This is a genomic window from Chelativorans multitrophicus, from assembly GCF_011317445.1.
GTDB lineage: Bacteria > Pseudomonadota > Alphaproteobacteria > Rhizobiales > Rhizobiaceae > Chelativorans > Chelativorans multitrophicus.
Genome location: NZ_JAAAPL010000001.1, coordinates 1,755,001 through 1,812,671, shown reverse-complemented (window position 1 = coordinate 1,812,671; position 57,671 = coordinate 1,755,001). Strand labels below are relative to the sequence as shown.

Below are 57,671 nucleotides of genomic sequence, written 5' to 3'. Positions count from 1 at the left end.
GCGCGATAACGGCCCTGTCGACCGATATGCCCGCAGCTTCGAACATCCTCAAAAGAAGCGCCGGTTGGAAATCGGCCCCGCCGACCAGGGCATGAGACTGATTGACCGCGGCAACGGGAACCTGGTGTTCCCGAGCCGCCTTGATGTCAAGATCATCCGGCAGCACCATCCATGCTTCACGCATGGTGGCAATGACAGCATGCCGCGGCAGCCGCTCGATGATGGAGCGCGTGATCGGACGTATCGGCTCGCTGTTGAAAAGGAGATTGGTGTTGGTGCAGGTCTGATGGTCGATGCGCTCTCGCATGCTGAGCCGGCCATCAACCCGCGCAAGCGCAGCGAGCGAATGGGTGATATCGGCAGCTTCCTGAGCCGAGTAGTACCGATTGGAAGGACGGGTGACGGCGGTTACGCTCTGCGCTCCCCCAAGCAGTGCAATCGTCGCCGCCGCTGCCATATAGCCACTTGCCGCAGGCACGACCAGGTTGAGGCCGGCTAGATTGAGATCGAAGCTCTCAATCATTCGATGAATGAGCGAAAGCATCAAGGGCATATCCGTTTGTGAGATCGATCGTTGGGAGCTGCTTGCGTGCCACATCACCCGCTCGCGCCCGTCTCGCCGATACTCATCTGCCTTTGCTCCTGCTGTGCCGGCCTTGGCCGCATAAATTCCCCCTCGGTGAAGCGGCTCACCGGAGTTTTGCAAAAACCTCAGGACTCGTAAGGCTTTATCGCTCATGCATTTTCGCTTTGTCCCCCCATCGGTGCATTAGCGAAGCAAATCATAGAGCCGCATTTTTTTGATGTAGACCGGATATTTGGGCAAAATTACCAACGCATAGGTGTTAGCGGTCTCATCTAGTGAGCGTAACTGATATCCTGATCTAATCATTTTAGGATTGGCAGCAGGCCGCGCCGGCCTTCGAAACAGGCTGGAATGGAAAAAGCAGGGCGCTTCCGCTGCCCTGCCCATCCTCTTTTCGTACGAGATTCTTTCGTGCCCGAGACGTGGCGGACGGAAGCCGCTTCGATCGGCCTATGCCGCTGCCTGGCTGGGGAAGATCGATTCTTCCGGCGGGTGTCGGTTCGACTGGGCGTCGATGATCTGTTGCATCCGGGCCTTGAAGTTGGCCTCGCTGAATTGTGCCGCGTGGTCCCGGATGACGTCGGGGCGGAATGTTCTCTCCATCGATTGGAAGCGCCGCACCGCCTCGATCAGGCTTGGCACGGTCTGCTCGTGGAAAAGAATCCCTGTGCGCCCAGGACTGACGCTGTCCAGCGCGCCACCCCGCCCATAGGCAATCACCGGCCGGCCGCTGGCCATGGCTTCCACGGGAACGATACCGAAGTCTTCTTCCCCGGGAAAAACAAGCGCTCGGCACCTCGCTAGCATCTCCTTGAGAAGGGGGAAGGGCGCGCGGCCGAGGAAGCTTACGGTCGGACCGGCAATTCGTCTCAGCTTGTCCATTTCGCTGCCTTCACCGATGACGACCAGGTTTTCCCCCATTTTCGTGAATGCCTCGACTGCCAGGTCGGCGCGCTTATAGCCAACGAGTTGCCCCGCCAGCAGGAAGAAGTCCTTGGTAGCCGCGGTGGGGGCGAATTCATGCACCGAAACCGGCGGACTCAGAACGGTGGCGCTGCGCCGATAGTATTTTTCGATACGATCGGCGACATGACGCGAATTGGCGACGAAATGGTCGACCCGAGCACTGGTGCTCACGTCCCAGGCCCGCAGCGGCGGAGCCATCATTGTCAGGAGGGCGCGAGCGAGCATCCCCGAATTCGCCCGATAGAAATGGTAGTGATCCCAGAGGTAGCGCATGGGTGAATGACAATAACAGATATGCACCGCCTGCGGGCCGGGCACGATGCCTTTGGCCGGACCGGATTCGCTGGAAAGTATGAGATCATAGCCCGATAGATCGAAGCTTTCGAGGGCGAAGGGCATCAGAGGCAATAGCGACTGATAGTGCTTCACCGCCCCTGGAATCTTTTGAAGGAAAGAGGTGGTGACCTTGTGCCGGCGGATCTTTTCCGAAACCTTTCGCTCATCATAGACCAGAGTAAAGATATCCGCGTCGGGATACATGTCGCAGAAGGCTTCCACCACCTTCTCCCCGCCACGCATCGACACCAGCCAGTAATGGACGATTGCAACCCGCACGTTCTTTTCCCCCAAAGCGCCCGAATGGCAATCATGGGCAAAAAGCGCCGCGCGAGGCATGTTGTCCATCCTGACGGCTCTCTCCGCCGAAAGATCACTTGGCCCGCGCAAAGGTTCGCGCGCCTCCTCCGATCGGTTTTCGGCACCCGTTTTGCTCGGCCTTTTCTGTCCCAAAGTGGAATCCCGCACGCCCATTCTCGCCGAAAGTGAGTAGGCCCCGCGGGCTTTACCGCGCCGGGAAACGAAGGAAGATCGGTAACGGCCAGGGCTCGTCGCATGCCCGGTCAATGCTGATGCCTCAGGGGGGCTCTCATGTGCGGGATCGATACGGATAGGAAGCCTGTATTCTCCTTGGCGCGACTGGCTCCTGCCGCCATCGCTCTTATGGCCTGTGTTGGCTCCGTAGCTGCAAGCGCTGAGGAACTGTTCCTGCTCCGGCCGCAGACACGGGTGAAAGTGACCGTCCTCGAATGGATGCCCACCGCCGGCGAATATCGTGAATGGACCGCGCTCAACGGCGAATATGTGGTTTCGACAGCAGGTTCCATATCGGTGCCTCTGGTGGGCGAGGTGTCCGCCGACGGACGCACAGTGCTGGAGGTGGCGGGCCGCATTGCCGAGGCGCTGCGGCAGCAGACCGGTCTGGTCAATCCGCCAGCGACCTCGGTCGAGGTGGTGCGGTATCCCTCCATATATGTGAATGGCAGCGTCGACCGGCCTGGCGAGTTCGAATACCGGCCGGGGCTAACCGTGCTTCAGGCGCTTGCCATGGCTGGCGGGCGGGTAAGAAGGACCGATCCACTCGGCGGCTATTCCGAGCTGGAGCAGATCCGATATGTGGGCAAACTCGGTCGCGCGGAGCTCGAAATGAATCGCAGCGCCGTCAAGCAAGCGCGCCTGGAAGCCGAGCTGCAGGAGAAATCCACGATCGAACTGCCGGCGGAGCTCCAGCAAGGGAGCGCCAAGCAGTCCGTTGAGGCGATCCTTCGGGAGGAGGAGGCTATTTTCAGTGCCCGCACGGATTCTTTCGCGCGGCAGCTCCGCTCACTTGAGGAGCTTTCGGCGCTGTTCGCGGAAGAAATCAAGGTTCTCGAAGAGAAGATGGCGGCGCAGGACCGGCAGGTGAGCATCGCCGAAGCCGAGCTGAAGGACATTTCGAAGCTGGTGAACAGCGGCACGGTGACCAAATCGCGGGAAACGAGCCTGGAGCGCATTCTGGCTGACCTGCAGAGCGACCGGCTGGATCTCGCTATCGCTTCGATGCGGGCCAAACAGAGACTGAGCGAGACGGAACGCGATATCGTAAACCTGAAGAGCCAGCGCAAGACGGAGATCGTCCGCGATCTTCAGGTCGTGAATTCCGAGCTTGAAGAGCTTCGGCTCAGGCGCGAGATCTCGCGGCAGCTCCTCCAGGCCACAGGAGCCTCGATCTCGAGGCGCGGCATGGAGCTGATGATGGACAATCAGACGCTCAGCTTTTTCATCGTGCGCGGCGGTGACAATGGCGAGACTTTTCAGGCGTCGCCTGCAACGCGCCTGGAACCGGGCGATGTGCTTGAGGTGCGCCTGGATTTTCCGGAGATGGCCGCGGGAACCGCGCCGTCCGCGCCTGCGGCATCCGTCAACCTTCTTTCGCGGTGAAGTAGGACCAGGAAGGCGCTAGAGGCGGGGGAACCAATGGTTATTCAGGAAATTCGCAAGTTCGGCGGAGAGCGTGGCGCTTCGGCCCAGGGGAAAGAATATCTCTCTTTCCGTGACATCTGGCTGTTCCTTCGCCGGCATTTGATCATCCTCATTCTGGCGGCCATGGCGGGCATTGCCCTCGGAGCGCTCTACACCATTAAGACCGTGCCCACTTACTCAGCCGTGGCGCGTCTCGTCATCGATCGCGAGCAGGCGCGGATCGCCTCGCAGGATGCATCGACCGGAACAATCATCATCGAAGCCGCGGAGATCGCGAGCGAGGTGGAGATCGTCAAATCCGAGGCAATCGCAAGAGCGGTCATCCAAGAGCTAAATATGGTCGGCGATCCGGAGATCCTGGAGAGCCGGTCCTGGAGATCCGCGGTTCGATCCGCAATCGCTTCAGTTCTCTCCCTGTTTCGCAAGCCGGAAGAGGAAGCCAGCGCTCTGCCCGACCAGGAAGCACTGATGCGCCGTACCATGGTTGGCTTCCTGGGGCGGATGACCGTGCGCCGGGTTGGACAGTCCTATGTCATCGAGATCGGATACACTTCGACAGACCCCGACAAGGCGGCGCGCGTGGCGAATGCGATATCCGAAGCGTATATGCGTTCCAATCTGGAGTCTCGGGCGGAAGCTCTGACCCGTGGCGGGGCGTGGCTTGAAAGCCGACTTGTGGATCTGGGGCAGCAGGCCCATGCGGCGGCGCTCCAGGTGGAGGAGTACCGTAACAAAAACGACATTACCCAGATCGGCCAGGCGACTTCTCTCGATCACCAGCAACTCGCCGATATCAGCTCACAGCTTCTTGTCGCGCAGGCCAATACGGCGACGGAGGCTGCCAAGCTCGCCACGATCGACCGGCTGCTCGCCGGCAATATCGACAATGGCTATGTCGGAGAGGCACTGAACAACTCCGAGATAGTCAAGCTGCGCGACGAGTTGCGTGTGGCCGCGGCCAAGCTCGAAACATTGAGCGGCCGCTACGGCCCGGATGGCGCGCCTGTTATTGCCGCGCAAGAGGAGATGGACCGTCTTCAAGGCGAAATCCGCCGTGAACTCCTGCGCATACAGGGCGTCTATAGATCAAACCTGGAAACGGCGAAGACGCGCGAGAAGCTTCTGAGCGAGCAGCTTGACGCCCTGAAGAAGACGGCGGCCGGCACCAATCTTGCCCGCGTGGAGCTGGCGGAGCTGGAAAGCCGGGCCACCACCTACCGGCGCATGTATGAAAGCCTTTTGCAGCAGCTCATCATCGCCCTTCAGAAGCAGTCGTTTCCGGTGGGCGAGGTGCGCATGGTCACCGCCGCCACGCCGCCGCTCGCCAAGACATGGCCGAAGACCACTTTGGTCATACCCTTTTCCATGCTGCTCGGGCTTGCCGCCGGCGTGAGCCTTGCGGCACTGCGGGAGGTTCTCGATCGCCGTGTCGGATCGGGGCAGCGCCTCGGCCAGGAACTGGGGCTGCCGATCCTCGGCCGCGTACCGGCGACTCGCTTCACATCACGAGCTCCCGGTGGCCAGGTGGCGAATCCCTCGATGCGGCATGTGCTCGACGCACCCTATTCCAATTTTTCGGAGGCGCTGCGCAGCGTGAAAAACTCCATCGATGCGATGTTCCCGCCGAACAGCGCCATGGTTATCGGCGTTACATCCGTCAATGCGGGGGAGGGTAAGAGCACAATCTCCGCGAACCTGGCCCAACTCTATATCAATGAGGGAATACCGGCGGTTTTGGTGGACGCCTGTTTTTCCGATCCTCATCTGAGCAGATTGGCGGAGCTTCACGGCGAGGAACTGGGGCTTGCGGTGGCACAGCCCGCACCGATGCAGGGGCCGAAGGGAGGGCGCAAGCGCGCACCCAACGGCATGACGGCTCAAGTCCCGGGCGAACTGGCGCTAAAGGAAGTGCAAAGCGGTACTGTCGCGGCGGCCGAAGAGGCGCCGATGGTGCCGGTACTTACAGCGGACCAGATCAGGGACGCGGCGAACCCCGCGCGGCGTTTTGCCTATCTCCCGGCCCTCAAAGTGCAGCTGGAGCTGCTGCGGCGCCGCTATAACGTGATCATCCTCGACCTTGCGGCTTTCGAGAACTCCGTCGACGCACGAGTGGCCAGCACCTATGTCGACGGGCTCCTGCTTGTCCTGGGCAATTGCGAGAAATTGACGGTTGAACGGCTGGCGGATGCCCTCGCCACGTTCGGCAAGTCGCGGGTGGGCATTCTTGGCGTGGTCTTCAACCGCAATATGGGGCGCGGCGAGCAGATCGCGGCGAGGTTGAGAGGGATCAATGCCTTGTTGGTAAGACTCGTGACGTCGTGGAGGCAGCTCGATGCAAGAGTCAGCAGCAGATTTTGGGGGCGCTAGCCGCTCCTTCCGCGTCGCGATCGGCATCGCGACCAGCGGCCGACGTGAGACGCTGCACGCGGTCCTTCCTCATCTGTCGCGACAGTGCCGGCAACCCGACGAAGTGATCATATGTGCGGCCGACGAAAGTGATATCGATCCCGCAATGCTCGATGGCGGCGGCATGACGATCCGCGCCCTGTTCTCGGAGCGTGGGCTCTGCCGCCAGCGGAACCAAATCTTGCGGGCGGCTTCAAATGCAGACATCGTCCTGTTCCTGGACGATGATTTCCTGATGGCGCCTTCCTATCTGGCCAGGATGGAGCAGGTGTTTCGCGCTGACCCGTCGATCGTGATGTGCACTGGGACGGTCATGGCCGACGGTATCACCGGTCCGGGGCTTGCGATGAAAGATGCGCTGGCGGTTCTCGACCGCCAGACGGAGCCGGCTCAAACGGAAATCACGCCGATCTACAACAGTTATGGCTGCAACATGGCCGTGCGCATGGGGCCGGTCCGCGCACATAACCTCGCCTTTGACGAAAATCTGCCGCTCTACGGCTGGCTGGAAGATGTGGATTTCAGCCGGCAGATGGCGCGTTACGGAAAGATCGTGCGGTCAGCGAATCTTATCGGCGTGCATCTCGGGACGAAGTCGGGGCGCACATCCGGCCTGCGCTTCGGATATTCGCAGATTGCAAATCCCATCTATCTGGTTCGCAAGAAAACAATGAGCCTGAGGCATGCCGCGGTTCAGGTCGCGCGGAACCTTGCCGCCAATACCGCGAAGCTCGCGGCGCCCGAGCCGTGGGTCGACAGGCGCGGCCGCTTTCACGGCAATCTTCGTGCCTTGGGGGACTTGGCTCGCGGACGGCTTGCCCCACAGAACATCCTCTCGCTCAAATAGGCTCGCCATGAAGCCGGATCGCGTCGTCATCATCAATGACCGGTCCGCTGCGGTGGGTGGAGCCTCCAACCTCTCGCTCCTCCTTCGCACATCCCTTCAGGAGAAGGGTGTGCCCGTTACCTTTTTTGCAGGCGATCAAGCCAGTCCGGCTGCCTCTGGTGCCGACACGATCAATTTGAACGGGCTGCATTTGCTCGAGCAAAGCAGGTTAGCAGCTTTTGCCGCGGGCATTTACAACAGCTCCGCATACGCCGCGCTCGAGCAGTTCATCCGTTCGTCCGACACGACCTCCACCATCTATCACGTGCATGGATGGTCGAAGATCCTTTCGCCGGCAATCTTTCGTGCGCTGGGCTCCGTGCGCCAGCGCGTGGTGCTCCACGCACACGACTATTTCCTGGTCTGCCCGAACGGAGGCTTCGTCAATTATCCGGGGTTGTCTGTATGCAATCTCAGGCCGATGTCTATGGCTTGCTTGACGACCCAATGCGACAAGCGCGGTTTCCACCAGAAGCTTTGGCGCTCGGCAAGGCACGCGGTGCGCCAGGCAGTCTTCGATATCCGCGCCAAGTCCGCGCATATCGTGCTGGTGCATGAGGGGATGCGACGTTATTTCGACCTCGCGGGCGTGGCGGGGGAGCATATCGTCACAGTCCGCAACCCCGTTGAACCATTTCTCCCGGAGCCAGCCGAGCCGGCAAGCTCCAGCGATTTCTTCTTCATCGGCCGGCTGGAGCCTGAAAAAGGTTTCGAGGACGCGGCCCGTGCCGCGCGCATGGCTGGCGTTCCGCTTCAAGTTATTGGAGATGGCGCCGGGCGCGGCCTGCTGAACAGGGACTATCCGGAGATCGTCCTGCACGGGTGGAAAAAACGTGAGGAGATTATCCCGCTTATCAAGCGCGCGCGCGCCGTTGTCATCTCCTCGCGCGTGCCGGAGCCGTTCGGCCTTGCCGCGCTGGAGGCGCTCGGGAGCGGAATCCCCGTAATTCTGCCAGCCGAGGCGCTGCTCAGCAATGAGATCGTCGAAGCGGGATGCGGACTGAGCTTCAAGGCGGGAGATGTGCAAGGCCTTTCCAATGCCATGCGCCGCCTGGCTTCAGACGACAGCCACGTGCGCCGTATGGGGCGCATCGGCTTCTGCGCAGCCCCCCATATGGGTAACACCGCAAAGGGATGGGCCGACGCCCTGATGACGCTCTATGCCTCGGTTCTGGAGCGATCGCGCTTGACTCTCCACTAGCGGATGAGATGCGCTTCGACGCGATTAACACTTTCGTGCTGGAAGGCGGAAAGAGGCGGCGGTGGGTCAGCGCCGTGGGGTGGATGAATGATAAGAGGAGTACGGAACCTGTCAAAGCGCATCGAAATATCTGTAGCAATACCCCAATAGAATTATAGGCGCGCAAACAGGCCCGAGATAATATTTTTGCTAGAAGCTGACGTATGGTCGGCGGGGAAAATATTGGGGATCAACTATGCTTTCTGCGCTGGAAGGCGCGGTTCGTGACTCAGTTCGCTCACGTAACCGGCAAAGACGAAGTATTATAGACATTATAAAGAAAGTCTTTGATTTCGTATTCTCAATTTGTGCGCTTCTGTTTCTTTTTCCTGTGATAGCTGTCATATGCATTCTTCTTTTCATTCAGGATGGATCGCCGCTTATCTATAGCCATAAGCGGATTGGCAGATATGGCCGGGAATTCGATTGCCTAAAGTTTCGCACCATGCGCCGAGATGCCGACCGGAGCCTGCAGGAATTTCTCTGCGCTAACGAGGCCGCGCGCCGCGAATGGGAGATGAACCGCAAGCTGCGAGACGATCCGCGGGTGCACTCCATGGGCCGTTTCCTCCGAATGACCAGCCTCGACGAAATTCCGCAGTTCGTGAATGTGCTCAGGGGCGAGATGAGCATTGTCGGCCCTCGCCCGGTCGTGGAGGAAGAGCTCGCGCGCTATGGCGAGCGTGCGCACTGCTATTTGATGCTGACGCCGGGGATCACCGGCCTGTGGCAAGTATCGGGCCGCAACGATACGTCTTATGACGATCGCGTCGAACTGGACGCCCGCTATTATGCGACACGCTCCCTGGCGCTGGATTTCAAAATCATCTGGCGAACCGTCGGCGTGCTTCTGTTCGATCGGAACGGCTGCTGATCGCGTTATCGGAGCCAAGCGATGAGAATGACGATCCAGATGGCGAGGCAGAACAAGATGACGAGCCACCAGGCGATGGCCCTGACGCTGAAGGATTTAATCGGCCACGCGGGGAAGAGTCGTTCCAGAAGGGTTTCCTTGCCAGCGTCTCGCGCCATCCGCTCAGGATCCGTTCGCCAGTGGAGGGGAGGGCGCATCGCTCCCGGAAACCATGCTTGCCCAGGCGGCAAGCCATCGTGCTTCACATCTGGCGTCACGCAGCGTCATGCGGCGGTTTTCCGAAGCTTTCCTGCGGCTGGCAATGTCGAATCACCAGCAATCTGCAAGGGAATCTAGCGGATGAAAGGGCAACCGTGAATATGGAGATGCAAGCCACTGGCGAGGATGTTGATAAGCAGCGGGCGCGGGGGTGAAAATGTCGGGTAAGACGGAGCGGCTGGAAGGCGCGCGAGCGCCGGGAAGACGGTTTTCACTCCGTATTCCCTCGATCGTCGGCAGCGGCCTTTGGGCGCTGTCGGCAAAGCTGGTGACCCAGGTTTGCCAGCTTGCGGCCTTCATCATTGCAGCCCATGTGCTTACTCCCGCGCAATTCGGCCTTTTTGCCTTCTGCTCCGCCATCGCAATCCTCCTCGTTATGCTCGCAGAAGGTGGATGGGCGGAATTCGTCATGAGGTCTTCCGAAGGCGAAGCTCATCTCGACCAGATCGCTGGCATGTCGCTCGCAAGCGGTCTCTTTTTCATGATTGTCGGTCTTCTCACCGCCGGCGTTCTGCATGGCGCGTTCGGCAAAAGCTGGGAGGCGTTCCTGCTGGCGCTCTTTTCGTGCTGGATCCTGCCGGCCGCGCTCACCACCGTCTATGACGGCGTTCTTGTGCAGCAGGGAAAACTGAAACGGCAGGCGATGATCCGGATCACCGCCGAGCTGGCCGGCCTTGCCCTAATCGTGTTCGGCCTCAGGGAAGGCTGGAATGTCTTCGCCCTTGCGGCCGGGCGGCTCGCAATGCAGATGGTTCTCCTCTCAGGTTCCGTTGCGGCGATTGGGTTCGTGGGGCTTGCCAGGCCATCCCGGACAGTTTTGCGCGAGGTCCTGCATTTCTCTCAGCAGATTATCTTCAATCGTCTGATCGTCTTCTTCCGCTCCTATTCGGGAACGCTTGCCGTCGGCGGTTTTCTCGGCCTTACGGAGGCTGGCTATTATCGGGCCGCGGAGCGCATAGTAGCTGCCTTTTCGGAACTTGTCGGCGAACCGGCACGGTTGCTCGGCTGGGTGCTCTTCCGTCGCGCCAAGGAACGGCAAGAAAAGGCGGCGGACCACGAGGACCTCGTTCGAAACGCCGGCGCGAGTTTCTTTCCTGTCCTCATCGCGGTTGCTGCGCCGGTTTATCTTGGGCTGGCGGTGGTATCGGAAAGCTTCGTGGAAGTGGCTCTCGGGGAGGCATGGAAACCGGCTGCGCTGCTGGTTGGTGTGCTCGCGGCAAAACAGCTGCTGCTTGTCACCAGTTATCCGACGGAGCCCTTGCTGGCGGTCCGAGGCAAACTCAAAGCTCTAGCACCGATATCGCTTTTCAATGCGCTGGTCTCAGTGGGACTCATAATCCTGCTCTCGCCTTTTGGCGTGGTTGCGGTGGCTCTCGGGCAGTGCGTGGCCGCAGCCATCGCGCTGGCCACCTCCATTTGGGTGCAGCAGCGCCACGGGGGGCTGAATTGGTGGGAGATCGCAAGGAACAGCGCGCTCCTGCTCTTTGCGCTCGGAGCAATGCTCGTCGCCATCCTCTATCTTGGCCGGGTCACCAGTTTCTTCGAGTTGCGGCCTACATTCGTCTTCCTCCTGCAGGTGGGGGTGGGTGCGATCACCTATCTCGCAGCGGTTTTCGCCCTCTGGAGGTTCGCGGGCTTGGCATGGCTGCATTGGCCGACGAGGAGCATCGATGATCCGATCTAATGTTCTTGCTCGCCCGCGGACGTTTTCTAAAATCGCGGTGGCGACGCTTCGCTCAACGCTTCTCCCATTGCGTCTAGTCCGGGGGCGACTTCGTTATCTCGCGCCCGTTCCCCGCCGCTTCTCAGGCGCTTACGCTTCCTATGCGCAGGCGCTTGCGGCGGCCCAAAGAAGCGGGATTGCCGGATACGATCACGAGGACGTGGCGGACGTAGCCTTCGAGCGGATGTGCGAGGTCGCGCCATGGGACTATCCCGTGCTTTTCTGGATGCAGCGGCTATCCGGCGAAATTTCCTCGCTGGTGGATGCAGGCGGGCACATGGGCACCAAATACCGCGCCTTCCAGAACCTTTTGCCCATAGCTCCGGAACTACGCTGGACGGTCTACGACCTGCCGGCCATCGTGCGGGCAGGCCGCCAGCGTGCGGAAAGGGACGGGCTCGAAAATCTCCGGTTCGTCGACCAGGTGGAGAATTCAGGAGCCGTGGACCTGTTCCTGGGTTCAGGCCTCCTCCAATATCTCGATGTTTCCTTTCCGGATCTCCTGGGCAGGCTTCCCCAGTTGCCGCGTCACGTCATCCTCAACAAGGTGGCGCTGCGCCGGGGGCGCACCGTCGTTACACTGGAAAAGATCGGTAGGGCCCTTGTTCCCTATCAGATCAGGAACGAGGCCTCTTTTCTCGCGGAAATCGAGGCTCTCGGCTATGCGCTTGTCGACCGGTGGAAAATCCCCTCGCTTTCGCATGTGATCGAAACGCATCCCGAACTGGGCGCAAGCAGCAGCGAAGGGTTTTATTTCCGGCTTTAAACCGTTTCCATTCGCGCCGGCGTCCTGGGCGAGCGGGTGAACCGGCCTTTCAGATGATCGGCAAGACGGATGGAGAGCGCTACGATCATCAGCGTGGGATTGGCATGCCCCGGGGTCGGAAAGACCGAGCTGCCAGCCACATACAGCCCTTCGATCCCATGAACGCAGGCATTCTCGTCAACCACGCTCGTTGCCGGGTCGGTTCCCATGCGCGTCGTACCGGCCGGATGCGCCATGTCGCTGAAGGAAGCGGCAGTGGGATCGTTGCGGGCAATCCAGCCGGCGAGCTGGGGCTGCGGCAGGCCAACACGGTTGAATTCCTCCGACATCAATTGGGCAAGCCGCATGATGCTTGTCCCCTCCCGTCCCGATATTTTCCAGTCAACGCGTGGGAGCGGAACGCCCAGCACATCTCGGCGCGCGGAAAGTGTGACGCGGCTTTCAGGATCGGGCTGCTGCTCCACCATGACATCGAAGCGGAGTCCATCGAGCTTGCGCGGCAGAGCCCGCTTCTGGATGAGCCGGCGATAGAGGCCTGTCGCAAGGAGATCCGGCGATGAAAGCACGTTCAAGGCATGCCGAAAACGGCCGCTACGACGAAAGCGCTTGAGCGCAATCCACGGATCGTCCTCCGCCAGTTCCTGAACGGGATAAGCCGCGCAGTTGAGCAGGCCCTCGCGCTCCTGCAGCCGCGGACTGAGCGCCAGCCCTCGCAAATAAAAGCGGGCGGGCCGGCCCTCAGCAAGGCCGAAGAAGCCGAAATGCCGGGCGACTGCCGCGGCCCCTCGCTTGTCGAAACGAGCAATGACCGTCCGGGGGTGGTCGGCCAGGTAGCGCCCGACCACATCCCGTTCGTTGCCGATGCCTGAGGCGAGCAGGAGGCGCGCGTTTTCAATGCCGCCGGCGCAGAGCACCACGACCTGTGCCTGAACCACAGCGTGGTTCCCATGAAGCGTGCGCATCTCGAGCGAAAAGGGCGCGTGGCCCCTTTTGTCGACTTTGACGCGCGTTACCGTTGCGTTGGTCACGGTATCGACATTGACGGCTTCCAATCGCTTGAATTCCTCGCGGAAGCGTAGCGGTTCGCCCCGGCGTTCGCGCGAGTGGCTGAACTGCCAAAAGAACGGCCGGAGAAGGTTCCGGTCGAGGCCGAGCTTCACGGGCGGCGATCGAAGCAGGCGGTCTAGGCCCTCGTCGTAAATGTTGGGCCCCAGATTGAGCAGCGCCGCGGCGCGGTCCAGCGCGTCCGACAGGGATCTGCGATCAATTGGCCAGCCGGAATTGGGCACCCAGGGACGCTCGGCAAAATCGATCTCGTCGAAGGCCGCGCATTTGCCGATCCAGGTATGGGTGCTGCCGCCGATCAGGCGGTTGCGAAGCTCGAAGGCGGGGATCTCATTTAGCCAGGAAAGCTCGTCCGAATAACCGCGTCCGAGCGCTGCTGCGCCGCGGTCCACCGGCTCACCGATATTTTCGACTTCGTTGAGGGCCTGAATGTCCGGTTCAAAATCACGGCCGCCGCTTTCGAGGACGAGCACGCGGATTCTTGTGCCGGCGAGTTCCCGCGCTATTGTCAGCCCTGCTGGCCCGGCTCCGATAATGGCGAGATCGGCCTGGAGGAGCTGTCCCGCAGGCATGGACCGCAGATCAAGGATTTTCATGCTCCGTCCCGCCATTTGCGTTTTGGCGATAGTAACAAAGAACATCTTTCTGCCGAACTTAGCCGAATTCCCTACAGGGAGAGGCTTTATAGTCTTTTCGGCCAACTGAATTAGAGCGGGTGGAAAGTGGATTATATCATAGGCTTATTTGAATAAATCTCGCCCGAGAAATAGTCTTGGAAATCGAAAATTGGTTGGGAATTGGGGGGCTTCGTCGGGAGAACTTTCGCTCGGCGGCCTTTCTCGTTTCAGATTCGGGATGTCCGGGATGGCAAAGGTCGGTTTGCGGGAGTGGTTTGCGGTCGGGCGGGTTATCGCATCCGGGCACCTGGCGCGGTATAGCGGCGTGGGTGAAGGACCGCTAACGCGATTTGAGGCGGATTATTCGGAGAAATTCGGTGTCAAGCACACGCTCGCCGTGAGCAGCGGCACCGCCGCACTCATCTCGGCGCTCGCTGCGGCGGGCGTAGGGCCGGGCGACGAGGTTCTGGTGCCCGCCTATACCTGGATCGCCACCGCGGCCGCGCCGCTGGCGGTCGGCGCCGTTCCGGTGCTTGTCGATATCGACCAGACGCTGACCATTGATCCCGCGGACATCCTGCGCAAGATCACGCCGCGCACGCGCGCTATCCTGCCGGTGCATATGGCGAATATGGTCTGCGACATGGATCGGATCATGGAGATCGCCCGTGAGCGTGGGCTTCTCGTGATCGAGGATGCCTGTCAGGCGGTCGGTGTCACATATAAGGGCCGGCGGGTGGGCACCATCGGAGATATCGGCGCCTACAGCTTCAACCAGTTCAAGAACATGAACGTCGGCGAGGGTGGGGCGGTCGTCACAAATGAGGACCGGTATTACGTCCGCGCCCGTATGTATCACGATGTCGGTTCCATCTTTCGCGGTCACCTCGATAATGAAAACGAGCCGCATTTCTTCGGGGTCAATTTCAAGGCCAGCCAAATTCAGGGTGCCATGCTCAACGTCCAGCTCGCCAAGCTCGATCCAATGCTGGCTCGCATGCGGGCTCGCTATCGGTTGATGACCCGGGTGCTGGCGGCCTCGTCCGCATTCAGGATCGGTCCGCATAACGATGTCGAGAATGCCGTCGGACTGCATGTGATCTTCAATACAGCGGAAGAGGCCGCAGATTTTGCGGCCCGGAACAAGCGCGGCGTCTACCGGCTCTACGATTCAAGCCGGCACGTTTATACGAACTGGCTGCCGGTGCTTGAGCAGCGCGCGGCCCATCCTGAAATGAACCCGTTCGCATGGGCCTCACGGAAAGTCGAATATGCGCCGGATATGTGCGCGCGCACGCTCGACATCCTGCAGCGCAGCTGCCGCATCAGCCTCGGCGAAAACTATCCTCTGCCGCTTGTGGCTTATGTCGCCCGGCGGCTCGCCAGCGGTGGCGAGGCAGCAAGGCAGGTGTCCTATGCGGTATAGCCCCGTCACGATCGGACCGGACGTCATCGATCTCTGGAGATGGCCTCTCGATGTCATTGCCGGTGAACTGCCGCGATATGTGGAGGCGCTGAGCGATACGGAATTCGCCCGTGCCGGCCGATTTCTGCAGGAACGTGATCGACTGCGTTTTCTGGTAGGGCGCGGACGGCTTCGGGAGATCCTGGCGCGTTATCTCGGTCTTCCCGCCAAGCGGCTCGTCTTCACCTATAATGCTTTCGGCAAGCCGCGTCTTGCGGGTGCAAAACCGCCGCTTCACTTCAATCTCAGCCATTCCGGCGGTATGGCAGTGCTTGCGGTGTCGGACCGGTATCAGGTGGGCGTGGATATCGAGCAGGCGCTTCCTCTGAAGGAAGACGTAGCGCAGCATTTCTTTTCTCCCGCCGAGCAGCAGGCGCTCGGGACCCTGCCGCCGAGCGAATACCTAGAGGCGTTCTATCGTTGCTGGACACGCAAGGAAGCCTTTGTGAAGGCCCATGGCGCCGGCCTTTCGCTTCCGCTCGACGCGTTCGACGTATCCATAGATGACGCCAGCGAGCCCAAGCTCCTGAGGCTGGAAGGCGACCCTCGGGCGCCGCTTCGGTGGCGGCTGGCCGAGATTGCAATGCCCTACGGGTATATCGGGGCGGTGGCGGCATCGACGGGCGGCAACAGGATTTGGTTGCGCTATCGCTCTGTCACCGAGGATCAAAACGGAAGCGAGTGGCCCGAGCCTCTGCGCCCGCTGCGCCGGGCACCGCCGTTGGCCGACGATCACCTGTTTAACCGCGCATCCAGGATGTAGCGCCCGCCGCTGGCATCGAAGTGGTGGCAGCCTATGAGGCCCGGTTTGAAGTCGGGCAGTATGGTCCTGATGCAGCGCTCCCGATAGGTCTCCCGCGTAAGCTCCTCGATCTCCATGATATTGAGACCGTAGCCGTAGATGCCATAGGCATTGTTCTGCGAGGGCCTGAAAAGCCGGCCATGACGGGAAAAGACGCGGCCCGCATTGCGCGCCACAGTGCTGCCGATCACGACAGGATTGCGACGATGAGGCTCGATGCGTGAAAGGGAGGGCCCGTCGACTTCGAAGGCGTAAAGCTCGCTGCAATGATCCTCGAAGGCGTGGTGGTCCGAAAGATTGGTGAGCAGCCACCACTTGTTCCGATGACGGAAAAGCGTGCTGTCGGCAGCGGAGCAGCCTTCCATGGCGGTGGCATGAAGCTCCCATTCGAGAGGAAATTTCACGCAGCGCCAGATTTCGATCCGCTTTTGCTGATGAGTCTCCGGCATCAGGAAGATTTCCCCTTTGCTTTGGAAAACAAAAGGAAAGGAGAGGTGGCCGTCGCCTCTTAGCGCGATACCCAGCGGCTCTATCGTGCCCTGCTTCAGCCTGCCTACCGCGATATGGGCTTTGCTGTCGCCCACCGCATAATTCTCATAGAACACATAGAAGCGCCCGTTACGATTGAAGAGAAAGGGATCCGCCTTGATCGAGTTTCGCGCCGGCGGCAACTCCGTGCTCGTGCCCGGCTCAAAGTCCTCGACAGTTCCCTCGCCGGCGTAAAGCGTCCATACCGCCGCCTGCCAGCCCGCCTTTCTCATCAATTCCCATCTCAGGCGCGTGGCGGCGGCGCGTGCAAATCCGGCAATGTAACGCCCCACCTCGGCTTTTCCGGGCGATGCAGCGGGTTCGGGAGGTATCGGCTTTGTGGCAAGCTGGCGCGTGTCGGCCAGCCGCCGCAATTCCCTCATGATGAGAAAGACCGATTTTTCCTTGAGGAAAGCCGCACTTCGCGCTGCGCTGAATTTCGGGTTGAATGAAGCGGAATCGATTTCCTGCGGCGGTCGCTTGGATCCGCGCCGCGCATAAATCGATAGGCTTATCGTCGGCGCGTTGCTGGCCACCTCGGAAAAGCCGCACCATTCGGCTTCACCCGATTGCAAGTCGGCGACGTTTGGTGCCCATTCCCCAAAGGGAAGCTCAGCGACGATGTCGTCCGCCAGGCCTTCGGGAATCGTGCGCAGGACAAGATCAAGCCGCAGCCGCTCCAATATGCCTGGCGGCAGATCTGGTTTCCGGTCCGATGCCCGCCTGGTGAGGCGGATGATTTCGATGCGCTCGCGAGTATGCGCGAAATAGGTTGGGGTATAAGGCGGCAGGCGGGCGAACAGACGTCGATCTATATGGGCGACGAACTTGAAAAGAGCCGTCGCTTTTGTGCTGAAAGGGCGAGGATTGACCAGCAAAGCCACAAGCTCGAAGCGAGGATCTGCCAGCAGCCGATCGAGAAGCTGCAACTCCCATGGAGCGAGGCCCTTTTCCCGACCAACGAGCACGGCAATACGCAATGGCGATTTCCCGTTCGGGTTTGTCCATTCCACAAAGGGCTGGACATAGAGCCGGTTGGACACGTTCACATCAGTCTCCCGCTGCAAGGCGTTTCGACAGAACCGCCGCCAGACCGTCTATGCCCGCATTGGTCAGCGAATCCTCGTGCCAGCCATCAATGTCATGGACCGCGGAATCCTCGCGGATGAGACCGCGCCAGCCGAAGAGGAGCTTTCGTGCCCTCTTATGGTGGGCTCGGCTGCGGAAAAGGAGAACCTCTTCCTCCATGACGGGCCGAAGCTCGTATCCTCTCGATGCATCCACGAGAAGCTGCGTGACGGATTCGGTAAGCAGCTCTTCCTGCGTCAATTCTCCAGCTTTGCTGAAACGTTGCAGAAGCTTCTGGGAGGCATTGAATTCCTTGAGGTAATCGACGAGCTTGATGCGCCCGCGCAGCAGCTTTCCGGTGAAATAGAATGCGCGCTTGATGCGTGTCTCCATCTTCCAGCGCGCCTGGCGCATGCGTGGCAGCGAGCGGAAATAACCAGGCGCCCAGCTGTCTATGATGGCCACGCATAGAACCTGGTTGCCGAGGGTGCGAAGCTGCCTCGCCATTTCGATGGCGAGAATACCGTTCACGCATAGTCCCACCAGCGCGACCGGACCGGAATCCGCGCGAAAATCCATCGCGCGTATGGCATCGGCCACGATCTCTTCCAGCGGCTGATTGCGGATTTCCTCATTGAGCTCGGCGCCGAACATATGGAGGTTCACTACAGCCGGGCCCTCGGCCAATGAGTTGGCCATGTGGTAGTAGAGAAGCGGATGATTCAGCGTGTAAACCGTGCAGTCGCCACTTCCCTCACGATAGACGGATTTTTCCCAGTAACGGGAACGGGCGCCACCCGCTTGTGCCGGCGAAGGCTCCGGCTCCGATATCGGCGCTTCGTCGCCGAAGGATGCTCGGCAAAAGGCGGACAGTGTGGGCGCTCTGAAGAGCAGGGCCAGGTCCGGCTTGGTTCCGAACGTCTCGCGCATGGCGGAGAACATGCGCAGGGCCAGAAGCGAATGTCCGCCAAGGGCAAAGAAATCGTCGGAGCCCTTGACCTGTTCAACACCCAGAACGTCCGCCCAGATCTTCGCAAGTTCCTGCTCGCGAGCGGGTGCAGCTTCAACGTTTGGGATTGGTTTGGAAACGGGGTGCTCCCTCGCCGGGCGTGGACCCGGCGAGGGAGCCTTCAGCGCCGACCGATCGAGATCCCCTGCGGGGGTGCGAGGGAATGCGAGCAGCACGCTGATACCGTCCGGCATGTCCTTTGGCGACAGCCGGGTGGAGAGATAGGTCATGAGCTCTTCCGGAAGCGCTTCCAGGGGTCGCGCCAGGGCGGGAGACGGCGATACGAAGGCATATGCGCCGTTGCCGGCGGTATCTATCGCGACAGCTTCGGCCACGTCCGAGTGACCGGCCAGCGCCGCCTCCAGAAGGCCGAGCCGGCCCGAGGCGGCCGCAACCGGACCGCGCCTTGCGCTGGCAGGCGTGCCGAAGGACGCCAACGTGCCTTCCGGGTTTGCGAGCGCCGTCTCGTAGGTCTCCTGCCAGAGACGCAGCAATTCCTTCGCGGTGGCAGTATCGAACAGATCCATGTTGTATTCGACGGACATGCGCCAGCCACCGGGCCTGCCGATCATGATGAAGTTTAGGTCGTAGATCACGCCGGGCGATTGGGAGGGCGAGCTGATGAGTTCGAATCCGCCGTAGCGCGCATCTTCGAGAAATGCCTTCTGCTGGTTGAAATTGATCGAGACCAGCGGATTGCGCGCGGGATCGCGCACCGGATTTATGAGCTCGACGAGATTGTTGAATGGCATTCTTTGATGATTTAGCGCCGCTTCGACCGTGTCGCTTACGCTGCGCACGTGGTCGGCGTAGGGCCGCTCGCTGGTGACGTCGAAGCGCAGCACCAGATTGTTGATGAATACGCCGATGAGGTTCTCGAGATCGACATCCTCACGCCCGGCGATCTGCGTTCCGAAGAGAATTTGCCGCTCGCCGGAAAAGCGCTGAAGTGCGGCGCTGATGACCGCAGCGCCATAGCTGAACAGCGAGACTTGCAGGCCACGGGCGGCCTGGTCTATGCGCTCGCTGAACTCCGGCGGCATGGCGGCGGAAACAATATCGCCGCGATTTGTCTTGATGGCGCCGCGCGGGCGATCTGGGCGGATCTCGAAATAGGGAGCGCCGGCCAACTGCCTGCTCCAGTAATCCTTCTCCGCTTCGAACCCGTAGCTCTGCCGGTATTCGGCCTGCCAGAGCGCAAAATCTCCGTATTGCAATGGAAGCTCGGGCAAATTCGGCGTCCTGCCGGCATCCAGTGCGGAAGCGATTTCGCCCACTTCGCGGCCGAGCACGCGGATGGACCAGCCATCGAAGCAAGTCTGGTGCGCGGTGATCAAGATCAGCCCGCGATTGTTTTCGACGATGAGGAAGGTGACGCGGAAGAGCCCGGGTTCCCGCAGATCGAAGGGCACCGCCGCCGTTTCCCGGCTGATGGATTGGACACGCTCGTCGCGCTGGGACTCGGGGACATTCCTCAGGTCGATGACCGACATGCGGAAGTCGACGCTCTCAACGACCTGCTGAACGGGCCGGCCACCCATATCGATGAAGCGTGTTCTCAGTATTTCGTGGCGATGAATGACCTGCCGGAAAGCCTCTTCAATGGACGAAGTCTTGAAATTGCCGCGGATCTCCCAGCGCACGGCAACATTCAAGGCGGGATTGCCTGGCTTGAGCTGATCAAGGAACCAGCAGCGAAGCTGGGTCTGCGTGCAGGGAAACTCGGCGATGACCTTGTGTTCGCTCTGCGGGCGCAGGCCGGCCGGATCTGTTCTGTTCATGTGAGCCTCTCAAGCCGGCGGCGCGCGCCGTGTCGGAAATCGCGTAGCGAGGGGATCGGAGCCACCGCGCCGTTGGCCGCGGCATTGCCCTGCTCCTCGGCAAAACCGGCCAGGCCCGCGACAGTTGGATGGCGCATGAGGTGCTTGGCTTCCAGCGGCAGGCCGTCATCCATCATGCGGGCGGCGATGCGGAAGATGCTGAGCGAATCCGCTCCCAGCGCGTAGAGATTGTCATGGATGCCTATCTCGCCGACCTGCAGAACTTCCTGCCAGATGACGGACAGCTTCTGTTCCATGGGCGTGCGTGGTTTGATGCGGACAGGGGCGGCGCTGTGGCGCTGCGGAACGCCGCGTTCTTCCAGCGTCTTCCGGTCCAATTTGCCGTTCGCCGTCTTGGGGAGATCTGCTGTCGCGACCCAGAAGCTCGGAACCATGTGGGCGGGCAGATGCTCCTTGGCATGGGTTGATAGCTCGTCAGGTGAAAGCTCCTGACCGTCCGGCACAAAATGGCAGACGAGCTGCCTATCGCCGTTCTTGTTGCGAGCGGCCACCACCGCGCATTGCCGGATACCAGCCTTCTTGCCGATCACGGCTTCGATCTCGCCAAGCTCGATCCGGAAACCGCGGAGCTTTATCTGGTTGTCGCGGCGGCCATGGAGCTGAAGCGTTCCATCGGGTAGCCTGCGGCCGACATCGCCGGTCTTGTAGAGACGGCGGGGCAGGCCGTCCCCAATCCTGACCGAGCGGAAGGCGGCTTGGGTGAGATCCAGCCGGTCGAAATAGCCGTTCGCAAGGCCTTCTCCGCCGATGTAAAGCTCGCCGGTCACGCCGACAGGCGCGATGCGGTCATGCCCATCCAGGATGTAGAGCTGCGTGTTGGCGATTGGGCGGCCGATATGGATCGGGTCGTCGGCATTCACTATGCGGGCAACGGATGACCAGATGGTCGTCTCCGTCGGCCCGTACATGTTCCACAGCTCTCCGCCGATCGTGAGCAGTTTCCGGGCAAGATCCTTCGGCAGCGGCTCGCCACCGCAGAGCATCTTGAGTTTGGGTTGATTGGAAAGACCAGCCTCCACCAGCATCTGCCAGAGTGTCGGTGTTGCCTGCAGGACGTTTGCGCCGCTGGCCCTGAGCAGCTTTACCAGGGCAAAGCCGTCCTGCACCTCGGTGCGGTTGGCGATGACCACCCGCCCTCCCATGATGAGCGGCAGGTAAAGCTCCAATCCCGCTATGTCGAAGGAGATGGTTGTTACGGCCAGCAATGTATCTTCAGAGGAGAAGCCAGGCTCCATTGCCATAGAGCTGAGGAAATTCACCAGTGCCCGGTGGGAAATCTCCACGCCCTTAGGCGTGCCCGTTGAGCCGGAGGTGAAGATCACATAGGCGGGTGCTTCGGTATCGAGGAGCTGCAGGTCGAGCGGACGCGAATCCTGCCGGGCGATCTCCTCGCTTTCCGTGTCCATCCGGATGACGCTCGTGTCTGGCTCGCCAAGCTTTCCAATCTCCCCGCTTGCACAGATCACGCCTGAAACGCGGGCGGTCTTCATAGTCTGGGCCAGGCGGGCAGGGGGATGGCCGGGGTCCAGCGGCACATAGGTATGCCCCGCCTTCATGATCGCCAGCAACGCTACGAGCATATCTATGGAGCGGTCGAGCGCGAGCGCGACGCGAAGGCCAGGCATCGAGAGCTTTGTCTGGAGATGGCGAGCAAGCTGGTTGCTCCTGGCTTCCAGCGCGCCGTAGGTGATCGACTTGCCCTCATGCACGGCAGCAATCGCCTTCGGCTGTTCCGCTGCCTTTGCCGCGAAAAGCTCGAACATGAACCGGTCTCGCTCGTAGTCCGCGTCGGTCTCATTGAGCTCTTCGATCAGCCAGCGCATCTCGTTTTCGGAGAGGATGGGAAGATCGGCGATCTTCGCGCCCATGCCATCGGCCAGCACCGACACAAGTATCGTGAAATGGCCCAGCCAGCGCTCTATGGTCGCGCGATCGAACACGTCGCCGTTGTAGTCGATGTCGATGCGTATCCCGTCGTTCCCCTCCACCATGTTGAGGAACATGTCGAAGTTGGAGAAAGCCTTGGGATTCGGAGTGACCTTGGCCGACAGCCCCTTGAAGACGGCATTGCGGGCGACCCGTTCGAGATTGAACTGGATCTCGGTGAGCGGCAGCCGGCTGGGGTCGCGCTTCAGGCCGAGCTTTCGCACCAAGGTGCCATAGGTGTAGTCCTGATGCTCGAAGGCCTGAAGCACGAGCTGCTGGGTTTGGCGAAGGTGCTCTTCGAATCTGGCCTCGGCATCGATCTGCTGCCGGATCGGCAGGAGATTAACGCAGTGACCGACCAGCGTCTGGTCGGGAACGAGGCTCTGACCGGCCGATGGAATGGCGATGATGATATCGGTGCTGCCCGACAGCCGCGATATCATTACCTGCAGCGCTCCCAGAAGCGTGGAGAACAAGGTGGCGCCGCTCTTTGCTCCGGCCATTTTGAGCCGTTTGTAGACATCCTTCTCTACAAAGGCGGTGCAGGTGCCGCCGGCGAAAGTCCGCTGCTCCGGCCGCGGCCGATCGGTTGGCATCTCCGGCAGCTCGGGGATCGTCTCGAACTGCTTGAGCCAGAATTCCTCAGTCGCGGGTTGCGCCTCCCGTGCTGCGACGTCGTCCGCATAGGCGGCGAAGGAGAGCGCCGGTGGAAGGTCGGGCGTCCTCCCGTCGCAAAGAGCCGTGTAGGCAGACGCCAACTCCTCCAGGATCACATTCGCCGACCAGCCGTCGCAGACGATATGGTGCGCCGTGAAGATTAAGACGTGCCGGTCCTGCGCAAGGCTTAGGAGCCGGGCGCGTGCGAGAGGTCCGTTCGCCAGGTCGAAGGGTGTCGAGGCCTCCTCGGCTACGATCTCTTCAAGTGCCGCTTCAGGCGTGTTGTTGTGAGTCAAATCAATGGTTTCGAGCGGAATCCTGAAATCAGGAATCATCTCGAAACGGTCCCCCGCCCGCGAGAAACGGATGTGAAGCGCATCGTGGCGGGCAACCACCATTTCGATCGCCTGGACGAAAATCTCTTTGTCGAGAGTCCCTTGGAGGTTGAGGCTGAAAGATTCGTTGAAAGAGCAGGAGGCTTCGTCTCCTGCCTGGGCGGCCAGCCAGATCTCTTTCTGGGACTCCGTCAGCCCGGCCGAGGTGATGACATTTTCTGCCGCAGGGCGCGCGACCGGTGCGGGTTGCGGGGAGGCGCGCTCTCCGGCAGGAGCGAGAATCCCGACGCGCTGGAGCGCGTCCAAAGTCTCCCTGAACACTTCGGCGATCCGCCGGAAATCTTCTTCCGCATGGGCGGTTGTGAGGAAGCAGGGATACCCATCCTGGATATGAAGGCCCAGCATCCGCGCCTTTGGATAAAAGAGCATTCCCAGGGGGTCGCGGCTGCTGAAATCCGTTACGAACCAGCTTGAATAATGGTTGATGCAGCCCTCGATGCCGCGCGCCGCCAAATCGGCGCTGAGCTCATCGACGAGGAGCTTCGTGCGGTCGGCGATACGAGTGTAGAGAGCTTGCCCGTCGCCCTCTAAGTGCCGCAGCACCGCCTTGGCTGCCGCGAGCACCAGCGGGTGGCGCACGAAGGTGCCGGCGAAGAAGGTCGGCGCCACCATGGGAGCGGAATCGTCCCCATAATTCCATCTGCCGCCGTCGAGCGCGTCCATGAAGCGGCTGTCTCCTGCCAGGACGCCGATGGGCATTCCACCGCCCAGCACCTTGCCGTAGGTCGCCATGTCTCCCCGGATGCCCCAGACGGCCTGGATGCCGCCCGGATGCACCCGGAACCCTGTAACGACCTCGTCGAAGACAAGGGCGAATTCGCGCTCATTCGCGATCTGCCGCAGCTCCCGGACGAATTCGACGGGCCGCAACTCCGGGTGCCGGCTCTGGACCGGCTCGATAATGACCGCCGCCACGTCCTCGGCATTGGCGCGAATCCAATCGAGGCTTTCGGAGCTGCCGTAGGAAAGAACGGTCATGTTGGAAAGCGAGCTCGGGGGGATGCCCGGCGCGATCGGCAGCGCCACGGGCGAGCCGTTGCGGGTCCTGCCCTTTACCAGCACCTCATCGAACTGGCCGTGGTAATCGTTGCCGAAGACGACGATTTTCTCGCGCCCGGTCACAGCACGGGCCACGCGCATCGCAGCCATCACGGCTTCCGAGCCGGTGTTGCAGAAAGTCACGCGCTCGTGGCCGGTCATCTTGCTGATGAGGTCGGCCACCTCGCCGGCAAGCGGCGTCTGCGGGCCGATGGCAAAGCCCTTCTCCGTTTGAGCCCTGATCGCATCGACGACGAAATCGGGGGCATGGCCAAAGGCGGTTTGGCCCATGCCGTTGACCAGGTCGATATACTCGTTGCCATCGATGTCCCAGATGCGCGAGCCCTTGGAACGATCGGAGACGATCGGGAAAACAAGTTCCTTCCATTCGGGCCGGAAGCCCGCGGCTGTGCGGGGGTCAGCCAGTCGGCTGCGATGTGCTGCCGTGAAGGCCTTGGAGCGGGCATTCCGCGCCGCATAGCTCTCGGCGAGATCGGCGATAAATTTCCGCTTTTCAGGCGAAAGCTCTCCATCGCTGGCGCGCGCGCCCGGCTTGTGGAGGCGGAGACGCTCGCCGCCGATTTCCCGGTCCGCCATCTTCGCAGGTACAGAAGATGGGGGAAGGGCAGCAGGAGCCTGCGCGGTTGGAGCGGGAAGTTCTTCTGGCGGTTGAGCGGCCTGTGCCCCGCCCATCGCCTGGAGCGCCTGGATCTGCTGTGCAAAGAGCTGCTGCATCATCAGCATCTGCGATTGGAAGATCGCGTCAACCGCGCCGGCGGTAGGCGGCGGGGCGGTAATTGCCTGTTGCTGCCTCGCCGGAGACGAAACCGCTTGGCCAGGCCCTTGCGCCGTTTGGGCAGGCAGCGGCTGTTGCACCGCCTCGGGCGGCATTTCCTTATCCAGGTGCCGCGCCAGGGCGGAAACGGAAGGAATGTTTCCCAGCAGTTCGCGGAAGGAGAGCTTTACCTTGTATTCCTTCTCAATCTTCTGCGCGAACTGGCCGATGAAAAGCGAGTCGAAGCCCAGCTCCAGGAAGGTGGCGCAGAGGGCGTCCGGCGTCATCTCCTCTCCCGACATCTCCGCAAGCCGTGCAAGCAGTGCATTTTCAAGCTTTTCAATCCTGCTCGGCGAAGGAGCGGGTGTCACAGCGTTCATTGGTGTGTTTCCAAAAGAGGGGGTTGGATAAGGCGGACCGTCTTGGGAAGCGGCCTGCCCCGTGGGGGATGCTTCGACGTTTGGTATTGCCCTGCGGATTGGCGGCGGAGGATCGATCCAATGCCGCCTGCGCTCGAACGGGTAGGTCGGGAGGGGTACGCGCCGCCGAGCCTCAGCGGGCAGGGCTGGCCATTCCAGCGTGCAGCCGGCAACCCACAGCCGCGCATGCGCTTCAGCGAAGGCGGATGCAGCCTGCGAAGCCCGATCATGCTCGGGCAGGGATTGGATTACGGCAGCAAGATCGCTCCGGCCGATCGTCTGCGCGGCGAAGGTCGAGAGCGTGCGGCCGGGGCCGACCTCCAGGAGCGCCGGTTTCCGGTCGCGGCAGACGGTGACAAGCCCTTCCGCAAAACGGACGGCATCGCGGCAGTGCCGCGCCCAGTATTCGGGCGAGGTGCCAAGCTCGTCCGTCTGCCACTCCCCGGTCAAGCAGGAGATGTAGGGGATTGTTGCCCGGCCGTAGGCAATTTTATCCGTTTGCTCCCGCAAGGCGGCCGCCGCCTCATTCATCATGGCCGAGTGGAAGGCGTGGGAGGTATGGAGGCGGCTGAAGGCGATATCGGCAGCTTCCAGCTTCTTGCAGATGACGTCCGCAGCCTCGAAAGTACCGGAGACGACGCAGAGTTTCGGGGCGTTGATGGCGGCGATCTCGACGCCATCATCGAGGAAATCCCTCACCGTCTCAGCATCGGCCCGGACGGAGATCATTGCTCCCTTCGGTTGCTCCTGCATGAGCTGGCCCCTGGCCGCGACCAGAAGCAGCGCGTCATCGAAGGTCATCACATTGGCAAGCGTGGCGGCGACGAATTCCCCGACGCTGTGGCCTATCATGGCGTCAGGCTTCAGGCCCCGGCTCATCCAGAGGCGCGCCGCCGCATATTCGACGAGGTAAAGGGCAGGCTGCGTGATACGGGTATCCTTGAGCGCGGCCGAAAGTTCCTCGCCCTGCACGTTGTTCCGGCAGAGAAACTTGCGGATGTCTATTCCCGCCTGTTCCTCCAGCAACCGCGCGCCGTGGTCGATCCAGCGGGCGTATTCGGGCTCTCGTTCATAAAGGCCGAGGCCCATGCCGACATATTGTGCCCCCTGACCTGGAAACATGAAGACGACCGGTGGTGATGTCTCGGTGGCCTTGCCGGTAATCGGACGCTCACCTTCAAGCCCGGCAATTGCCTCCTCGATATTCCCTGCGATCACCGCCGCGCGATGCGAGAAATGGTGCCGTCCGTGCTGGAGCGTGTGGGCAACTGCGGCGATCGGCATATGCGGACCGCTTTTCAGCATTGCCGCCAGATTCCGCCGCGCAGCCCGAAGAGATGATTCATTGCGGGCCGATAAAGGTATGATGAAGCTGGAGTTTTCTTCTTTTTCTTCTTCTTGAAGGTCGGGTGAAGGTGGAGCTTCTTCAGCCACAAGGTGAGCATTGGTGCCGCCTACACCGAAAGAGCTTATGCCTGCCCGGCGCGGATGATCCTGGGCCGGCCAGTCATGCAATTCGCGCGGAATGTAGAAAGGGCTATCTTCAAGCTTGATGCGAGGATTAGGATTTTGGAAATTCGCCATCGGCGGAATCTTTGCATGCTTTAGCGCATGCACCGCTTTAATAAGCCCCGTGACGCCGGCAGCCGCGTCGAGATGCCCCAAATTGCCTTTGACCGAACCCAGCGCGCAGACGCTTTGCCCCATCGATGCATCGCCGAACGCCTTTCTCAGGCCGGCGAACTCGATAGGGTCGCCGAGCGGCGTGGCCGTGCCGTGGCACTCGATATAGCCAATGGTGCCAGGATCAATGCCGGCGCTGGCGTGCGCGGCGGAAATCGCTTCCGCCTGGCCGTCGACGCTTGGGGCCGTGTAGCCAACCTTGCTCGACCCGTCGTTGTTGACGCCGTAGCCGAGGATCACTGCATGGATGTGATCGCCGTCCTTTAGCGCGTCTTCCATGCGTTTCAACAGCACGACACCGGCGCCGCTGCCGAAGACGGTGCCTCCCGCGTCGGCATCGAAGGGACGGCAAAAGCCGTCCTGCGAGACCATTCCACCTTCCTGGTGAATATAGCCGCGCTTTTGCGGGAAGGTGATCGAAACGCCCCCGGCCAGCGCCATATCGCAGGCATAGGTAAGCAGGTTCTGGCAAGCCTGTGCGACCGCAAGCAGAGAGGTTGAGCAGGCAGATTGAATGGTGAAGGCAGGCCCGCGCAAATCGAGCTTATAGGCTACGCGGGTGGCAAGCGTGTCGTTGATCGCGCCAATCAGCTCGGAGAACATGCCGACCTGGTAGTTGGAGGCAAAAGCCTCCGCCTTTTCGCGGTCCGACAGTACATTGTTGATCAAGTAGGTGCTGAGCGCGGAGCCGGCGAAGACGCCCACTTGGCCCGGCAGCGAATAGGGGTCATAGCCCGCGCCTTCGATCGCCTCCCAGCATATTTCCAGGAATACCCGGAACTGGGGGTCGATGAGTGCTGTCTCGCGCGGATACATGCCGAAGAATTCGGCATCGAACAGGTCGACGTCATCAAGGTATGGCCTGGCCGGCACATAATCCTTTGAGGCGCGGACAGCGTCTTCGAACGCGTCTTCCAGCTCCTCCGGCCGGAAGTGGGCGAAGGCGTGCTTGCCCTTGCTCACGAGATCCCAAAGTGCGTCTACCGAGGGCGCACCGGGAAAGCGGCCGGACATGCCTACGATAGCGATCCGTCCCACATTCTCGTCGATGGCGGCGATGTCCGGTAGAACGGATTGGGTCATGGAGCGCTCCGGCGGAAATGCGCGATGCTGCTTCTGCGGAGGTCCGCGCGCGAACGGGCGGCGGCTGTAATTTCAGCGTCGGCTCTCGCATTGTCGAGGCGGGCTGCGAGCGCGCGGACGGTGGGATGCTGGAACACCTCCACCACATCCACCTTTCTGCCGATTGCCTCTTCAACCGCCGCATGAACACGCATGAGTTGGAGAGAGGTGCCGCCCAGGTCGAAGAAATTCTGGTCGAGCCCGATTGCCGCTCGTCCGAGCACCTGCTCCCAGATGCTGCGCAGAACCGCTTCCGTGCCAGCCGCGGGCGTGATCGACTGTGGCGCGGCATCCGGCTGCGGCGGCGGAAGCTTGGAGCGATCGATCTTGCCCGCCTGATTCATCGGAAACTCTTCGAGCACGATCGCGCTGCTGGGGATCATGTGCTTGGGGAGGACCCTCCGCAGCGTCGAGAGGATCATTCCTGCGAATTCTTCCTTCGAGGCCGGAAAAGGCGGGTGCGGCTTTAGATAGGCCACGATCCGCTTGATGCTCTGGTCTTCGCGGCAGATGACCACTGCATCGGCCAGCCGCGGATCTCGCCGCAGCGCCGCCTCGATTTCATCGAGCTCGATGCGTTTGCCGTCGATCTTGATCTGCCGGTCGCGGCGGCCGCGAAAATGCAGCAGTCCGTTCGCGTCCATCACCGCGAGGTCGCCCGTAAGATAGCAGCGGACCGAGCCTTCACCGGCGGTGTCGATGGTGACGAAACGCTCGTTGGTGAGCGCGGGGCGATTGAGGTAACCGATGGCCAGCCCGTCGCCGGAAACCGCGAGTTGTCCTTCCGTCCCTACCGGCAGTTCGTTAAGTTCCTCGTCAAGGATATGGATATGGCTATGCGCGATGCTGTGGCCTATGGGGATTTCGTCTCCCGCAAAGTCCGGGGGGATCGTGTAGGCGGACGCCATCACAGTCACTTCGGTCGGGCCGTAGGCATTGGTAAGAAGGCAGCCGGGATTGGCGCGTAGAAAGCGCCGTGCATGATCGGCCGATGCCACCTCTCCGCCGAAAAGGACGTGTCTCAGCGAGGGAAAACCTTCGCGCCTGTAGTCAACGAGCAGGTGGAAGAGGCCGGTCGTCAACAGCATGACCGTCACTCGCTTCCGCTCGATCGTTTCAGCGATGCGCTGGAGCGATAAGGTTTGGTCGCCGATCCCCACCAGCTTGCAGCCGTTGAGCAGAGCGCCCCAGATCTCGAATGTCGCTGCGTCGAAAGAGATGGTGGCCGTGTGCAGCACCACATCGCTCGGCTCGAAGCGGATATAATTCTGCTCGCGCACAAGCCTCGCTACGCCCCTGTGGGGAATGATCACACCCTTAGGCCGCCCGGTGGAGCCAGAGGTGTACATCACATAGGCAGCATCACCGCCTTCGACCGTGGGCAAATCGGAAGAATGACGTTGCGCTGAGCGGGTAAGGAGAGCACCCAAACTGGAAACGGCATGCCATCGTTCAATCTCCCGGATCGCTGGCGTTTCCTTGCCGTCAGTGAGGATTGTTTTGGGGCGGCAGTCATCCGCCATATAGCGTAGGTGCTCAACGGGATAGGCCGGATCGAAAGGCGCGTATGCGGCACCCGCCTTGAGGATCGCAAGTATAGCTAGGACCGTTTCGAGCGATCGCGGCAGGAGCAGGCCGACAGTATCTCCCTTCTTCACGCCGAGCATCGCGAGTTCCAAGGCCAAGGCAGAAGAGAGCTGGTTCAGTTCTCCATAGGTGAGCCGGTCTTCCCCGAACTCGACGGCAATTGCATCCGGTCTCGCGATTGCATGCTGGGCAACCTGGTCATGCAGATTGCTGTCCCGGTCATACCCGCCGGAGGGTCGAGCCTGTGCCAAAGCGGGTGACGCGGGTGCTTCACTCCCGCGTCGCGGCATAGGCTCGAGTTGTCGTTCTCTCATAATCATTCCAGCACCCTTGCCGGGGCGGCTTGCGCCAGCTTCCGAAAATGCCAGAAAGCCCCCTTCGTAGCGGCACAGCTCGTTTTAATTCAAAGACTTCGGAGGGATTTCCCCACGCCGTGCATGCAAAGGATTTCACGCAGGATGGAAAAGAAACAGATGTTCATCCGGATGAGCATTGCCTGACCGGAAGCTGTATGCCGCGGACGAGGTAGGCCCTTCGGCGAAGAGGAGTGTTTGATAGGCTACCTGCCCGGCTCAGGCATGCCGTCAGTCCAAGCGATAGGCTCGGACATAATCCACATACATGTAGGAGGGATTGGGCGCCTGATCCTTCGACGGTCCATCGACCATTGCGAGGTTGAGGAGGAGATAAAGCGGCTGCCTGTGTTCCGCCTGCGTCTCAGTCTTCCACATGAACTTCTGGTCGAAATAGAAGCGGATCCAATTCGGGCCCACGTGAACGCCATAGGTATGGAAGTCTTTGGGATCGGCGGCTGGAAAGACTTCGTTTCGCCTGAAACGCGAATAATGGTTCCCATCGCGATACCAGACATGCACGACGGATGAATAGCCTTCCGGCTTGTCGCCGTAAAACTCTATCACATCGATTTCTGCGGTGAATTCTGAGCGGTCCTTGCCAATCAGCCAGAAGGCGGGCCAAAGCCCCGGGCCTTCCGGGAGGCGAGCTCTCATTTCGAAATAGCCGTATTGCTGGGCAAACCCATTTCCTTTCGGATCGACCGACGCAAGCAGGCCGGACTGCCACTCGCCCTCGGCATCCTTACGTGCCTCGATGCGAAGAACCCCGTCCTCAATGGTAAAGGGAAATGCCTCTTCCGGATTGGCGAAGCGAGCGCCTCCGAAGTCGCCAGACCAGGGTGTATGCGCGATCCAGCGCGTGCCGGGTCCCCATGCGGAGACGCTGAGCGTATCGAACTCCTCCTCAAATGAAAGGCTCATCTGGCCGAGGTCGAGCTCATCTTCTTCCGCAGCTATGGCGGACGCGGCGCTGGAGATCGCCAGCGTGAGAACCGACGCAATCAGCGTGGCCATTCGCGGCAGCGCTTGTTTCCGGCTGCAAGGATACGGTCCATGAAACATCGGCGCGGAACCTCCAGCCATCATTATAGCCGGACAGCAGAAGGCCAGTAGTCACGCGAAAGCCGCTCGCCGGTCCATCATAAGAGGTAGCGGGCGGTGGAACGACTGCGCGCCGGGCGCATGCTAACCTCACTCGCACTGCGAAAATGGTCGCGGGGGTGGCTGGCATGAAGATCGAATTGATCGGCCTTTTGACGATCGCTCTGGGCATGATGACCTTTCTTGCCCCCGTTCATCGCGCATTCTCGATCATGGTATTGTCCACCCTGTTTGGCGCCGGCGCGGCTTTCAGCTTGCCGGGGCTGGGCGGGGCATCTGTTCTCGTGCCAAGCCTCTTTCTTGTCTTCTACGGCCTGCGCATGTTCCTCGCCTTTGGCGAAGGTCCTATCCTTGAGTCCCTGGCGCCGCCTCGGGCCGGGTTCTGGCTCCTGCTTCTGACAGCCTACGCGGTCGCGAGCGCGTTCTTCCTGCCGCGTCTCATGGAGGATGTAACCGAGACCATGACGGTTCAGCGGCTTGCCGGCGGCCGCAGTTCTATTTCGCTTATTGCCCTGGAACCGTCGACGAACAACATCACGCAGGCATTCTATGCATTGGGAGGACTTGCCTGCTTTGCGTTCACCTTCGCCTATCTGCGTTCGGCAGGTTCGCCCGCGCGTCTCGTCTATGCCATGCTCGCGCTGTCCGCTGCAAATCTGGGGTTTGCGGTTCTCGATGTGGTCACTTACTACGCGGGCGCGGCTCACATCTTCGATTTTGTGCGGACAGCCAACTACGCACTGCTGACGGGCTCCGAGAAAGCTGGCTTCAAGCGCATTTCCGGCACCTTCTCCGAAGCTTCGGCCTTTGCAGGCTACACCTCGGTGCTCTTTGCTTTTATCGGCAGTCTCTGGCTCGACCGGGTGCGCTCGCTTTTAACGGGCAGCGTCGCGGTGCTTCTGCTCGCCGCCCTCCTCCTTTCCACCTCGGCCACCGGAATGGTGGCGTTGGCGGTTGTGGCCGTATATCTGGCCTTCAGATCGGTCGGAGAATCGATACGCAAAAGCCCGATTGGAAGACCCGCCTTCCTGGCCTCGACCGTTCTGGCAATCCCTCTCGTAAGTCTTTTTGTCCTGCTCGCCATGCCAGACCTGCTGGATAGCGTGGCAAGTTACCTGGACGAGATCCTCTTTTCCAAGCTCGAGAGCCACTCCGGCCGGGAGAGGTTCATGTGGAACGCGGTCGCATACCAGGTTTTCATCGATACCGGAGGGTGGGGCGCCGGGCTTGGAAGCGCGCGGGCGTCAAGTTATCTGCTCGTGCTTCTTTCCAATGTCGGCCTGCTAGGCACCGCGCTTTTTGCAATTTTCATCGGCTCCATTCTTTTGCCTCGGCCAGGCAGCGAGACCGGCATAGACCTGGACGCCAAGATTGTCCGGGCTTGCAAGGCAGGACTTGTTGCAGCGCTTGCTGAGGCGTTCGCCGCCGGCACGGTCTATGACCTCGGCCTATTGTTCTATGTGCTGGCGGGAACGATAGCAGTGGTGCCTCTGCGCGCTTCGCAAAGGGAGAGCACGCCTGAGACGCCAATCGACGAAGTAACAGGACTTACCCCTCTCGGCGGGAGTCGTTCGTGAAGCTCGTCGTCTTCAATGTCAAATACAGCCCAAATCTGGGTGACGGTGTTCTGGCCTCCTGCCTTGAGCGCGGGCTGAGGCAAGGCGGGCCCGACATCTCGGTCGAAACACTGGATCTGGCCGGGCGCTGCGATTTCGGCGCGCCTCGGTCGCGACGACTTTATGCGCTGTCCTTGCTTCAAATATTGCCCAAAGGCTTACGCGGGGCGATGGTGGAGCTCGCGTTACGGCGCCGGTTCGCCGCCCTCAAGGAGCATTGGCACCGCCGGATCGATGAGGCCGACGCAGTAATTATCGGTGGCGGCAATCTCTTTCAGGACGACGATCTTAATTTCCCGCTGAAGATCGCTGCCGTCCTTGATCAGGTGCAACGCGCGCAGAAGCCGCTGGCGATTTTCGCGGTTGGCGCTACCGGACACTGGTCCGAGCGCGCCAAGGTTCTCTTTGACAGGCTACGCGATTGCAAGGTCGTCCATGTTTCCGTCCGCGATCACGGCGCGCGCGAAAACTGGCTCAAGCATTTCGGCCATTTTTTCCCGGTGGAAGTATCCCCCGATCCAGCGCTTCTCGCAGCCAGTCTCATTGGGGGCACGATCTCTCATTCCGGTAAAGCCCCTTTGGTGGGGATTGGCGTCGTTCATCCGTTGGTGTTGCGGCGGCATGCGGCAATTGAGCAGGCTCAAATTCCATTGAGCAAGAACGCCGATTACCGCCTGCTTATAAGGTGGTTCCTCGACGCAGGATGCCGTGTGGCGCTTTTCACAAATGGTGCGGAGGAGGATGAGCAATTCTTAAGGGCCATTTTGGACGACCGAAGCGCCCAGGCATGGTTGCGAGATGGCTCCCTCAGCGTGATGCCGCACCCGAAGACGCCGGAGGAGCTGGTGACGAACATCAGCAGACTCAGCGTTGTTATCGCGCATAGGTTGCATGCAAGTATCGTATCCTATTCGCTTGGAGTACCTTGCGTCGGCCTAAGCTGGGACCAAAAGGTCGACGGTTTCTTCAGCGAAATAAACCGCGAGGCATTTGTTATCAGCGGCGAAGGGGTAAGTCCCGCACAGGTCGGTGAAACAGCGCTTCGTGCATTGCAGGAAGGATTGGATCCCCTAAAGCAAGCAAGATTGGTCAGAAAGGCCAGGTTCTGCTTGTTCCATATGATCGAAAAATTGCGCAGCGCCACTTTCCGGCCGGCGTCGGACCGAGCCGTACTATAGTTTATTAAGACTGTTTTAGTCTTTCCTTCCCCAACTCTCACGAAGTTGTGATCAATGGTTCCCCATGCAGTCTCCTTGCGTGCCGGGGAGCGGATACCACTTTAGTTTGTTTAAAGAGTATTTGTTGCACATATTGAGTATAAAACAATTTAGCGTGTCATGCATATCCTTAGGTGTGGATGAAGGGTATACTTATCATATGGCGGAACATTTCGGGGAATTTTTGAAGGCGCTTGACGCGGGCGTTTCATCGCCGGCGGGGAGGGGCCGCAAGGAAGAGGGCGGTCCTACAGTCTGGCGCCGCAATTATGCGGTAGGAGAAACGATTGCCGAAGATGAGGAGAATAAGCAAGCCTTCCTTCTGATCACATCCGGCTGGGTCGCGTCAGGCAAGATGCTGACGAACGGCTCGCGAATCGTTCTTGATTTCCTCCTTCCGGGCGATGTTGTCGGGATCGGCGCCACCGAATGGGCGAGAGAGGTGATCACGGCTCTCTCACCAGTCAGCACTATGGAGGTCCCCGGCGCGCCGCTGGAAACGTTGCTAAAGGCGCCGCAGACCGTCTCGAGGGCCCTTATAAGAAACGTTGCCCGGCACAACGCCAGAATCGCGGAACATATGGTCAGCATCGGACGACGCGGTGCTGTTGAGCGTACCGCGCATCTGCTCCTCGAACTGGCCTGCCGCCTTGAGATCAAGCCCGATAACGGCAGGGTTCGATTCCAATGCCCGCTCACCCAGGCGGATCTGGCGGACGCTCTGGGCCTCACCGCAGTCCACGTGAACCGGGTGCTTAAGGAGCTGAGGGAAAATGGGTTGGCTTCGTTTCGAAATGGAATCGTTGAGATCCGGGATGTCGACCGGCTTACCGAACTTGTGGATTTCGATGCGTCTTATTTGACTCTTCGAACAGTAAAATAGGACTTTATTCTTCGTAAACTTTAAGTTGAATCAATTTTTTATCAAATGGTGAATAAATTGATAAGGGCTTAATCTAGGTTAGTGCGCGTTATCCACAATTATGCAGATATTTTCCCTCGGAAGACCAGCACAGCTATTTCATTCGCGGGTCTCCGGAGCCGCTGCAAACGTACGGTGGCTGGGACGGGACGATGCTTTCGTACGTCAGCTGCATGCGGCTTGTTTATTCACACAAGTAAGGGGAGCGTATTGTGGAACTAGAAAATGGCTTTTCACAGGCGCCAGGCCTAAAATCGGCGTCTACATTGCCAGTCGACTTTCGGGCGGGTGGCAATTTCACAACGGAGGCGGAACTCGACAGAGGGACAAAGGAGGATCTGATACTTTTGATCGACCCCAGGGCGTTAGGCAGGGAATGCCTGGCGCAAAGTTTGAGGACCCAAAGTCCTGAAATGGAGATCGTTGCCGTCGGCTCGGCCGACGAGTGGCGTAAACTGGGGGATAGCAGGGAGCCGTCGGCGGTGCTCTTCATCGTCGGCAGCAGGAAGATCGCCGATTCAGGCGTTCGCTCCGAAATACAAGATCTTGCCGGGATTTTTGAAGACAGCCCGGTCATCGTCGTCGCTGACTCGGACGATCTCGGTCAGATCTTGACCGCGCTCGATTCCGGCGCACGCGGCTACATACCGAGCAATGTGGGTGTGAGCGTGGCTGCCGAGGCAATTCACCTTGCCCAGGTGGGTGGCGTCTTCGTTCCCGCAAGTGGTGTGCTTGCGATGCGCGATGTCATCAATTCGACCACCAATCGCACTGCAGGGCTCGGAAACCTGTTCACCGCGCGTGAGGCAGAGGTAGCCGAAGCCCTAAGACGCGGAAAGGCCAACAAGATCATCGCCTATGAGCTGCAACTTTGCGAGAGCACGGTGAAAGTGCACATCCGCAATATCATGAAGAAGCTCAATGCGACCAATCGCACGGAGGTAGCTTACAAGATCCGAGAAATGATGTCCTGACCGACAACCATGACACAAACAATAATTACGACGGAGCGCGGGGGTTTTCGGTTAGGCGTACCGTCATTGATTCTGATTGTACCGGGATTGGCTGGCCTAAAGCGGCAGTCCCAGTCGCAGCTTGATCTTCTAAGTCGGCGGGCGAAGCTATCTGGGCTCCGCATCGAATGCTGCGGGGCCCAGTTCTAAGGGACGATGGCGTCCAGGCCTATGACGCTTGTCCGTCATTCCAGAAGACCGGTGTAGTTCTCAGCCAGGCTCTGCTGAGCGATCCGGGAAGAAGCAAGATAATCGAATTCAGCGCGCTGGATGCGCCGCCCGAACGAGCCCGTTTCCGGAAAACTGTGTAGCAGCGAGGTCATCCACCAGGAAAACCGCTCTGTTTTCCAGGTGTGGGCGAGCACGCGATGAGAGTAACTATCGATACCCGCCTGCGAGTGCCCGGCGTAGTATTCTGAAAGCGCTTCAGCGAGGATTCTCACGTCGTGCAGCGCCATGTTGAGGCCCTTCGCGCCGGTTGGCGGCACGATATGCGCCGCATCGCCGGCGAGGAAGAGCCGCCCGAAACGCAATGGCTCCGCCACAAAGCTCCGCAGGGGTGCGATGGATTTTTCGATGCTGGCGCCGGTTTGCAGCCGATCTGCCACATCCGGGTTCAGCCGGGCGCGCAACTCGTCCCAGAAACGATCGTCAGGCCAGTCTTCCACCTTCTCATTGCTTCCAACCTGAACGTAGTAGCGGCTCCGGGTGTGAGAGCGCATGGAGCAGAGCGCAAAGCCGCGTTCGTGATGCGCGTAGATGAGTTCGTCATCCACCGGAGGCTTGTCGACGAGCACGCCCAGCCACCCGAAGAGGTAAACGCGCTCGAAGCTCTGAATCGCGCTTTCCGGAACGCTGGCCCGCGAGATGCCGTGAAAGCCGTCGCATCCGGCGATGAAATCGCAGGTGATTTCGTGGGAAACGCCATCCTTGCGGTAGCGTATCTTCGGGGAGGCCCCATCGAAATCGTGCAGGCTTACGTCTTCGGCTTCATAGATGGTTTTTGCGCCGGAAGCCGCGCGTGCTTCCATCAGGTCACGCGTCACCTCCGTCTGGCCGTAGATCATGACCTTGCGGCCGATCAGGGCCTGGAAATCGATGCCCAACATGTCGCCATCGAAGGACAGTTTTACGCCGTCATGGGGAATTCCTTCCCGCCGCATGCGCTCACCGACGCCGATTGTCTCCAGAAGGTCCACTGAGCTTTGCTCAAGCACGCCGGCGCGGATGCGCCCCAAAACGTAATCGGCGCTACGCCTTTCGATGACGACGGCGTCAATCCCCGCGCGCTCGAGAAGCCGACCGAGGGTGAGCCCCGCAGGCCCAGCACCGATGATAGCAACCTGTACGCGCATTTTCTCTCTGGTCCACTTTCCTCTTGTGGGAAGACATAAGCTTTCAGGCCGAAATGCCAATGGACAGAGCAGCCAAAAACTTGGACAATAAGAACATGACATCAATCCCGATTTACGCACTCTACGGGGAGGAGGACTATCCGGACCAGGCCGACTGGCTGCATTGGGAAACCATCACCTCCCGTAGCCGTCTTCACGGTTTCCGGATTGCTCCGCACCGGCATGAACAGTTCTTCCAATTTCTCTTTTTGCGGCGGGGTCGTGCGCGCGCCTTGATCGATGGAGAGGATCGCGACCTCGGCCCGGTGTCGGTGGTCGCTGTTCCTGCCCTTTCGGTTCACGGTTTCCTCTTCAGCGAGGATGTCGACGGCGTGGTGCTTACCTTCTTCGAACGGGATGTTCGAACCCTGGCTGCCGAAATCCCCCAAATGGAGGAATGGCTGCTGAGGCCTTTCATCGTTCAGATGAACGAAGAGCATGCTTCGGAGTTGCACAATACGATCCGCGGGCTCATTTCGGAGGCGGACAGCCGGAGGCCAGGGAGAGCTGCCGCCATACGCGCGCAGATAACGCTTCTTCTCGTCTCGCTTCTGCGCCTCGGGATGGCGGCCGCCTCGCATGATCGAAGCCAGCTGGGAAGGGCCGCACAGCTTGCACGCGCCTTTCTGGCACTGGTGGAACGGGAATTTCGCGAGACGAGGGCCATCCCACATTACGCCCATGCACTCGGCATCACGCCTACCCACCTCAACCGTGTGTGCCGGCAGGTTCTGGGCCGTCCGGCGCTTTCCGTCATCGAGCGCCGCATTGTGTTAGAGGCAAAGCGCTATCTGCAGTTCTCGACGTTGAGCATCAAAGAGATAGGTATCGTTCTAGGCTATCCAGATCCCGCTTATTTCTCGCGCTTCTTTCAGCGCGCGACCGGCTACGCCCCAAGCCGCTTTCGTGCGCCGAACACGGCAGCTGAGAACCTTTCGCCAAGAGAGGTGTTGGAACAGGCATGCACGAGATAGTCGAGCCGCAAAGATTTTTCCTGGAGGAAGGGCCCGATGTGCCCAACAACCCCGATCTGCCGGTGCTGATCTACCCGCAGGTGCTGGGCGATCGCGTCACCGACAGGGCAGGTGCTTTCGAACAGCGCTTTATTGGGAGCGGCTGGGGCGGCACATGGCGGAACGGCATCTTCCGCTACCATCATTTCCATCCGGATGCGCACGAAGCTCTAGGTATCGCCCGCGGCATGGTCGAAGTGCAGCTTGGTGGTGAGACGGGTAAGCGCTTCGAGCTGAAAGCAGGCGATCTCGTCGTGCTGCCGGCTGGCACCGGCCACAAAAATCTCTCAGCAAGCGACGACCTTCTGGTAATTGGCGCCTACCCGCCGGGGCAGGAGAATTACTCGATCTGCCGCAACAAGGCGGAAGTGCAATCGATGCCTGAACTGGCGCGCCCCGAGAGCGATCCCTTCTACGGCCGGGAAGGCCCGCTTTTGCGGGCCTGGTGACCGGCAAGGCCGAGGGCTCTTTAAGCGTCAGCTATACCAAGGCCCCTGCACCACCTGGATCTCCGCGCCTGCCTCGGCAACCTTTGCAGCAAAGGCCTCGGGATCGCTGCCCCGATAATGGTAGGGATAGACAACCTTGGGAGCGAACTCGGCCACAGCGGAAGCCGCCTGATCGCTATCCATGGTGTAGGGCAGGTTCATCGGGACGAAGGCGATGTCGATGTCGCTAAGAGCGCGCATTTCCGGGATGTCTTCCGTGTCGCCCGCAATATAGACCCTGCGCCCGTCGGCGCTCAGGACATAGCCGTTGTCGCGGCCCTTGGGGTGGTACTGCAACCGGTCGGGCGTGGTGTTGTAGGCAGGAATGGCTTCGATCCCGATTTCGCCCACGGTCGTGCTTTCTCCATTGCCGATCGAGGTTGCCTTGCTCTTCAGCGCCTCGGGCAGCTTATCGAAGACGGACGGGTTGGTGACGAGCTGTGTCTGCTCTCCTGCAAGCGCAGTCAGTGTATCCGGCTCGAAATGATCGCCATGCTCGTGGGTGACGAGTATGAGGTCCGCAGGAGGATTGCCCTCAAACGCCGCGGCACCCCCAACAGGATCGACATAGATGACCATATTGGGAACGGTCATCACGAAAGAGGCATGCGCGATGGGGGAGATGGTGATCTTCCCGTTTTCGCTGTCGTAGCTGTCGCCTTGGGATTCCTGCGCCCGGGTGGAAAAAGGCATGATGATCGTCGCTCCGACCGCGGCCAAGCCGGTTGCACCGAGTTGCAAAGTCTTACGCCTCGTAAAGGTCATCGTCTCCTCCTGTTCCCATTCGATCTGCTGCAGTCCTGGAGACGTGAAATTAAGCCAGCGTGTCGCAGGATCAAAATAACGGAAAAGTGAACGTGTTTACAATCGGCGGCATGGAGCCAATGAATTCGCTCGAAGGATCATCAGGCACGGCCATAAAAACCCGATTGTTGAGCAGAGGGCGGGGACGTGCTTAATGGGCTGAAGCCATTCAAGACCTAAGCAGAGAACTGCCATTGCGCGGCATCGGTGAGAAGAAGACAAAGGGCCGGCTGGGCGCGGCCGCTGCAGCCCAGCCAGGAAGCGAGCGGGTCAGGGGCGCGGGAGGCCAGGCCGTTTACCACGCGCTGCGAAAGGCAATTCTGGAGCTTGAGCTCGCGCCCGGCACAGGGCTCGATGAGGTGAGGCTCTCCGAGCAATTCCAAATGTCGCGTACGCCCATTCGCGAGGCGCTGGTGCGGCTTGCGGCCGAAGGGCTCGTTCATACGCTGCCCAACCGCAACACCATCGTTGCACCAATCGATTTCGTGCGGCTTCCTGTCTATTTCGAAGCGCTGACGCTGATGTACCGCGTCACCACACTTTCCGCGGCGCGTCACCATAAGCCGGAGCACCTAGCAAAAATTCGCAGCCTTCAGGCGCATTTTGCCGACTCCGTCCGCCGCCGCAATGCACTCGCCATGATCGATGCAAACCGGAATTTCCATGTGGCGATAGCCGAAGCAGGGGGAAACCACTATTTCACAACGCTCTTTGCGCGGCTGCTCGATGAAGGCCGTAGGATCCTGCGGGTCTATTATTCATCCTTCGATGACCGTCTGCCGAAGCAATATGTGGAAGAGCACGATGCGATAATCGCCGCAATCGAGGCTGGGGATGCTGAGCTCTGCGATAAGCTGGCTACTGCGCATGCCGCACAGATCGTGCGGCAGATTCAGAGCTATATCGTTCGCGATGGGGCGTCCCACATAACGCTCGACCAGCAGGCCTAGCGCCCTGGAATTGGGTGCCACTGGCCTACAGCTGCGATTCCAACATTTGTATCAGCCCGCCGACATCGCCGCGCATCCGGCACGCATCGGTTTTGTGTCGACAAACTAAATACAAGCTAATAAGCTGAAGCATGCGCCGGTTCGCGTTCGAAAGAGGAATGGTATGCAAAAGAGCGACTTCCGCGGCATCTTCCCCGCAATAACCACCAAGATGACGGCTGATCAGCAAGTGGATCTCGACGGCGTCCGGGCGGATATTGCCTTCCAGATCGAGAGCGGGGTGGACGCTGTCGTCCTTTGCGGCTCCTTGGGGGAGGCTTCGAGCCTGACACGCGAAGAGAAGATCGCCATCGCCAAGGCTGCGAAGGAGGAGGCGAGGGGGCTCGTGCCGATTATCCTAACAATCGCGGAGGATTCGACGGCTGCGGGTGCATCGCTCGCTGCAGAGGCCGAAAAGATCGGGGTCGACGGCCTCATGGTGCTGCCGGCTATGCGCTATCTCGCCGACGACCGCGAAGTGGTGACGCACTACCGCGCCGTGGCGGCCGCCTCGAACCTGCCGATCATCGTCTATAACAACCCGCTTGCCTACGGCATCAACATCACAACTGCGATGCTGAAGGAGATGGCGGACGAAGCCAAATTCGTCGCCATTAAGGAATCCACCGGCGATACGCGGCGCATCAACGAGACCATCAACGCGCTTGGCGACCGTTATCAGCTTTTGACCGGCGTGGACGATCTGGCGCTGGAAAGCCTGGTCCTCGGCTGCTCCGGCTGGATAGCAGGCCTGGTCGTAGCCTTCCCGAAGGAGACGGTTGCGATATACAAGCTCGTGGAAGAGGGCCGTCTCAAAGAGGCGCTGGAGATCTACCGATGGTTCCTGCCGTTGCTCCACCTCGATATCGGGCCAAAATTCGTCCAGAAGATCAAGCTTTGCGAGCACATCGTGCGCGGCACCTCACCGGTGGTGCGCCAGCCGCGCCTTCAACTTATCGGGCAGGAAGAGGCGGAGGTCCGCGCTGTGGTGGAGACAGGGCTCAGGAACCGTCCCGATCTGGGCAGATACGGCTTATAACGCCAAGAATCGTCACCCATTCGGCTCGAGTAGCAAGATCCCGTATTTGGGGTCAGGCGCAGCTGCGCAGAGGCGAGAGACGCTGACGAGCGCCAAAGCCGTCCCCTATTTTCCGATAAGCGTCAGATAAGTCCTCGGAACCGCGGGATAGAGTCCCGCTCGAATGGTTGCCCAGCAACGAACGCGATGCATCGGCTCTGAATGCACTGCGTCCGGCGCGTTGTTTACGTTATTCGGGTGATGGATGCCGCCTTTTGTGGGCCGTGCATATGCGGCTCGTTCTGCAGGGTTGATCTGTATTTCTTATGCGTTTATAAGCCGGCGCGTTCGTAAACATAGTTAAGAGAGGTTTTCATGCGATCCATTTTATCCCTTGCGTTTATCGGCCTGTTCGGCACTTCTGCTGGCTTTGCCGCGGACGCCATCATTCAACGGGACGATCCAGTCCCGGTGGCGCCTGTGGTCGCAGCTCCGGCCAAGTCCTATGACTGGAGCGGCATTTATCTTGGTGTTGACGGCGGCTATAAGTGGAACAGCCTTAAGTTTGATCCCAATTCCGTCGCCAAGAAGGCAGGCATCAAAGGTGATGCCTTCAAGATGAACAGTACCTTCGGTGGTGTTTATCTGGGGTACAACTATCAGATCGATAACTGGGTTATCGGCGCGGAAGGGGACGCTCAACTCTATTTCGGTGGTAAAGACAAGGCCGCGGCCTCCGGGAACGGCCGTTTCGCAGCATCCAGGGGATTCGGATCGGCGCGTGTGCGTCTCGGCTATGCGATGGATCGCTTCCTGCCCTATGTCACCGGCGGTGCCGCCTTCGAGAACCTGGAAATCTCCTCAAAAAAGGATGGTAAAGTCGTTGCTCGGGATAACAAGACTAGAGTGGGTTATACGCTCGGCGCGGGTCTTGATTACGCCATAACCGAAAAATGGATCGGCAAGGTCGAGTACCAGTTTATGGATTTCGGAAAGAAGTCTTACGATCTCGATATTGGATCGGCTGATTTGAGCTCGCATTCGCACACAATGCGGGTTGGTTTGTCCTATAAGTTCTAGAGCCTAGCATATCCGCGAAGAGGCCCACCTGCCTCTTTGCGGATATTTCTTCACCGGCGTAGATGTTCTAAAACATTTATCATGCTGACGCCGACCGCTATCACCAAATCTCATCAGGCGGCTGGGTGCTCGGCATCGGCTTCGCGTAATAAGTGGTAAACTTTCCGCTTGCCAAACGCGATGCTTTCTTCCAGCGAAAGCCCGCGCGCCAAGGCGGCGGCGATGGAACTGGCGAGCGCGCAACCCGTGCCGCGCATCCGGCTATCAAGCCGCGGCGCTTCGAAGCGTTCCGGCGCATGGCCTCGACGCAGCAGAATATCTGTCGAATTTCGTTTATCCGGCGCATGCCCGCCCTTCACGAGCAGGGCGTGACACCCGCTTGCAAGGAGCAAGTTGCCTTGATCAAGCGCCTCTTCCTCACTCCCTGCGGTCACCGTGGCAGCGAGAATGGCAAGCTCCAGCCAATTGGGCGTGACGAGGCGGCAGAGCGGTAGAAGTTCACGCTTCAGCACGGCAATCCCTGCTTCTTCCATGAGCCGTCCTCCAGAGGAGGAGGCGAGCACGGGATCGAGGACGACGGGAATCGGCAGATGCCTGCGGAGAACGGTCGAGACTGCCTCCACTATGTCGCTCGTCCCGAGCATGCCGATCTTGATCGCGTCTATGGGCTCTGCTTCCAGCGCAGCTTCCATCTGCGCCGAAACGAGCGAAGGCGACATGGGTTCAACCGCCGCCACGCGACTATGCGTCTGCGCCGTCACGGCGGTAATGGCGAGCGCTGCGTTAACGCCCAGGCTGGCAAGGACTTCGATGTCGCGGCCGATTCCTGCTCCTCCGGAGGAATCAGAGCCGGCGACGACAAGCACATGCGGCCTGACACTCATGCTCGGCTTTTTTCCCTCCATGATGCGGTCGCCTCTAACCATTCCCGTGTGCGCGCCTCGGGGTTGGAATTGCGCAATATGTCCGTCACCACGGCCGCCGAATCCGCGCCGCGCTCGAAAACGCCGGGGATGCGCTCCGGCGTCAGGCCGCCGATGGCGACGAGCGGCACTGGGGCTACGCGTTCCTTCCATTCGGCGATACGGTCGAGCCCTTGCGGCTCCCATTTCATCTTCTTGAGGATGGTTGGGTAGATCGGCCCGAGCGCGATATAGTCGGGTTCGGCCTTCAGCGCTGTCGCAAGTTCCGTGTGGTCATGCGTGCTGATCCCAAATTTCAGCCCCGCCCGCTTGATCGCGGCAAGGTCGGCGGTCGCCAAATCCTCCTGGCCCAGATGGACGAAGTCGCAGCCCTCCTCGATGGCGAGCTGCCAGTAATCGTTCACGATGAGCTGGCAATCATGCCCTGCGCATATTTTTCTCGCGCGGCGGATTTCCGCCCGGAGCTCTGCTTCGTCAATTTCCTTGATGCGAAGTTGCAGCAGCTTTACGCCAAGTGGCACGAGGCGCTCGATCCAGGCTGCAGAATCGACGATGAGATAAAACGGGTCGAGCCTCATGAGAACACCGCCTTGCCGATCACGGGCGTGGAAGGCACGGCCATGTCGCGCGGCTCCAATATGCCGGCGCCGTAGGCCGCATGTCCCGCCTCCACCGCTTGCGCGAAGGCGATGGCCATGGCGGCGGGGTTCCCTGCCTTGGCGACCGCCGTATTGAGCAGTACGCCGTCGAAGCCCAGTTCCATCACGGCTGCGGCATGCGAAGGCCGCCCGAGCCCGGCGTCGACAATCAGCGACGTGTCCGGAAAATGTGCTCGGTAGGCGCGCAGCGCGTCGAGATTGACCGGACCCTTGGCCGAGCCGATCGGTGCGCACCAGGGCATCAGCACTTCGCAGCCCGCCTCGATCAGCCGCTCGCCCACGACGAGGTCCTCGGTCGTGTAAGGGAAGACGGCAAAGCCATCCTCGGTGAGGATGCGCGCGGCTTCCACTAGGCCGAAAACATCGGGCTGCAGCGTGTCGTGATGGCCGATCACCTCAAGCTTGATCCAGTTCGTCCCGAACACTTCCCGCGCCATTTTGGCCGTGGTCACCGCTTCCTTGACCGTGTGGCAACCCGCCGTGTTGGGCAGCACGCGCAGGCCGAGCTCGCGGACAAGCGACCAGAAGCGACCACCCGTTTCCCCCTGAATGCCCTCGCGCCGCAACGATACGGTGACAACCGACGCACCGGAAGACTTCGCTGCTTCCGAAAGGATGGCGGGCGAGGGATATTGCGCGGTGCCCAGCAGCAGGCGGGAGGAAAGTTCGGTTCCATAGACGGTGAGCGGCATTTTTAGCCTCCTTGCCTGGGCGTCAGGATTTCCACGCGGTCGCCCTCGGAAAGCCTGACTTCGTTGCGCTCGCTGCCTGGCACGAATTCGGAATTGATGGCCGTCGCGAACCAGTTTCCCGTGTGGCCGAGTTCGGTCATCAGTTCGGAAAGTGTCCGTGCCTGGCTCTCAAGCGCTTGCCCGTTCACGATGAGCTTCATTGCGATGCGCCTCGTTGGAGATGATCAGTTCGGCGGCCTGCCGCGCAACCGCCGGCGCCAGGAGAAAACCGTGACGATGGAAGCCGTTGACGAAGAGCGTATCGCCACGCCGCTCGATCTTCGGCAGGTTATTAGGGAAGGCCGGGCGTATGCCTGCCGCGGCTTCCAGGATGCGCGCCTCGCCAAAGGCCGGGTGCAGCGTATAGGCGGCGTTGAGCAGTTCCATCATAGAGCGTGCCGTGACCGGCCCATCGTCCGCACTCTCCACCATGGTTGCGCCAACCATGAAACGGCCATCGCCGCGCGGCACCACATAGACGGGGAAGCGCGGATGGATGAGCCGTACCGGGCGGTACAGCTTCACGTCACGGGTTTCCAGATAGAGCATTTCGCCGCGCACGCCGCGAAGTTCGGAGAGAGTGGCTGCCGCGGCAAAGCCGGTGCAATCCACGACATGGTCGAAACGCTGGGGAGCCGCCGTGCAATCGAACAGGAATCGCACACCCAATGCTTCCAGCTTGGCATGGAGCCGGTCCAACGCCCCGCGCGGATCAAGATGCGCTTCCGCGGCGAAGAAAAGGCCGGTGCGGAACCGTCCGGCAATGTCGGGCTCCAGTGCTTCGATTTCTTCCGCGCCGAGATGCACGTACCCCTCGGTACGGACAGCAAAGCGGCGGAGTTCGGTCGCATCACGCGGCGGAGCCACCACCAGCGTGCCGTTGAAGCTCACCGTACCGGGTAGTACCGTTTCCCACCACCGCGCGGCATGCTCTCCGAGCCGGATGACCTCCTCCTCGGCGCTCTCCCGCTCGCAGTATGGCGCGAGCATTCCGCCGGCGAGCCAGGACGCTCCGCCGCCCACGGAGGCGCTCTTTTCGATGACGGTGATTTCGCCGCCGCGCGCCGCCAGCTCATGCGCCGTCGCCAGCCCCGCCACGCCCGCACCTTTGATGAGGATGCGCATCAGGGGGTCCTCGCGCAGATGGAGGGTTCGAATAAAGCGGGCAAGACGGGTAGGATTGTGCTCTTGCGCACCCCCCTCTGTCCTGCCGGACATCTCCCCCTCAAGGGGGGAGATTGGCAGTCATCAAAGCTTTCGCCAACCGGCAGCGATGCAGAAAGAGGCGCGACCCACACCGCCGGCCCAATCTCCCCCCTTGAGGGGGAGATGCCCGGCCGGGCAGAGGGGGGTATAAGGCCACCGGCTTTCCCAAGCATAGCAAATCCACCTGTCCTCAAGCGCCCTGCGTCTCTGCCGTCTCCTCCACAGCCACATACAAATCCCCGCCCTCGCGGTACTTCTCGGCCATTGCGGCCATGCCTTCCTTCTGCGCCTCGGCCCGAATGTCGTGCGAGATCCGCATGGAGCAGAATTTCGGGCCGCACATGGAGCAGAAATGCGCCACTTTATGCGCCTCCTTGGGCAGGGTCTCATCATGTAGCGCGCGCGCCGTTTCGGGGTCGAGCGAGAGGTTGAACTGGTCCTCCCAGCGGAATTCGAAACGGGCGCGCGACAACGCGTCGTCCCTCACCTTGGCCGCCGGGTGGCCCTTGGCCAGGTCAGCGGCGTGCGCCGCGATCTTGTAAGTGATGACGCCGGTCTTCACGTCATCACGGTCGGGCAGGCCCAGATGCTCCTTGGGGGTCACGTAACAGAGCATGGCCGTTCCGAACCAGCCGATCATTGCGGCGCCGATGGCCGAAGTGATGTGGTCGTAGCCCGGCGCGATGTCGGTTGTGAGCGGCCCGAGCGTATAGAATGGCGCCTCGCCGCAGATCTCGAGCTGCTTGTCCATGTTCTCCTTGATCTTGTGCATGGGAACATGGCCGGGTCCCTCGATCATCACCTGGCAATCCTTGGCCCAGGCGATTTTCGTCAGCTCGCCCAGCGTCTCCAACTCGGCAAATTGCGCTGCGTCATTGGCATCCGCGATCGAGCCGGGGCGAAGTCCGTCGCCCAGCGAGAAGGAGACGTCATAGGCGCGGCAGATGTCGCAGATCTCCGCGAAATGCTCGTAGAGAAAGCTCTCCTTATGGTGAGCGAGGCACCACTTCGCCATGATGGACCCGCCACGCGAGACAATGCCCGTTACGCGGTTCACCGTCAGCGGCACATAGTGGAGCCTGACACCGGCATGGATGGTGAAATAATCCACGCCCTGCTCGGCCTGCTCGATAAGCGTATCGCGGAAGACCTCCCAGGTGAGCTCCTCGGCAATGCCGCCCACCTTCTCCAGCGCCTGATAGATCGGCACCGTACCGATGGGTACGGGGGAATTGCGGATGATCCATTCACGGATATTGTGGATGTTGCGGCCGGTCGAAAGATCCATAACCGTGTCCGCGCCCCATCGCGTTGCCCAGACCAGCTTTTCCACCTCCTCGGCCATGGAGGAGGTGACAGCGGAATTGCCGATATTGGCGTTGATCTTGGTCAGGAAATTGCGGCCGATGATCATCGGCTCGGATTCGGGGTGGTTGATATTGGCTGGAATGATGGCCCGCCCGCGCGCCACCTCGTCTCGCACGAACTCCGGCGTCACATAGTCGGGAACCGCCGCGCCGAAGCTCTCACCGTCACGGACGAGCTTTTCCTTCAGCTTTTCGCGCCCGAGATTTTCGCGAATGGCGATGAACTCCATCTCCGGCGTCACAATGCCCGCCCGCGCATAGGCAAGCTGTGTGACTGCCTTGCCGTCCCGCGCCTTAAGCGGACGGTTGCGGACTGGGAATTCAGGCGTCAGCCGCTCGCCCGATACGAAGCCGTTGTCCTCCGGCTTGACGATGCGGCCGTCATAGCGCTCCACGTCGCCACGCGCCTCGATCCAGGTTTCGCGCAGGCGCGGCAGGCCCTTCTCGATGTCGATGGTGACGCTCGTATCCGTGTAGGGTCCGGAAGAATCATAGACCGTAACGGGCGGTTCGCCCGCCGTGGGGTGGACGGCGATCTCGCGCATCGGCACGCGGATCTCAGAGTGCAGCGTGCCGGGCTTGTAGACCTTGCTGGAGGCGGGAAGGGGGCCTGTTGTAATCTCGGGCTTGGGGTTGTTCCGGGCATCCATGGCGAGTCTCTCCGCGTTCGCGTTGGAGACCCAGTTCTTGCCGAAGGAGGAGGGGAGAAGCTTGCCGGGAAAAACGATATTCCCTTTGATCTTACGACCGGGCCCCGGAAAGCCGTCGCACCATCCCTACGCCAGTATGAACTGGATCAGGTTCAAAGGGTCACCGCGCTGCTTGAAGCCAGCGGTATCTCAGCCCGTTGTCCGGGCCCCCCTGGTGATGGTTTGATCTTGCGAGGAGTGCCCTGGCTTGTCAAGCAGCGAAAGCAGTGATTGGCCTCTCAGGCAGGCTGCGCAACCGGCAGATTGTCGATGAGGCGAACTCCACCGATCCACGCGGCAACGAGCAGCCGCGCCGGCCTATCGAGGCCGGAAAGCGGAGCAAGGTCATCCTCTCCCCGCAGTTCGAGATATTCAACCTCCTGATAGCCCGCTGCGAGTATCGCATCGCGGGCATTGGGCAGCACCTCGGCTACAGGCGTGCCCTCCGCCAGGCGGCCGGCGGCGGCAAAGAGCGCTTCGGCGAGCTTCGGAGCATTGCGGCGGTCGTCAGCCGAAAGCCGCACATTTCGGGAAGAGAGGGCAAGCCCATCCGCTTCGCGCACCGTCGGGCAAGCGATGATCTGCGTGGGTATATCGAGGTCTCGGGTTAGCCGGCGCACCACGTGCAGCTGCTGAAAATCCTTCTCGCCGAAAAAGGCAAGGTCGGCCCCGGTCTGCAGGAGCAGCTTCGTGACCACGGTCGCCACCCCGTCGAAGTGGCCGGGCCGGAAGGCGCCGCAAAGGCCCTCGCTCACGCCGCTCACCGAGACCGTTGTGGAAAATCCGTTCGGATACATCTCTGCGCCATCCGGTGCATAGAGCATGTGGGCGCCGAGCGGGGCGAGCTTGGCGGCATCCTCCTTTTCCGTGCGGGGATAGGCGGCGAGATCGCCTGCATTGTTGAATTGTTTCGGATTGACGAACAGAGTGACGATTACCCGGTCCGTGTTCGCCAGGGCCGCGCGCACGAGGCTCAGATGCCCTTCATGCAGCGCACCCATCGTAGGTACGACGCCGACGCGAAGCCCATCACGGCGCCAATCCGCCACCGCCGCGCGTAATTCCTTCACCGTGCGGAAAATTGGGACACTCACGCTGCCTCGCCTCCCTTCACCGGCTTGGGCATATCGCTGAATACATGTTCCGGCGCCGGAAAACGGCGCTGCCGCACATCTTTTGCATAGGCGGCGATTCCGGCCTCGGCGGCTTCCGCCAGTTCCGCATAGCGCTTGACGAATTTCGGGCGGAAATCGGTGAACATCCCGAGCATGTCGTCTACCACCAAAACCTGCCCGTCGCAGGCGGGGGAAGCCCCGATGCCGATGGTGGGGATAGGGATTTCCTTGGTGATCCGGCGGGCGAGCGGCTCGGGCACCTTTTCCAGGACCACGGAGAAGGCGCCGGCCTTGGCCACTGCTTGCGCGTCACGCATCACGCGGTCGCCGTCTTCGCCCCGTCCTTGGACCTGATAACCGCCGAAAGCGTTCACGGCCTGTGGCGTCAGACCCACATGGGCCATCACCGGTATGCCACGGCCGGTCAGGAAGCGGATCGTCTCGGCCATGCTCTCTCCGCCTTCGAGCTTGACAGCCGCGCAGCCGGTCTCCGCCATCACGCGTGCTGCATTGCGAAAAGCCTGTTCCGGCCCTTCCTCATAGCTGCCGAAGGGCATGTCGACGACCATCAAGGCCCTTTCCAGGCCTCGGCGCACCGCTTTCCCATGCATGATCATCATGTCCAGCGTCACGCCCAGCGTGGAGGGCAGCCCGTGCATCACCATGCCCACGCTGTCGCCCACGAGAACCACGTCGCAATGCGGATCGAGAAGGCGCGCAATGGGCGTCGTGTAGGCAGTGAGACAAACGATCGGCGCCTTGCCTTTGGCCTTGGCGATGTCCGGCGGGGTGAAGGATTTCGCTCCTCCGGTTGCACTCATGACTATTTCCTCCAGAGGCAACTGCTGGTGCCGCCATTTCGCACAGTTTTGTGCGCTTGCGAAGAAAAATTTGCTTCACTTCTGCCGGTCAGGCTGCACGGCCGGTTTCGCCGGACGGCGGCTGCTGATACATGCTGGTACAAATCCTTTTCGAACGAAGCAGGACGTAACCAGAGCCGATGAACGTGACGCAGGATCCTCACCAGCGCCATGAAGTCAAGGTTGACCTGATGGCAGTCGTCGCCGCGGTGATCGATAATTGCCCGCGCGCGCTTACCATTAAGCAGGGGAAAGCCCTGCCATCCGGCCCGTTCGAACTCGGCCACCGCTCGCTCCAGGCTGGCCTCCGGGATTGGGTGGAACAGCAGACCGGCCATCGGCTCGGTTACATCGAGCAGCTTTATACCTTTGCCGACCGGGACCGTATGGCGGATGAGCCCGAGCGCGCAATCTCGATCAGCTATCTGGGGCTGACGCGCGACGAGCGCAAAGACGGGCAGGCGCCGCGCGACTGGCGGAGCTGGTATGATTATTTTCCGTGGGAGGACCATCGGAAAGGCCCGCCCGCCATTCTGGCGGATTTTATCCTGCCGCGTCTGAAGGTCTGGGCCGAAGGGCCCGGCGAAGAAGCCGGCGAGGAGCGGTACCATCGCATCGCGGTCGCGTTCGGGCTGGACGGGCGGCCCTGGAACGAGGAGCTGGTGCTGCAGCGATACGAGCTGCTCTATGAGGCTGGCCTGGTGGACGAGGCTTTACGAGGCAGGAAAGGCAGTCACACACCGCCCGTGCCGGGCAGATCGATGATCGCCGACCATCGGCGCATCCTCGCGACCGGGATTGCGCGGCTGCGCACCAAGATCAAATACCGTCCGGTGGTTTTCGAGCTCATGCCTCCCGTCTTCACGCTCCTGCAGTTGCAACGCGCGGTAGAGGCGCTCTCCGGCCGATTGGTCCACAAGCAGAATTTTCGTCGGCTCATCGAGCAGCAGGAACTGGTCGAGGAAACCGGCGAAACTACCTCGGAAACGCGGGGGCGGCCTGCAAAGCTCTTCCGCTTCCGGCCGGTCGTGCTGATGGAACGTACTGCCGCAGGAACAAAATTACCGGTTATTCGGGCTTGACAAGACTTATGCTCAGCGCAAGCATATATATGATATGCTCAATCGGAGCATAATTGGAGATTGTCCATGCTCGATATCCCCCGCACCGACGCGCTTTACGATAAGGTGAAGCGAGTGATCCCGCCGATCGAATGGCCGGCTTTCGTGGACGATATCGAGGCAATTCTCGCGCTGAAGCGCAGGCGCAACGCGGTCATACTGGCGCACAACTATCAAACGCCGGAGATCTTCCACTGCGTTGGCGACATCGTGGGCGACAGCCTGGCGCTCGCCCGCGAGGCGGTGAACACGGATGCCGATGTCATCGTGCTTGCCGGCGTCCATTTCATGGCCGAGACGGCAAAACTGCTCAATCCGGAAAAAACGGTGCTGATCCCGGATATGGGGGCAGGGTGCTCGCTGGCCGATTCCATCACGGCAGAAGATGTGCGCCTGATGCGCCAGCATTATCCGGGCGTTCCCGTGATCACTTACGTCAACACGTCGGCGGCGGTGAAGGCGGAATCCGACATCTGCTGCACTTCCGGCAATGCGCGCGCGGTGGTGGAATCGCTTGGCGTGCCGCGTGTGATCATGATCCCGGACGAGTATCTGGCAAAGAACATTGCCGCTGAAACGGACGTGGAGATCATCGCCTGGAAAGGGCATTGCGAGGTGCATGAACGCTTCACCGGGGCTGATATCCGCGAATTGCGGGAGGCCAATCCCGGCGTGGTGGTGCTCGCGCATCCCGAGTGCCCGCCGGAAGTGGTCGCGGAATCGGATTTCTCCGGCTCCACGGCCGCCATGTCGGACTATGTGGGACGGGAAAAGCCGCATCGCGTCGTGCTGATGACGGAATGCTCCATGAGCGACAATGTCGCGGTGGCTCATCCGGATGTCGAGTTCGTCCGCCCCTGCAATCTCTGCCCGCATATGAAGCGCATCACGCTTGCCAATATCCGCAAGGCGTTGGAGGAGAACCAGCACGTGGTGACGGTCGATCCTGAGGTGGCCGAGCGCGCGCGGCGCGCCGTGGAGCGGATGCTCGCTGTCAAATGAACGGCTTTGATCTTCACGACCTCAGCGGCCGCCCGGTCATTATCGGCGCTGGCCTTGCTGGGCTCGCAACCGCGCTTCATCTTTCACCCATGCCTGTCGTGGTGCTTTCCAAGGCACCTCTCGGCGAGGAGGCATCGAGCGCCTGGGCGCAGGGCGGGCTCGCGGCAGCCATGGGGCCGGACGATGATCCCGACCTTCATCTGGCCGATACGCTCGCCGCAGGGGACGGGCTTTGCGATCCCGACATTGTCGGCAAGGTCGTCCGAGCAGCACCTCGGGCGATCGAGGACCTGGCACGCTTCGGCGTCCGCTTTGACAAGGCAGAGGACGGTCCGCTGCTCCTTGGACTTGAGGCGGCGCATAGCCGCCGCCGCATCATCCATGCGGAAGGAGACGCCACGGGCCGCGAAATCATGCGCGCGCTTGTGGCCGCGGTGCGCCGGACTCCCTCGATCACCGTGCTGGAAGGTTTCGAAGCGCGGCGGCTCCTCACGGAAGACGGTGCCATTTCCGGGGTTGTCGCCGCCGGGCCGGACAGTCCGGTGCTGCTTGCTACCAGCCGCGTTGTGATCGCCACCGGCAGTATCGGCGGTTTGTACGAGGATACCACAACGCCTTTGGGTTCCTTCGGCCAAGGGCTTGCGCTTGCCGCACATGCCGGCGCGGCGCTTCGCGATCTGGAATTCGTGCAGTTCCATCCCACCGCGCTCGATGGGACCGGGCGTCCGATGCGCCTCGTCAGCGAGGCCGTGCGCGGGGAGGGCGCGGTTCTCATCGACGAGACTGGCCGTCGTTTCCTCGAGGGCACGCCGGGCGCCGAGCTTGCGCCGCGCGACGTGGTGGCGCGCGCGGTGGCGTGGCATCTCTCCATGGGCCATCGCGTTTTTCTCGATGCGCGGGGGGCCATCGGGACCAGCTTCGCTCTCCGCTTTCCCAGTATTTACGCCTTCTGCAGAGCCGCGGGCCTTGATCCGTCGCGTGTGCCGATCCCCATTCGCCCTGCCGTCCATTACCACATGGGCGGCATTGCCGTTAACGGCGAAGGCCGCAGCTCCGTGCGCGGCCTATGGGCGTGCGGCGAGGTAGCCTCGACCGGCCTTCACGGCGCGAACCGGCTCGCCAGCAATTCGCTGATCGAGGCGGCCGTCTTTGGCCGTTGGGTGGCGGAAAGCATCGCCGGCGCGGGCGATGCGATGCGCCATCGGCCGGGCTCCTTCGCCATGCCCGGCAGTGCGGATGCTTCAGTCGTGCGTCCGGTCGTCTCGCGTGCCTTGGGCGTCATCCGCGATGCGGACACAATGCGGGATGCAATTGCTTCGCTCCTTCCTCTGGCCGAGCGCAAAGGACCCGCTTCTGATCCCGCGGCGGTCGCATTGATGATGGTTGTCTCCGCGCTGGCGCGCGAGGAAAGCCGGGGCGGGCATTTCCGCGCCGATTTCCCCCGGCGCAGTGAGTATGCGGTGCATTCGCGCCTTACGCTGGCCAACGCATTCGAGACGGCGCGGAGTCTCGTGCCCGAGCCTGCAATCCCGATGGCCAGGAGCGCATGATGAATATTCCTCCGCTTCCCACCGTCATGTTCGAGCCGTTGGTTCGCTCAACGTTGCTGGAGGATCTTGGCCGCGCGGGCGATCTCACCACGGATGCAGTCGTTCCCGCCGGCCTTCATGCCGAACTGACGCTGACCGCCCGCCAGCCGGGCGTTGTCGCGGGACTCGATGTGGCTGCGCTTGCGTTCCGCCTTATCGATCCGGCGATCTCGGTGAAGATCGAGCGGCCCGATGGCAGCGCGATTGCTCCGGGAGATGTGATTGCCAGTGTCAGCGGGCCCGCGCGCGGCCTGCTGATTGCCGAGCGCACGGCGCTTAACTTCCTCTGTCATCTCTGCGGCATCGCCACGGCCACTGCTGGGATCGTCGAGGTCGTCAGGGGCCACAAGGCGCAGATCGTCTGCACGCGCAAAACGACTCCTGGCCTGCGGGCGCTCGAAAAATACGCTGTGCGGGCCGGTGGCGGCTCAAACCACCGCTTCGGGCTGGACGACGCCATCCTCATCAAGGACAACCATATTGCGATCGCCGGTGGTATCCGCCCTGCCATTGAGCGGGCGCGGGCGCATGCGGGCCATATGGTCAAGATCGAGGTGGAAGTCGATACGCTGGCCCAGCTCGAAGAGGTGCTCGCCCGGAAAGTCGATGCGGTTCTGCTCGACAATATGTCGCCCGAGCAGCTCGCGCGCGCTGTAGAGCTGACGGCCGGCCGCGCGATCACCGAAGCCTCAGGCCGGGTAACACGGGAAACCGCGCCCGCAATTGCCGCTTCGGGCGTTGATCTCATCTCGGTCGGCTGGATCACCCACAGCGCGCCGGTGCTGGATATCGGGTTGGATTATCGCGCCTGAGGCGACGAGTTCACTCTTCCTCTCCCGGCAATTCGGTGTCCTCGTCCAGCGTGTCGCGAACCCACAGCTTCTTTACCGAAACGAAGACGACAACCAGGAGCGGCGTTGCGAAGAGGATGCCAAGCGGACCGAACAGCAGGCCGAAGCCGATAATCGCAAAGATGGTGAGCGCTGGGGGAAGCCGCACCATGCGTTGCTGTATGAGCGGCATGATCAGATTGCCTTCCAGCTGCTGGATGACGAGATAAAGCAGCGCCACCCATGCGGCGGTAACGGGACTTTCCGCAAGCCCCACGGCCACCGCCGGTGCAGCGCCGAGAATGGGACCTATCACCGGTACGAACTCCAGCAGGCCCGCGATAACACCAAGGGCGAGGGCTGAGGGTACCCCAAGAAGCCAGAGACCCACCGCAGAGGCTGCTCCGACCAGAAACATGCTCAGAAGCTGCCCGAGCAGCCAGAGGCGAAGAGCCATATAGAGAACGTCGAGCGTTTCGGCGGCCTCGCGGCGGGCGCGCCTTGGAAACAGGAGGAAGAAACCGCGGCGATAGCTTCGCGGGTCGGCCGCGAGATAGATGCCGGCCACCATTACGAGAAGAAGATTGGCGAGACTGCCGAAGATGGCCGAGGAAAAGCCGGCGACATTGGACAGCAACGATGTGCGCGCCATCGATTGCTGTATCTGCTCGACAAGCCGGCCTTCCAAATTATCGATGCCGAAGCGGTCCTCCAAGGCGCGAAGCAGGTCGGGCACGCGTTCGATGAGCTGGCCGAACTGTGCCTGTAGCTGCGAGCCGAGGAGGATCGCAAACCCGGTTATGAACAGGCCGATGGCTATTGCCGCCGCGGCGAGTGAAGCCCCGGAACGCAGGGGTGTATGATGCTCGATCAGGGAAGCGAAGGATCTGGTCAGCACCGCCACGAGGATGGCGCCGAAGGCCAGAAGAAGCAGGTTGGATAGGCTCCACACCAGAAGCCCGGCAGCGACAATGGCGGCGGCCAGCAAGAAGAGGCGAAAAAAGAAACTCCATCGAACCGGGAGATCCCGGGAATGCAGATCGGAGCTGGCATCCTGCTTCATGCTGCGTCCCGCCTGTAACGGAAATCCTTCTGGTAACGGGAAGGGGGAAGGCAGGTTCCGAAGCGGCCGGCCGATCTGGTTTAAGATGTCAGGCCCAGCAGAGCGCCGGCGCGGGCAAGTGCCTCGTCAAAGGTGACATCCTCCACATATGCATGCGGGCGCAGCCACTGGCAGGCTTGCTCGATCCGGGCGTGCTCCGCCTTCACGGCTCTTTCAATGGCGGGGTGGGCGCGAGGTCCTACGCGGCGGCGCGAAGCCAAATTGTAAACACACCGGCGGAGCGGCGTTCTCAATCGCAGTACAAGGAGCCGACGGGAACGCGCCAGCGCCATTGAGTGCTCCACGTCACTGCTCAGCCTCAAGCCCTCGATGATCACGTCGTGGCCGGTGGCGGTGAATGCATCCGCTGAACGGGCCACCTCCACCAAACCGCCATCCGCCTGCCGGATGGTGTCGCATCCCCCGCTCGTGACCTCGTAGTGACCGATCACGACAAGCGGCCGGCCACCGAAAGGGTGGGGGAGACGATATGCAAACGGGCGGCTGCGGCCCGAAACATAAAGACACTCAACCAGGCTGCCGCCGTATCTTTCTCCTGCCTTCCACCCATATCGATAGAGAATTCTGCGGACAAGTTCGGTCTTTCCCGATCCGCCTGCACCTCTTGGGTTGAGAATATTGCCCATGCCATCTCCTTATTTTCGATAGTCGAGGGCGAATCCCGTTCTCGCGCAAGAATTTTCGAAAGTTGCCACCGCGGGCTTTTTGCGGAAGCTGGGTTTGGAAAAGGGGGGTGGACGTCTCGCTTAATACAGACGGGTTGGGACAGACGCTTGTTTTGTGCAGATTGCTCCTTACGATGGGAACCGCGCATCTCGCTCAAAGGTTCGCGTATCGACGCGCCCAAGAGAGGACCTGCCTCATGTCATCGAAGATCATCCAGTCCCTGAGCATTTTCGCCGTCCCGCTGCTCGTCTCCTGCGCATGGGCTCAAGACGTGCGTTCGAGCCTGGAAAGCGAGAGCGGCTCGCTTCGTGTGGAAACCGTTGCGGACGGGCTTTCCAGCCCGTGGGGAGCTGTCTTCCTGCCCGACGGCTCCATGCTGGTGACGGAACGCAGCGGAACCTTGCGCAGGATCAGCGCCGAGGGCGAGATTTCGAGCCCGATCCAGGGTACGCCGGAGGTCGTGGCCCGGGGACAGGGCGGGCTCCTGGATGTGGCGCTCGATCCGCAGTTCGACCAGAACCGCCTGGTCTATTTTACCTTCTCCGAAGCGCGTGGCGAGGGGGCGGGAACTTCCGCTGGCCGAGGCCGGCTGAACGAAGATGCTACGGCTATTGAGAATTTTGAGGTCATTTTCCGGCAGGAGCCGGCGGTTTCCGGCGGAAACCATTTCGGTTCACGCCTTGCCTTCTCGCCGGATGGGCACCTGTTTGTCACGATGGGCGACCGCTTCGACCACATGCAGGAAGCGCAGAACATATCGAACCATTTGGGCAAGCTCG

General features: G+C 60.9%; 44 protein-coding genes and 1 riboswitch (2 of these 45 only partly in view). Of the genes, 23 read left to right on the top strand and 21 right to left on the bottom strand.

Annotation, left to right across the window (positions count from 1 at the left end; genetic code table 11):
* Positions 1-544: the 5' portion of a hypothetical protein gene (locus tag GNP00_RS08680; protein ID WP_041544772.1), read on the bottom strand. 449 nt of this gene lie to the left of the window's left edge; the window shows 544 of its 993 coding nt (coding positions 1-544); it begins with the start codon at positions 542-544; its stop codon lies off the left edge, out of view.
* A 492-nt stretch (positions 545-1,036) separates the two neighbouring features.
* A complete protein-coding gene (locus GNP00_RS08675) occupies positions 1,037-2,227 on the bottom strand; it encodes a glycosyltransferase (protein WP_049764789.1) in 1,191 nt (396 codons plus the stop codon).
* Between the two features lie 252 nt (positions 2,228-2,479).
* Between GNP00_RS08675 and GNP00_RS08670 the strand changes: the two genes are divergently transcribed.
* The 5 genes from GNP00_RS08670 to GNP00_RS08650 all read left to right on the top strand — a co-directional run bounded on the left by GNP00_RS08670 (position 2,480) and on the right by GNP00_RS08650 (position 9,256).
* Positions 2,480-3,808 (top strand): polysaccharide biosynthesis/export family protein, encoded by a 1,329-nt coding sequence (locus GNP00_RS08670; protein ID WP_011581918.1) that lies wholly within the window; start codon positions 2,480-2,482, stop codon positions 3,806-3,808.
* Between the two features lie 36 nt (positions 3,809-3,844).
* Positions 3,845-6,217 carry a GumC family protein gene (locus GNP00_RS08665; protein WP_011581917.1) on the top strand — a complete coding sequence of 791 codons (2,373 nt, stop codon included), beginning with the start codon at positions 3,845-3,847 and terminating at the stop codon, positions 6,215-6,217.
* The gene (locus tag GNP00_RS08660) at positions 6,183-7,103 is read left to right on the top strand and encodes a glycosyltransferase family 2 protein (protein WP_011581916.1); all 921 of its coding nucleotides are present in this window, start codon (positions 6,183-6,185) and stop codon (positions 7,101-7,103) included. Before GNP00_RS08665 ends, GNP00_RS08660 begins: the two co-directional genes overlap by 35 nt.
* A 7-nt stretch (positions 7,104-7,110) precedes the next feature.
* Positions 7,111-8,343 (top strand): glycosyltransferase family 4 protein, encoded by a 1,233-nt coding sequence (locus tag GNP00_RS08655; RefSeq protein WP_011581915.1) that lies wholly within the window; start codon positions 7,111-7,113, stop codon positions 8,341-8,343.
* Positions 8,344-8,578: 235 nt separating this feature from the next.
* Entirely contained in the window at positions 8,579-9,256 is a 678-nt protein-coding gene (locus GNP00_RS08650; protein ID WP_011581914.1) for a sugar transferase, read from the top strand.
* Between the two features lie 5 nt (positions 9,257-9,261).
* On the opposite strand, the gene GNP00_RS08645 is transcribed toward GNP00_RS08650, so the two are convergent.
* Positions 9,262-9,414: a hypothetical protein gene (locus GNP00_RS08645; RefSeq protein ID WP_166015928.1), complete on the bottom strand. Its 153-nt coding sequence runs from the start codon at positions 9,412-9,414 to the stop codon at positions 9,262-9,264.
* Positions 9,415-9,671: 257 nt separating this feature from the next.
* On the opposite strand from GNP00_RS08645, the gene GNP00_RS08640 reads away from it, so the two are divergent.
* The gene (locus tag GNP00_RS08640) at positions 9,672-11,198 is read left to right on the top strand and encodes an oligosaccharide flippase family protein (RefSeq protein ID WP_166015925.1); all 1,527 of its coding nucleotides are present in this window, start codon (positions 9,672-9,674) and stop codon (positions 11,196-11,198) included.
* Positions 11,185-12,003, top strand: a complete 819-nt coding sequence (locus tag GNP00_RS08635) for a methyltransferase, TIGR04325 family (RefSeq protein ID WP_011581911.1) — start codon at positions 11,185-11,187, stop codon at positions 12,001-12,003. The genes GNP00_RS08640 and GNP00_RS08635 overlap by 14 nt, the downstream gene beginning before the upstream one ends.
* Here GNP00_RS08635 and GNP00_RS08630 read toward each other — a convergent pair.
* Positions 12,000-13,664 carry a GMC oxidoreductase gene (locus tag GNP00_RS08630; protein ID WP_011581910.1) on the bottom strand — a complete coding sequence of 555 codons (1,665 nt, stop codon included), beginning with the start codon at positions 13,662-13,664 and terminating at the stop codon, positions 12,000-12,002. The two genes, GNP00_RS08635 and GNP00_RS08630, sit on opposite strands and share 4 nt — an antisense overlap.
* 268 nt (positions 13,665-13,932) lie before the next feature.
* Here GNP00_RS08630 and GNP00_RS08625 point away from each other — a divergent pair, with 268 nt between their 5' ends.
* Together GNP00_RS08625 and GNP00_RS08620 are read left to right on the top strand one after the other, a co-directional pair.
* Positions 13,933-15,111, top strand: coding sequence for a DegT/DnrJ/EryC1/StrS family aminotransferase (locus GNP00_RS08625; protein ID WP_011581909.1), 1,179 nt, complete (start codon positions 13,933-13,935; stop codon positions 15,109-15,111).
* The gene (locus GNP00_RS08620) at positions 15,101-15,913 is read left to right on the top strand and encodes a 4'-phosphopantetheinyl transferase family protein (protein ID WP_011581908.1); all 813 of its coding nucleotides are present in this window, start codon (positions 15,101-15,103) and stop codon (positions 15,911-15,913) included. The genes GNP00_RS08625 and GNP00_RS08620 overlap by 11 nt, the downstream gene beginning before the upstream one ends.
* Here the strand turns inward: GNP00_RS08620 and GNP00_RS08615 are convergent.
* The 5 genes from GNP00_RS08615 to GNP00_RS08595 form a co-directional block, all read right to left on the bottom strand.
* On the bottom strand, positions 15,883-17,529 hold the full coding sequence (locus tag GNP00_RS08615) for a glucosamine inositolphosphorylceramide transferase family protein (RefSeq protein ID WP_343034313.1): 1,647 nt from the start codon (positions 17,527-17,529) through the stop codon (positions 15,883-15,885). The genes GNP00_RS08620 and GNP00_RS08615 overlap by 31 nt on opposite strands.
* A gap of 1 nt (position 17,530) precedes the next feature.
* Entirely contained in the window at positions 17,531-20,338 is a 2,808-nt protein-coding gene (locus GNP00_RS08610) for a condensation domain-containing protein (protein WP_011581906.1), read from the bottom strand.
* Positions 20,335-28,374: a hybrid non-ribosomal peptide synthetase/type I polyketide synthase gene (locus GNP00_RS08605; RefSeq protein ID WP_011581905.1), complete on the bottom strand. Its 8,040-nt coding sequence runs from the start codon at positions 28,372-28,374 to the stop codon at positions 20,335-20,337. Before GNP00_RS08605 ends, GNP00_RS08610 begins: the two co-directional genes overlap by 4 nt.
* The gene (locus tag GNP00_RS08600) at positions 28,371-30,314 is read right to left on the bottom strand and encodes a non-ribosomal peptide synthetase (protein WP_246263709.1); all 1,944 of its coding nucleotides are present in this window, start codon (positions 30,312-30,314) and stop codon (positions 28,371-28,373) included. Before GNP00_RS08600 ends, GNP00_RS08605 begins: the two co-directional genes overlap by 4 nt.
* 270 nt (positions 30,315-30,584) lie before the next feature.
* Complete coding sequence (locus tag GNP00_RS08595) at positions 30,585-31,370, bottom strand: glycoside hydrolase family 16 protein (RefSeq protein WP_041544770.1); 786 nt, start codon at positions 31,368-31,370, stop codon at positions 30,585-30,587.
* A gap of 215 nt (positions 31,371-31,585) precedes the next feature.
* Between GNP00_RS08595 and GNP00_RS08590 the strand changes: the two genes are divergently transcribed.
* The 4 genes from GNP00_RS08590 (at position 31,586) to GNP00_RS08575 (ending at position 36,186) form a co-directional block, all read left to right on the top strand.
* The gene (locus GNP00_RS08590) at positions 31,586-33,034 is read left to right on the top strand and encodes a hypothetical protein (protein WP_011581902.1); all 1,449 of its coding nucleotides are present in this window, start codon (positions 31,586-31,588) and stop codon (positions 33,032-33,034) included.
* Positions 33,031-34,251, top strand: coding sequence for a polysaccharide pyruvyl transferase family protein (locus GNP00_RS08585; protein WP_011581901.1), 1,221 nt, complete (start codon positions 33,031-33,033; stop codon positions 34,249-34,251). The genes GNP00_RS08590 and GNP00_RS08585 overlap by 4 nt, the downstream gene beginning before the upstream one ends.
* 106 nt (positions 34,252-34,357) lie before the next feature.
* Positions 34,358-35,173 carry a Crp/Fnr family transcriptional regulator gene (locus tag GNP00_RS08580; protein ID WP_246259277.1) on the top strand — a complete coding sequence of 272 codons (816 nt, stop codon included), beginning with the start codon at positions 34,358-34,360 and terminating at the stop codon, positions 35,171-35,173.
* Between the two features lie 251 nt (positions 35,174-35,424).
* Complete coding sequence (locus GNP00_RS08575; RefSeq protein WP_166015921.1) at positions 35,425-36,186, top strand: LuxR C-terminal-related transcriptional regulator; 762 nt, start codon at positions 35,425-35,427, stop codon at positions 36,184-36,186.
* A 224-nt stretch (positions 36,187-36,410) separates the two neighbouring features.
* On the opposite strand, the gene pobA is transcribed toward GNP00_RS08575, so the two are convergent.
* Complete coding sequence (pobA, locus tag GNP00_RS08570; RefSeq protein WP_011581898.1) at positions 36,411-37,580, bottom strand: 4-hydroxybenzoate 3-monooxygenase; 1,170 nt, start codon at positions 37,578-37,580, stop codon at positions 36,411-36,413.
* A gap of 95 nt (positions 37,581-37,675) precedes the next feature.
* Between pobA and GNP00_RS08565 the strand changes: the two genes are divergently transcribed.
* Positions 37,676-38,593, top strand: coding sequence for a helix-turn-helix domain-containing protein (locus GNP00_RS08565; RefSeq protein WP_049764941.1), 918 nt, complete (start codon positions 37,676-37,678; stop codon positions 38,591-38,593).
* Complete coding sequence (locus GNP00_RS08560; RefSeq protein ID WP_011581896.1) at positions 38,581-39,081, top strand: cupin domain-containing protein; 501 nt, start codon at positions 38,581-38,583, stop codon at positions 39,079-39,081. Before GNP00_RS08565 ends, GNP00_RS08560 begins: the two co-directional genes overlap by 13 nt.
* Before the next feature lie 27 nt (positions 39,082-39,108).
* Here GNP00_RS08560 and GNP00_RS08555 read toward each other — a convergent pair whose 3' ends face one another.
* Complete coding sequence (locus GNP00_RS08555) at positions 39,109-39,885, bottom strand: MBL fold metallo-hydrolase (RefSeq protein WP_011581895.1); 777 nt, start codon at positions 39,883-39,885, stop codon at positions 39,109-39,111.
* Between the two features lie 269 nt (positions 39,886-40,154).
* On the opposite strand from GNP00_RS08555, the gene GNP00_RS08550 reads away from it, so the two are divergent.
* The 3 genes from GNP00_RS08550 (at position 40,155) to GNP00_RS08540 (ending at position 43,011) form a co-directional block, all read left to right on the top strand.
* Positions 40,155-40,874, top strand: a complete 720-nt coding sequence (locus GNP00_RS08550) for a GntR family transcriptional regulator (RefSeq protein ID WP_041545507.1) — start codon at positions 40,155-40,157, stop codon at positions 40,872-40,874.
* 163 nt (positions 40,875-41,037) lie between these two features.
* The gene (locus tag GNP00_RS08545; RefSeq protein ID WP_011581893.1) at positions 41,038-41,952 is read left to right on the top strand and encodes a dihydrodipicolinate synthase family protein; all 915 of its coding nucleotides are present in this window, start codon (positions 41,038-41,040) and stop codon (positions 41,950-41,952) included.
* Between the two features lie 354 nt (positions 41,953-42,306).
* On the top strand, positions 42,307-43,011 hold the full coding sequence (locus GNP00_RS08540) for an outer membrane protein (protein WP_011581892.1): 705 nt from the start codon (positions 42,307-42,309) through the stop codon (positions 43,009-43,011).
* A gap of 113 nt (positions 43,012-43,124) precedes the next feature.
* Here the strand turns inward: GNP00_RS08540 and GNP00_RS08535 are convergent, their stop codons facing one another.
* The 8 genes from GNP00_RS08535 to panB all read right to left on the bottom strand — a co-directional run bounded on the left by GNP00_RS08535 (position 43,125) and on the right by panB (position 50,522).
* Positions 43,125-43,895: a hydroxymethylpyrimidine/phosphomethylpyrimidine kinase gene (locus GNP00_RS08535; protein WP_166015920.1), complete on the bottom strand. Its 771-nt coding sequence runs from the start codon at positions 43,893-43,895 to the stop codon at positions 43,125-43,127.
* Positions 43,892-44,512, bottom strand: coding sequence for a thiamine phosphate synthase (locus GNP00_RS08530; RefSeq protein WP_011581890.1), 621 nt, complete (start codon positions 44,510-44,512; stop codon positions 43,892-43,894). Before GNP00_RS08530 ends, GNP00_RS08535 begins: the two co-directional genes overlap by 4 nt.
* Positions 44,509-45,285 (bottom strand): thiazole synthase, encoded by a 777-nt coding sequence (locus GNP00_RS08525; RefSeq protein WP_011581889.1) that lies wholly within the window; start codon positions 45,283-45,285, stop codon positions 44,509-44,511. Before GNP00_RS08525 ends, GNP00_RS08530 begins: the two co-directional genes overlap by 4 nt.
* A 2-nt stretch (positions 45,286-45,287) precedes the next feature.
* Positions 45,288-45,485 (bottom strand): sulfur carrier protein ThiS, encoded by a 198-nt coding sequence (gene thiS, locus GNP00_RS08520; protein ID WP_011581888.1) that lies wholly within the window; start codon positions 45,483-45,485, stop codon positions 45,288-45,290.
* Positions 45,454-46,449, bottom strand: coding sequence for a glycine oxidase ThiO (thiO, locus tag GNP00_RS08515; RefSeq protein ID WP_011581887.1), 996 nt, complete (start codon positions 46,447-46,449; stop codon positions 45,454-45,456). Before thiO ends, thiS begins: the two co-directional genes overlap by 32 nt.
* A gap of 271 nt (positions 46,450-46,720) precedes the next feature.
* A complete protein-coding gene (gene thiC, locus GNP00_RS08505) occupies positions 46,721-48,547 on the bottom strand; it encodes a phosphomethylpyrimidine synthase ThiC (protein WP_011581886.1) in 1,827 nt (608 codons plus the stop codon).
* 105 nt (positions 48,548-48,652) lie between these two features.
* Positions 48,653-48,770, bottom strand: a riboswitch (TPP riboswitch).
* A gap of 55 nt (positions 48,771-48,825) precedes the next feature.
* Positions 48,826-49,680, bottom strand: coding sequence for a pantoate--beta-alanine ligase (panC, locus tag GNP00_RS08500; protein WP_011581885.1), 855 nt, complete (start codon positions 49,678-49,680; stop codon positions 48,826-48,828).
* Complete coding sequence (gene panB / locus GNP00_RS08495; RefSeq protein WP_011581884.1) at positions 49,677-50,522, bottom strand: 3-methyl-2-oxobutanoate hydroxymethyltransferase; 846 nt, start codon at positions 50,520-50,522, stop codon at positions 49,677-49,679. The genes panC and panB overlap by 4 nt, the downstream gene beginning before the upstream one ends.
* A gap of 179 nt (positions 50,523-50,701) precedes the next feature.
* On the opposite strand from panB, the gene GNP00_RS08490 reads away from it, so the two are divergent.
* From GNP00_RS08490 to nadC, 4 genes are all read left to right on the top strand, one after another.
* A complete protein-coding gene (locus tag GNP00_RS08490) occupies positions 50,702-51,643 on the top strand; it encodes an NUDIX hydrolase (RefSeq protein WP_041544769.1) in 942 nt (313 codons plus the stop codon).
* Positions 51,644-51,709: 66 nt separating this feature from the next.
* Complete coding sequence (gene nadA, locus GNP00_RS08485; RefSeq protein WP_011581882.1) at positions 51,710-52,684, top strand: quinolinate synthase NadA; 975 nt, start codon at positions 51,710-51,712, stop codon at positions 52,682-52,684.
* Entirely contained in the window at positions 52,681-54,234 is a 1,554-nt protein-coding gene (locus tag GNP00_RS08480) for an L-aspartate oxidase (RefSeq protein WP_011581881.1), read from the top strand. The genes nadA and GNP00_RS08480 overlap by 4 nt, the downstream gene beginning before the upstream one ends.
* On the top strand, positions 54,234-55,085 hold the full coding sequence (nadC, locus tag GNP00_RS08475) for a carboxylating nicotinate-nucleotide diphosphorylase (RefSeq protein ID WP_011581880.1): 852 nt from the start codon (positions 54,234-54,236) through the stop codon (positions 55,083-55,085). Before GNP00_RS08480 ends, nadC begins: the two co-directional genes overlap by 1 nt.
* Positions 55,086-55,095: 10 nt before the next feature.
* On the opposite strand, the gene GNP00_RS08470 is transcribed toward nadC, so the two are convergent.
* Together GNP00_RS08470 and GNP00_RS08465 are read right to left on the bottom strand one after the other, a co-directional pair.
* On the bottom strand, positions 55,096-56,166 hold the full coding sequence (locus GNP00_RS08470; RefSeq protein ID WP_011581879.1) for an AI-2E family transporter: 1,071 nt from the start codon (positions 56,164-56,166) through the stop codon (positions 55,096-55,098).
* An 80-nt stretch (positions 56,167-56,246) separates the two neighbouring features.
* Positions 56,247-56,852: a hypothetical protein gene (locus GNP00_RS08465; RefSeq protein ID WP_011581878.1), complete on the bottom strand. Its 606-nt coding sequence runs from the start codon at positions 56,850-56,852 to the stop codon at positions 56,247-56,249.
* Positions 56,853-57,088: 236 nt separating this feature from the next.
* On the opposite strand from GNP00_RS08465, the gene GNP00_RS08460 reads away from it, so the two are divergent.
* On the top strand, positions 57,089-57,671 hold the 5' portion of the coding sequence (locus GNP00_RS08460; RefSeq protein WP_011581877.1) for a PQQ-dependent sugar dehydrogenase. Its footprint extends 554 nt past the window's final position; only the first 583 of its 1,137 coding nucleotides appear in the window; its start codon is at positions 57,089-57,091; its stop codon lies beyond the right edge, outside the window.

What these genes read in the sequence shown, in the direction of transcription:
- nadC (WP_011581880.1), top strand. Translation starts at nt 54,234, where the DNA reads ATGAATATTCCTCCGCTTCCCACCGTCATGTTCGAGCCGTTGGTTCGC.
- GNP00_RS08535 (WP_166015920.1), bottom strand. Translation starts at nt 43,895, where the DNA reads ATGAGTGTCAGGCCGCATGTGCTTGTCGTCGCCGGCTCTGATTCCTCC.
- GNP00_RS08670 (WP_011581918.1), top strand. Translation starts at nt 2,480, where the DNA reads ATGTGCGGGATCGATACGGATAGGAAGCCTGTATTCTCCTTGGCGCGA.
- GNP00_RS08525 (WP_011581889.1), bottom strand. Translation starts at nt 45,285, where the DNA reads ATGCCGCTCACCGTCTATGGAACCGAACTTTCCTCCCGCCTGCTGCTG.
- thiS (WP_011581888.1), bottom strand. Translation starts at nt 45,485, where the DNA reads ATGAAGCTCATCGTGAACGGGCAAGCGCTTGAGAGCCAGGCACGGACA.
- GNP00_RS08545 (WP_011581893.1), top strand. Translation starts at nt 41,038, where the DNA reads ATGCAAAAGAGCGACTTCCGCGGCATCTTCCCCGCAATAACCACCAAG.
- GNP00_RS08640 (WP_166015925.1), top strand. Translation starts at nt 9,672, where the DNA reads ATGTCGGGTAAGACGGAGCGGCTGGAAGGCGCGCGAGCGCCGGGAAGA.
- panB (WP_011581884.1), bottom strand. Translation starts at nt 50,522, where the DNA reads ATGAGTGCAACCGGAGGAGCGAAATCCTTCACCCCGCCGGACATCGCC.
- GNP00_RS08470 (WP_011581879.1), bottom strand. Translation starts at nt 56,166, where the DNA reads ATGAAGCAGGATGCCAGCTCCGATCTGCATTCCCGGGATCTCCCGGTT.
- GNP00_RS08665 (WP_011581917.1), top strand. Translation starts at nt 3,845, where the DNA reads ATGGTTATTCAGGAAATTCGCAAGTTCGGCGGAGAGCGTGGCGCTTCG.
- GNP00_RS08490 (WP_041544769.1), top strand. Translation starts at nt 50,702, where the DNA reads ATGAACGTGACGCAGGATCCTCACCAGCGCCATGAAGTCAAGGTTGAC.
- GNP00_RS08655 (WP_011581915.1), top strand. Translation starts at nt 7,111, where the DNA reads ATGAAGCCGGATCGCGTCGTCATCATCAATGACCGGTCCGCTGCGGTG.
- GNP00_RS08620 (WP_011581908.1), top strand. Translation starts at nt 15,101, where the DNA reads ATGCGGTATAGCCCCGTCACGATCGGACCGGACGTCATCGATCTCTGG.
- GNP00_RS08595 (WP_041544770.1), bottom strand. Translation starts at nt 31,370, where the DNA reads ATGGCCACGCTGATTGCGTCGGTTCTCACGCTGGCGATCTCCAGCGCC.
- GNP00_RS08465 (WP_011581878.1), bottom strand. Translation starts at nt 56,852, where the DNA reads ATGGGCAATATTCTCAACCCAAGAGGTGCAGGCGGATCGGGAAAGACC.
- GNP00_RS08610 (WP_011581906.1), bottom strand. Translation starts at nt 20,338, where the DNA reads ATGAACAGAACAGATCCGGCCGGCCTGCGCCCGCAGAGCGAACACAAG.
- GNP00_RS08480 (WP_011581881.1), top strand. Translation starts at nt 52,681, where the DNA reads ATGAACGGCTTTGATCTTCACGACCTCAGCGGCCGCCCGGTCATTATC.
- GNP00_RS08560 (WP_011581896.1), top strand. Translation starts at nt 38,581, where the DNA reads ATGCACGAGATAGTCGAGCCGCAAAGATTTTTCCTGGAGGAAGGGCCC.
- GNP00_RS08555 (WP_011581895.1), bottom strand. Translation starts at nt 39,885, where the DNA reads ATGACCTTTACGAGGCGTAAGACTTTGCAACTCGGTGCAACCGGCTTG.
- GNP00_RS08540 (WP_011581892.1), top strand. Translation starts at nt 42,307, where the DNA reads ATGCGATCCATTTTATCCCTTGCGTTTATCGGCCTGTTCGGCACTTCT.
- pobA (WP_011581898.1), bottom strand. Translation starts at nt 37,580, where the DNA reads ATGCGCGTACAGGTTGCTATCATCGGTGCTGGGCCTGCGGGGCTCACC.
- GNP00_RS08635 (WP_011581911.1), top strand. Translation starts at nt 11,185, where the DNA reads ATGATCCGATCTAATGTTCTTGCTCGCCCGCGGACGTTTTCTAAAATC.
- GNP00_RS08650 (WP_011581914.1), top strand. Translation starts at nt 8,579, where the DNA reads ATGCTTTCTGCGCTGGAAGGCGCGGTTCGTGACTCAGTTCGCTCACGT.
- GNP00_RS08600 (WP_246263709.1), bottom strand. Translation starts at nt 30,314, where the DNA reads ATGAGAGAACGACAACTCGAGCCTATGCCGCGACGCGGGAGTGAAGCA.
- GNP00_RS08625 (WP_011581909.1), top strand. Translation starts at nt 13,933, where the DNA reads ATGGCAAAGGTCGGTTTGCGGGAGTGGTTTGCGGTCGGGCGGGTTATC.
- nadA (WP_011581882.1), top strand. Translation starts at nt 51,710, where the DNA reads ATGCTCGATATCCCCCGCACCGACGCGCTTTACGATAAGGTGAAGCGA.
- GNP00_RS08630 (WP_011581910.1), bottom strand. Translation starts at nt 13,664, where the DNA reads ATGAAAATCCTTGATCTGCGGTCCATGCCTGCGGGACAGCTCCTCCAG.
- thiO (WP_011581887.1), bottom strand. Translation starts at nt 46,449, where the DNA reads ATGCGCATCCTCATCAAAGGTGCGGGCGTGGCGGGGCTGGCGACGGCG.
- GNP00_RS08675 (WP_049764789.1), bottom strand. Translation starts at nt 2,227, where the DNA reads ATGCCTCGCGCGGCGCTTTTTGCCCATGATTGCCATTCGGGCGCTTTG.
- GNP00_RS08645 (WP_166015928.1), bottom strand. Translation starts at nt 9,414, where the DNA reads ATGGCGCGAGACGCTGGCAAGGAAACCCTTCTGGAACGACTCTTCCCC.
- GNP00_RS08660 (WP_011581916.1), top strand. Translation starts at nt 6,183, where the DNA reads ATGCAAGAGTCAGCAGCAGATTTTGGGGGCGCTAGCCGCTCCTTCCGC.
- thiC (WP_011581886.1), bottom strand. Translation starts at nt 48,547, where the DNA reads ATGGATGCCCGGAACAACCCCAAGCCCGAGATTACAACAGGCCCCCTT.
- GNP00_RS08565 (WP_049764941.1), top strand. Translation starts at nt 37,676, where the DNA reads ATGACATCAATCCCGATTTACGCACTCTACGGGGAGGAGGACTATCCG.
- GNP00_RS08530 (WP_011581890.1), bottom strand. Translation starts at nt 44,512, where the DNA reads ATGAGGCTCGACCCGTTTTATCTCATCGTCGATTCTGCAGCCTGGATC.
- GNP00_RS08590 (WP_011581902.1), top strand. Translation starts at nt 31,586, where the DNA reads ATGAAGATCGAATTGATCGGCCTTTTGACGATCGCTCTGGGCATGATG.
- GNP00_RS08605 (WP_011581905.1), bottom strand. Translation starts at nt 28,374, where the DNA reads ATGACCCAATCCGTTCTACCGGACATCGCCGCCATCGACGAGAATGTG.